The organism is Croceitalea marina (genome assembly GCF_042684265.1).
GTDB classification, from domain to species: domain Bacteria; phylum Bacteroidota; class Bacteroidia; order Flavobacteriales; family Flavobacteriaceae; genus Croceitalea; species Croceitalea marina.
Map to the genome: position 1 here is coordinate 57,672 of NZ_JBHULB010000083.1, position 54,905 is coordinate 112,576.

Sequence of the window (54,905 nt, forward strand, 5' to 3'; positions counted from 1 at the left end):
ACCGTTCTTAATTTCATCAAACCTACTTTAAACCTTCTAGCCTCCCAAGTTGACTTTCTTCTATTTTCAAACAACAAGGCGTGAGCTACTTCATGTAGCCCTAAGTTTTTATTGTCATTCGGAATTTTAAACCCTTGTTTTAAGTCTTCGGCAGAAAAGACCAAAATTTTCATCCGAGGATTATATTCCCCTATATGATGGCGTTTCCCAATATTGGAATAATATTGTGAAGGATAAATAATAATTCTATTGATAGAATTCTCAAAACGAAAGTTTTTGAGCCCCATGGTCATCAAAATTGCAGACGCCGAAACATAGGCCTTTATTTCTTCCTTATTTTTAATATCACCATAAAAAACAAAAGGTTTCTTTGATTTAAACCAAGCAAAACGCTTTAAAAAAAGTTTTCGTTGTGCGGCACCAAAGGATTCAAAAGGAACAAGAAAGCTACTTATAAAGCGACGTTCTTTAGCGTTTATAGGCTTTACAGGGTGAAAAAGATTAAAGAACGTAAACCGTTCATGCGCAAAACGTTCATAGAGCGCCTTTACAAAAACAAACAACAGCCCTACAACCAAGATTATAGCTGCAATTTGTTTTTGGGTTTCGGTTAAATCTTCCATTAGATTGGTTATATGTTATTAGCCTTAAACTGTAGTTTTTAGTACTTTTAAATATATGAGTTTAGAAAACAGATTGAATAATTTTGGCTACGATGATAAAGAGATAGAGGAGTTAGATACACCTACTATTCAAAGTTATCTGAATTTAGTTACTGAAAACTTAAGGTCAAATATTAAAAAAGTAAACCGAAATTCTTTTTTATTAATCCTAAGTGTAATCCTATACTTTTTAATTATCACGGAAAATCCTGATGCAAAAAAAGTTGAAATTCTTTTTTTGGAAATAAATGACACAAAAATTTTACTATCTATTATTCCAGTATTTTTTTCATTTGTTTTTTTTCAGAATATTGCCCTATGGATCAACTCAACTAACTTAAATTCTCTTTTTGAAAGATTGGTTCAAAAATTATTTGAACTTGGCATCTTTACAAATACCTCATATAAACTACTTCCCTTTTCTCTATTAGTTGATTTATCAAAGTATCAGTTTGTAAACAAAAAAATACATTGGATTCTAAAAATGCCAATATGGTTAATATTAATTGCTCTACTTTTATTTCCAATATTCTTTGAAGGTTATGCAATTTTCAATATTATAAAAAGTAAAAATTATAATTTCCTATCAATAACTTGTGCTCTCTTGACACTAGTTTTTTTCTTAGTCACTATAATCCATATTGGCTATGCAGGAAAAGATAAAATAAAACCAAATTCAGACAAAGAGGAATAATTACATACGTTCAGGAACATCCACTCCCAATAACTTAAATGAAGACTGAATAACTTCCCCAACTTTTCTAGAAAGAGAAACCCGCAAAAGTCGTTTCTGCTCATCAGCTTCGCCCAAAATAGATACTTGCTGGTAAAAAGAATTAAATTCTTTTACCAAATCATACGTATAATTCGCGATAAGTGCCGGACTATAATTCTCAGCGGCCAATTGCACGGTTTCCGGATAAAGCTGTAACTGCTTTAACAACTCCTTTTCTTTTTCATGAAGTGCTAAGTCACTAGTATCTAAGTCTTTTACCGAATCAGCAATACCGAGGTCATTTGCCTTTCGCAAAATAGACTGAATTCGAGCGTAGGTGTATTGAATAAAAGGGCCTGTATTTCCTTGAAAATCAACAGACTCTTCAGGATTGAATAAAATTCGTTTTTTAGGATCTACTTTAAGTATGTAATATTTTAATGCACCAAGACCAATAATTTTATAGAGGTCTTGCTTTTCTTCTTTCGTATAACCTTCCAATTTGCCCAAATCTTCAGAAATAGTCGCTGCTGTGCTAGTCATATTCTCCATTAAATCATCGGCATCTACTACAGTACCTTCTCGGCTCTTCATTTTTCCAGATGGTAAGTCTACCATACCATAACTTAAATGGTATAACTTTTCAGCCCAAGAATAGCCTAGTTTCTTTAGAATTAAGAATAATACTTTAAAATGATAATCTTGCTCATTACCTACGGTATATACCATCCCGTTAATGTCCGGAAAATCAGTTACCCTTTGAATTGCCGTACCAATATCTTGGGTCATGTAAACCGCGGTACCGTCTGATCTTAGTACGATTTTCTCATCTAAACCTTCATCGGTGAGGTCTATCCAAACACTACCATCGGTCTTTTTAAAGAAAACCCCTTTTTCAAGCCCTTCTTTAACCACATCCCGTCCTAAAAGATAGGTGTCACTTTCATAATAGAGTTTGTCAAAATCAACCCCCATATTTTCATAGGTGGTATCAAAACCTTCATACACCCAACCATTCATCTTTTTCCAAAGGGAAACTACATCCTTATCTCCTGCTTCCCATTTACGAAGCATTTCTTGGGCTTCAACAAGGATCGGAGCTTCTTTCTCTGCAATTTCTTTATCCTTTCCATCAGAAACCAATTCTTGAATCTCAGACTTATAGGCCTTGTCAAAAGCTACATAGTATTTCCCGACCAAATGATCTCCTTTTAATCCCGAAGATTCAGGTGTTTCATCTTCACCAAACTTTTGCCACGCCAACATACTTTTGCAAATATGTATGCCACGATCGTTGATGATTTGGGTTTTATATACTTTATGTCCGGCCGCTTTTAATATCTCAGCAACCGAATAACCTAAAAGATTGTTTCTAATATGTCCCAGATGCAGTGGTTTGTTTGTGTTCGGTGAAGAATACTCGACCATAATCGAATCTTTAGAAGCTACTTTTGCATAGCCATAGCTGGCATCTGTGGAAATAGTTCTGAAGAAATCTAGGTAATACGAATCCGCTATCACCAAATTTAAAAAACCTTTGACTACATTAAATTTAGAAACCTCAGTTACTTTAGCGACAAGATACTCCCCTATTTGTGTTCCGATTTGCACCGGATTGCCCTTTACAACACGTAACATTGGAAAAACTACAACGGTGATATCTCCCTCAAAATCCTTACGGGTGGGTTGAAATTCTACTGAGGATAAATCAGCTTCGAATAAATCTTTGACCGCTTGTTGTACTTTTTGCTCTAAAACCTTTTGTAGCTCCATCAAAATTGCCTTTTCAAGCTGCAAAACTACGTTTTTTTAACCTTTTTAGATAAGATTAAGACTATTCAAAAGTCATGAAACCCTGTATTTCACTAATTTTAAGATATGTTACTAAATGTTTCGTACAACGATAAGAAAATAACCAAAAAGGTTGATGATGAAGTGGGCAAACCCTTTACCCTAAAAGAACGTCTAAAACTAGGAGGAATTGGTTCTCCGAAGCTATTTATTAAAGAAACCAGTATTGAAATACAGAACCTTTTGATATTAGATAACAACAGAAACTCATGTAATATAGAAATGCGACCTAAGGGTATTATCGTTCGTTTTAGATCATTACTTGAAACGTATGCATTAGTGATTCCATATTATAAACTAACCATCTATAAAGGTGATTTTGCCGTATATTCTATTTATCGAGATCATTATTTTATCAAGGTACAATCAGATACCAAGGCCATTCAAAAATATTTTAGAAAATTATTGGACTATAAGGCAGACAATGCCCCCACTTCAATTGAAGATTTATAATGTTTAAGAACCATCCAAAAATTGATGTAGAACCTAATGATTTTGACCGAAAACTAATTTTAGCAGGTTGGCTTCTGGTCGCGCTCAATTTTATTTTGGTTTTTTCTTTTTATGCTAGCTTGCCAGAGGTTATTCCTACCCATTTTAATATAAAAGGTGAAGCTGACGGGTTTGGAAATAAATCAACACTTTGGGTACTGCCCATTCTAAATCTAGTAATGTATTTTGGAATGACTATGCTCGCTACTAAAATGAAGCCATGGAACTTTAATTACCCCACCAAGGTAACCGAGAAAAACGCGTCAAAGATCTATGCAATAAGTATTCGAATGTTAACCTGGCTCAATCTTGGCATTGCATTAATTTTTCTGGTGATTTCACTTAATGCTATACTAATGGCAAAAGAAGTAAATCATTTTAGCATTGGCTGGGTCATAATTGTTTTGTTATTGGCAATAACCTTAGGCCCCTTTATATCCATTTTTAAAATGTTCAAAGTTCCCAAATCATGAAGATTCTGCTTACAGGTGCCAATGGTTATATCGGTATGCGATTGCTTCCGCAATTGCTTGATGCTGGCCACGATGTTGTCTGCACCGTTAGAGACGCCTCACGTTTATCGGTAGACCAAGAAACCCTGGCTAAGATCAAGGTTTTAGAAATTGATTTTTTAGATGATGTTTCGGAAGGAAAAATTCCGAAGGATATTGATGCTGCCTATTTCCTAATACACTCCATGACCTCATCAACCAAAGATTTTGATGAGATGGAGGCTATTACCGCTAAAAATTTCAATGCCCTGGTAAAAGACACCAACATTAAACAGGTTATTTATTTAAGTGGCATTGTCAATGACAAAAATCTTTCTAAACATCTTTGGTCTCGAAAAAATGTAGAAGAGATTTTATACAAAGGCAATTTTAGCCTTACCGTTTTACGTGCCGGAATTATTGTGGGTTCTGGTAGTTCTTCGTTTGAAATTATACGAGATCTATGCGAAAAACTTCCGTTTATGATTACCCCAAAATGGGTTTTGACCAAAACGCAGCCTATAGCTATTCGCGATGTCATTGCGTTTTTAACGGGAGTACTAGGGAATTCAGAGACCTATAATGAATCATTTGACATTGCGGGGCCAGATGTGCTTACTTACAAAGAAATGCTCCATCAATACGCCAAGGCAAGAGGTTTCAAAAATTGGATAGTCACCGTACCGGTAATGACACCAAAACTATCCTCATACTGGTTATATTTTGTTACCTCAACCTCATATAAATTGGCGCTAAACCTAGTCGATAGCATGAAAATTGAGGTCATTGCAAACGACAATAGACTTTCTGAGCTGTTAGATATTACGCCACATTCCTACATGGAAGCTATTGACATGGCCTTTAAAAAAATTGAGCAGAATCTTGTTATGAGTAGTTGGAAAGACAGCATGGTCAGCGGTCGTTTTAATAAGAATCTTGAAAAGTATGTTCAGGTTCCCAAGTTTGGGGTGCTTAGGGATGAACAAAAACTAAAAGTAGACGACCCAAAAAGGGTGTTAAAAAGAATTTGGAAGATAGGAGGCAAAACAGGTTGGTATTATGGCAACTGGCTCTGGAAAATTCGAGGGTTTTTAGATAAACTTTTCGGTGGTGTTGGACTTAGAAGGGGAAGAACACATCCTGATAAAATTTTTGCTGGAGATGCCCTTGACTTCTGGCGTGTTCTTTTAGCTGACAAAAAAGGAAAACGTTTATTACTTTTTGCCGAGATGAAACTACCTGGCGAAGCTTGGCTAGAATTTAAAATTGACGAAGACAATGTGTTGCATCAAACTGCAACTTTTCGTCCACGTGGCCTAAAAGGTAGGTTATACTGGTATAGTATAGTGCCTTTGCATTATTTTATTTTTGGCGGTATGATCAGAAATATTGCCAAAAAATAATCTTGGCTCGACTTTTGAAGCAACCATTCCCAATCAAAAAACGTCTTTATCTATATACATCACTTTATCAAAAAACCAATTTACATGAAATCATATTACACGCTTACACTATTACTTTGCCTATCTGTTGTTTCATCTAGCCTAGCACAAACTATTTCATCAAAAGTAGTCGATGGTAAAACCAAAAACCCTATTCCATATGTAACCATTCAGTATGGCGAAAACCAAGGCGTAATTTCTAATGAAGAAGGCAGATTTAGTTTTGTATTAGATGCTACCACGCAAAAACTTGATTCTATCTATATCTCTAGTATGGGCTATGAAAAATTGGGTTTTACCTATGAAAGCCTATTAGATAGTGTTATTTACATACAACCAAAAGCTATTGAACTTAGCGGAGTATACCTATTCGATAAAGAATTAGAGGTTGATGAGATTATTGACAAAATGAAAGAGCGTTTACCTCAGAACACAAATAATGACCCCATAAAACAACGTTATTTCTTGAGACAGTCGGTTTTTGGGAACATCCAAAAAGTGGATTTCGGATTTGAAAAATCCTCTATTGAAGAGCTAGACAAGGAGTTTATCGATAGCCTTGCAAGTATAATCCCTAGAAATTCATATCACTATACTGAAGCTCTCGGTGATTTCTACAAGACTAAAAAAGACTATAAAGTGAATGTCTTAAAAGCAGCCAATCTTTATGATAAAAAAGATATCGGCTCTTTTGATGAATTGGGTAAGCGTATGGAGAATATCTTCAAACAAAACGTTAAGCCTGATTCCTATTTAAAAATAAAATCAGGAATCTTCAGTGAAAAAATACAGGTAGATTCTATTATGAGTGATTTAGAAGCCGAAGAGGCCAAAGAACTCGAAAAAGAAATGAAGAAAGACACCGTCTCTGACTTTGTAGATGAACAAAAACACATTTTTGACGAACTCTTAGGCGAGGTCTTTTACGAAGAAGACACTAAACTAAATGTCATAAACAAAAGTAGGAAGTATGAATTCGAACTTGCCGGATATGCCGATATTGACAACGCTGGAGTTTATGTAATCGATTTTAAACCAAAGGGCGGTGCAGACTTTAAAGGAAGAATCTTTGTTAATATTGAAGATTTTGCCATCATGAGAATTGACTTTGAAAATCTTAAGAACCTAAGAAACTTCAGGTTATTAGGTATTTTTTATAGGGAAATACTATATAAAGGTTCAATGCACTTTACGAAACTCTCCAATAACAAGTATGACTTGAAATTTGTGGATTTTAGTTTTGGACGTTGGTTTAGATTTGATAGACCGCTAGATGTCATAGAAAAAAACAAGCATGTTAAAGGTAGAAACAAACAAAATGAACTACGTTTAAATATTGATTTTAGAATGACCAATACCAATAAATGGGAACTCGTGATTTTTGACAATACCATTATCGACCAAAACCAGTTTGATAGTTTTAAAGAAGATAAAAGTATCAAGGCCACCTATATGGCAAAGTATGACCCTGAATTTTGGAAAGGTTACAACATTATGGAACCCAACCAGGCCATTAGAGAGTTTACAGCTACAGAATCAGACTAAGCTTTAGGTAAAAACACCTCCGCCATCATACAGCGTGCCGAACCACCCCCACAAGTTTCTATAGTTTCTAAAGAACTGTGTATGATATCGCAATGCTTTTTAATAGCACTTATTTGATCTTCGCGCAAACTGTGGTATGCCGCTGAGCTCATGACCATAAAGCGTTTGTCTTTCGCACCATATACTTGCAGCATATTGCCAGCGAAATGATGCATTTGTTTTTCCGTAATAGTAATAATCTCTTTACCATCTTTTTTTAGATGTTCGGTAACGTTTTTACGTTCCTTTTTATCATCTATGGTATCCAAACAAATAACAGCGAAAGTCTCTGCCATTGCCATCATTACATTGGTATGGTAAATTGGCAATCGCTGACCATCTACAGTTTGATTAGCAGTAAATATGACCGGAAAACAATCAAAATCTTCGCAAAACTCGATGAACAATTCTTCATGTGCCCTTTCTGAAAGTGCACAGTAGGCCTTTTGATTAACCCTATCCTTTAAAATACTGCCGGTACCCTCTAGAAAAACGCCTTCTTTCTCAGCTGAAGTATAATCGACTATATTATCTATTCGAAAGCCTTTTTCTTCAAGAATGTCAAAAACATCTTCGCGTCTTTCTTTTCTACGATTTTCAGCAAACATGGGGTAAACCACTACTGTACCATTAGCATGAAATGAAACCCAATTGTTCGGAAAAATAGAATCTGGGGTATCGGTTTCTTTTCGATCATCAACAACGATTACATTTACTCCTCTATCGCGCAATACACTTACAAAGTCGTCAAACTCTTTTTGAGCTCTTGTGTTGATCGTTTGATTCTTTATGTCTATATCTTCTTGAAAATAATTATTTACAGCCGTCTGCTCGTTCATACGAAAAGCCACAGGGCGAATCATTAGGATGGTATTGGTAATCTGCATTTAAATACTTTTTCTTTATTCGCGAATTAAGGGCAAGGTACTGCATCGTAAAAGCCCCTCTTGTTTGGCAATCTCAGCATAGGGGATTTCTTCTACGGTAAAACCTTGACCTCTAAGCCAGTTGTTTAGTCTAGTAAAGTTACGTTCGGAAACTACAACTTCAGGTGATATTGAAAATACATTGCTAAACATTTGATACATTTCTTCAGCCGTTATTTCAAATATATTTTCTGTTCCAAAATAATTTACAAGCCATTGATACTCTTCTTCAACCAAAAATCCATTTTTATGAAGAATGGCCTTATCTTTTCCGATAGGCTGAAAACAACAGTCTAAATGCAAAGCGTTTTCTTTGGCATTCGTATTGGATTTTCTTAGTTCAAAAGACTTTACAGTTTTGTTTGGGAATTGTTTTTTTAAAAATTCTATCGCTTCTTTATTTGTTCGGGCCGTTATATAATCAGGATAATCTGAACCGGTATACGTGCCTACAAAGATATAATCGTTCCAAGGCATCACATCCCCTCCCTCTATATGCACTTCTTCAGGAGGATATATGATATTTTCTGGCTTTATTTCACTTATTACATGCTGTATCGCTTGAAACTCTTTTTCCCTATCGGGCAGAATATTGGCATGCACCAATTTATCACCAATTACAAAAGCGATGTCTCTAGAGAATATCTGATTACAATCGTGTAAAACAGATGGCCTATAAACCTTTACACCATACTTCTCAAATACTTTCGCAAAGGCTTCCATTTCTTCAATCATATCAGCTTCTGTAGGATAAGTTCCAGCGAGAATATGCTCTAAAGACTTAGGGTCATAGGCTTCCTCAGGTATTGGTGTTGGGCCACAACTTTCAGCAGTACCAAGCACCACAGCTTTTAAAGGCGAAGTTTCATTGTTAATGTTCAACTGAAGCATTTGAAAAATTTTTATAAAATAAACTCGTTTTTTGGTATAAAAAAAGCCCTTTTATTAGATAAAAGAGCTTTATTGTTTTTATTAAGGTAGCAATCTACCTCTTGTCAACGCCAACAAAAGGGCGGTAGTTTTCACCTACATAAATTTGCCTTGGTCTACCAATAGGCTCATTACGTAGACGCATCTCTCTCCATTGTGCTATCCACCCCGGCAATCTTCCTAAAGCGAACATTACCGTGAACATATCCGTAGGTATGCCCAGCGAACGATAAATAATGCCCGAATAAAAATCTACATTTGGATAAAGCTTTCTTTTTACAAAGTACTCGTCTTCAAGCGCCTCTTTCTCTAATCCTTTGGCGATATCTAAAATAGGGTCGTTAATGCCCAAATCCCCTAAAACTTCATCAGCGGCCTTCTTGATAATCTTTGCCCTTGGGTCAAAATTTTTGTAGACCCTATGCCCAAAGCCCATTAACCTAAAAGAATCTGATTTATCCTTGGCTTTGGCCATATATTTTTTGGTATCACCGCCATCGGCCTCAATAGCTTCTAACATTTCTAATACGGCTTGGTTTGCACCACCATGCAATGGGCCCCACAATGCCGAAATACCGGCAGAAAGGGAAGCAAATAATCCCGCATGAGAAGAACCAACTATTCGCACCGTCGATGTAGAACAGTTTTGTTCGTGGTCAGCATGTAGAATAAGTAACTTATCCAACGCATCAATAACCACTCTATTTCTTTTATATTCTTGATTCGGTCTTTTGAACATCATTTTATGAATGTTCTCAACGTAACCTAAAGAATCGTCCCCATAATCTAAAGGGAGTCCCATTTTCTTGCGCATAGCCCAAGCAACCAATACCGGAAACTTGGCCAGAATACGCACAATGGAATTGTACATAGCATCGCTGGAAGCCACATCGACCGAACCAGGGTTAAATGCCACTAAGGCACTCGTAAGTGAAGATAATACACCCATTGGATGAGCAGACTTTGGAAAACCGTCCAAAATCTTTTTCATTTCCTCATCTACATGAGATTCGTTCTTAATATCTAAATGAAAGGCAGCCAACTGCTCTTTGTTTGGCAGCTCTCCAAAAATCAAAAGGTAGGCCACCTCAAGAAAATCAGCCTTTTCGGCAAGTTCTTCAATTGAGTACCCGCGGTAACGTAAAATTCCTTTTTCACCATCTAAAAAAGTAATTGCACTTTCACAAGAGCCTGTGTTTTTGTAACCTGGGTCAATGGTAACGATTCCGCTAGTTCCCCTCAAAGTTTTAATATCGATTGCCAACTCATCTTCCGTTCCCTTTATAACCGGGAATTCATACTTTTTTCCTTCAAATTCAAGTGTTGCTTTGTCCGACATTTAAATGATTTATAGTTATTATGATAAGCTGTTAAAATTACGAAAAAGGAAAGGTTTTAACAATAATGCCCTTCAATTTTGGAGAATTCTTAACAATACTTGAAGTAAGAAAATAGGTTTACATTTTATAAAGAACCTTATAATATTCATCTACTGATTTTTGCCACGTGAATCGTGCTTTCTTAGCGTTAGTTTGAATCTTTTTCCATGTTGGTTTATCGTTTACAAAAATATCCAACGCAATATCAAAAGTGGAAAGCATATTTTTAATCTTTTGGTCATAAGAGTCCCCATCAAAACCAAAACCTGTTTTCATATGCTTAACGGTATCTATAAGTCCGCCCGTATGGTGAACCAAACAGGGATTTCCGTTTCGCATGGAGAGCATTTGACTGATTCCGCATGGCTCAAAAAGGCTTGGCATAAAGTAGAGATTAGATTCTAAATACATAGAATCAATCAAATTCTCCGATTGTCCGTTTGTGAAAATGAAGTTCTTGTGCTTGTAACTGATATCCCTAAATAGTTCTTCATATTCTGGGGCTCCAGTTCCAAGAAGGATAAAAATACCATCTATTTTCTCTAGCTTTTTTAAGATAGCAACGAAAGCCTCCGGAGAACGTTTAAAAAAATAGAATTTTTGTTCCGTTAATCGAGCTACACTCGAAACAATAAACTTTGGTTCGTTATCTACATATTGCATAATTTTCTCCCCGGTATGGGCCAAAAAATCAGCTTTATATTTTTTTGACTCTTCTTGAAGCCAGCTAAAAAGGGCCTTAACCGTATTTCGATAGATTTGGCCTTTTTCTTCGACATTAATATTCTTGTAATTACAGCCGTTAAGAATACCAAAAAGTCTATTTTCTTTATCGGCCTGTTGCAAATCTTTCTCTAAGCCCTCACCTCCGATAAATTCTGGTGGTGAACTCGGCTTCATTACATCTTCTTTGTAGGAGGGAGACACTGTATGAACGGCATCTGCCAAACGGATGCCTACTGCCATTAAATTAATACAATCTTGATACCTGTAATCAATAAGGCCTTTTTCATCAAAAGGAATATCAGGAAACCAATTTCGTAAAGAAGAATAATTATCTTCAAAAGGGCGGATACCTTGTATCGCTAGGTTATGAATACTATAGACAAATCTTATTTTTCTAAGATTCTCATAACCTCTATGATATTCTCTAAGAAAAAGCAATAAACTAGAATGCCAATCGTGAAGGTGAACAATATCTAATTTACCGAAGGCCCCTTTTTTTATAGCTTCGGCTACCGCAGTACAAAAAATAAAATATTTAATAGCATCTGTATAAAAAGGCTCTTCGGGGTCATCATGATAAATATGTGCAATACCCCCCGCCTCTATTTCGGGATGGTGAACAACATAATGATAGACATTTGGATACTCTTTTTTCGGTTTAACCTCATACAACTCAGCAGTATAAACCATCCCGCGAAGCGAAAAGTTCAACTTGGTCTTTAAGACCCCTTGTTGGTGTAACCTACCATAAGAAGGAACAACCACATGGGCCTTATCTCCTTTTTCAGAGATTTGTCTGGGAACATCTCTTACTACATCTCCCATTCCGCCAGCTTTGCAATTGGCTATACCATCGTTCTCAGCTGCTGCAAAAAGAAAACTATTCATATCCTTTCTATAATTAGTTGGTCTCGAAGCATAATATACATTATCTATAGTTCAAAAAAAAGCCTTTCTAAAAGAAGAAAGGCTATGATTCAATTTTTACACTATAGAAATAATTCTACTTTATTTTAAATGCTTTTTCCTGAGGATAGTAAGCAGTGTCACCTAATTCTTCTTCAATACGAAGCAGTTGATTGTATTTGGCCATACGATCACTTCGAGAAGCTGAACCAGTTTTAATCTGACCCGTATTCAACGCAACCGCCAAATCTGCAATGGTATTATCTTCGGTCTCTCCTGAACGATGCGACATCACTGAGGTATACCCAGCATTTTTGGCCATATTCACGGCTGCAATTGTTTCTGTCAACGTGCCTATTTGGTTTACCTTGATAAGAATAGAATTCGCAATTCCGTTCTCTATACCACGAGAAAGACGCTCCACATTGGTAACAAATAAATCGTCACCTACCAATTGCACTTTATCACCAACTTTATCGGTTAGCATTTTCCAACCGTCCCAATCGTTCTCGTCCATACCATCCTCAATTGAGATAATAGGGTATTTTGCACATAAATCGGCTAGGTACTGGGCTTGCTCTTCAGAAGATCTTACTTTTCCTTTATCGCCTTCAAACTTTGTATAGTTATATTTTCCATCTATATAAAATTCAGCGGCAGCGCAATCTAAAGCAATCATCACATCATCACCTAGTTTATATCCCGCTTTATCAACAGCTTTTGCAATAGTATCCAAAGCATCTTCTGTACCACCTTTTAAAGTAGGCGCAAACCCACCTTCATCACCAACAGCAGTGCTCAATCCTCTATCATGCAGTACCTTTTTTAGATTATGGAAGATTTCAGTTCCCATTTGCATGGAATGACTAAAATCTTTCGCCTTGACAGGCATCACCATAAACTCTTGAAAAGCAATAGGTGCATCTGAATGTGATCCACCGTTGATAATGTTCATCATCGGAACAGGAAGTGTATTAGCACTAACACCACCAACATATCGATATAATGGCATACCCAACTCTTCCGCTGCAGCTTTTGCAACAGCTAAAGAAACACCTAGAATAGCATTAGCGCCTAATTTTGATTTATTTGGGGTACCATCTAAATCAATCATCGCTTGGTCGATAAAGTTCTGCTCAAAGACAGAAACACCAACTAACTCTTCTGCAATGAGGGTATTCACATTATTGACCGCCTTTCCAACACCCTTGCCCATAAAAGAGTCTCCTCCATCACGCAGCTCTACAGCTTCATGCTCGCCAGTAGATGCCCCCGATGGAACAGCTGCACGGCCCAAAACTCCGTTTTCCGTAACTACATCAACCTCTACAGTTGGGTTACCTCTCGAATCTAAAATTTGTCTCGCATGAATATTGATAATAATGCTCATTGTTTTATTTATTTGTGATTGAAATTAAGAAGAACGAAGATACGAAAGGACGCTCTTTTAGCCTTAAAGAAAACTACATAACTACCTGATAATAACCTAAAAATAAACTACAACGTTTTAGTTAGCACTTGTTTTTATGGCATCGAAAAATTGATCAAAAAGATAATCTGCATCATGCGGCCCAGGACTTGCTTCTGGATGGTACTGAACAGAAAATACATTTTTACCCTTCAACTTTAGTCCGGCTACCGTGTTATCATTTAGATGGGTATGTGTAATCTCTAGATCACCATTTGCTTCAGCCTCTTCTCTATTAATAGCAAAGCCATGGTTCTGAGATGTAATTTCACCTTTACCCGTCATCAGATTTAAAATAGGGTGGTTTATACCTCTATGTCCATTATGCATTTTATAGGTAGAAACTCCGTTTGCAAGTGCCAATACCTGATGCCCTAGACAAATACCAAATAAAGGCTTATCCAATTCCAACAGGGCCTTGGTAGTTTCAATAGCTTCAGTTAAAGGCTCAGGATCACCTGGTCCGTTCGAGATAAAGTATGCATCGGGGTTCCAAGCAGTCATTTCTTCTTTAGAAGTATCGAATGGAAAAACTTTCACACATGCACCGCGTTTTGCCAGGTTTCGAAGAATATTCTTCTTGATACCAATATCCAAAGCAGAAATCTTATACTTTGCATTCTCATCACCATAGATGTAAGGTTCTTTAGTTGAAACTTTAGAGGCCAGCTCTAAACCTTTCATACTTGGCACTTCTTTTAATTCTGCTTTTAAAGTTTCAATATCGTCAACCCTTGTAGAAATAACCGCATTCATCGCACCGTTGTCTCTAATGTAACTCACCAAGGCCCGAGTGTCAACATCAGAGATTGCCAGTAAATCGTTTTTTTCAAGAAATTCCAACAAACTAGCATTTGCGCTTGGTCTAGAGTAGTTATAGCTGAAGTTCTTGACAATCAAACCAGCAATTTTTATAGAATCTGATTCAATTTCATCTTCATGTGTTCCATAATTACCAATATGCGCATTAGTGGCCACCATAAGCTGTCCATAATATGAAGGATCTGTAAAAATCTCTTGATAACCTGTCATACCAGTATTGAAACAAACTTCACCAAATGCAGTTCCTTCTCTATCTCCTACGGCTTTCCCATAAAAAATAGTCCCGTCCTGTAATAATATAAGTGCTTTTTTTCTTGTGTGATATTTCATATCGTAAATAAAATTTAACAAAAAAACATAAAAAAAGGATACGTTTTAGCGTATCCTTTAATGTATTTTAAACTAGTAATTAACATACTATTCTTCAGAGTCATCAGTTGCTGTTGTCTCAACTGGTGCTGGGGTTGCCTTTTTGCCTCCACCACCTCTTCTGCTTCTTCTCGTAGTTTTCTTAGCAGGTTTGTCCGCGTTATAGATTTCGTTGTAATCAACCAACTCTATCATTGCCATATCTGCATTATCACCTAGTCGGTTACCCAACTTAATGATTCTAGTGTAACCACCTGGTCTATCACCAATTTTCTCAGCAACATCACCAAACAATTCGGTTACAGCATGTTTATCTCTCAGATTACTAAAAACAACTCTACGATTGTGAGTTCCTTTTTCAATAGTCTGATTATTTTCAGCTTTTGATTTTGTAATCAATGGCTCAATAAACTGCTTTAAAGCTTTTGCTTTTGCAACGGTCGTGTTTATTCTTTTGTGCTCAATTAAAGAACATGCCATATTAGCAAGCATTGCCTTTCTATGGGCCGCTGTTCTACCTAAGTGGTTAAATTTCTTTCCGTGTCTCATTTTTCTATATTATCATCTTGCTACCAAATCCGTTATCGCGGAGAGCAAAATATGATTATTTAATCTTTATCTAATTTATACTTTGCCAAATCCATTCCAAACTGAAGTCCTTTGTTAATCACTAGTTCTTCTAATTCGGTCAATGATTTTTTACCAAAGTTTCTAAATTTCATTAAGTCGTTCTTATTGAAAGAAACCAAATCTCCTAAAGTATCCACTTCCGCAGCTTTCAAACAATTTAGTGCACGAACTGACAAATCCATATCGACCAATTTGGTTTTCAATAGTTGACGCATGTGCAATGATTCTTCATCATAAGTCTCGGTCTGCGCTATCTCATCAGCTTCTAACGTGATACGCTCATCTGAAAACAACATGAAGTGGTGTATTAAAACCTTAGCCGCCTCTGTTAAAGCGTCTTTAGGATGGATAGAACCATCAGTAGAGATTTCAAAAACCAACTTTTCATAATCGGTCTTTTGCTCTACCCTAAAGTTTTCAATACTATATTTTACGTTTTTGACCGGTGTGTAAACCGAGTCAACCGCAATACTTCCTATTGGAGCATTAGATTTTTTATTCTCTTCCGCAGGAACGTAACCACGTCCTTTTTCAATAATTACTTCTAGGTTTATTGAAACCTTAGCATCCATATTACAGATAACCAAGTCTGGATTTAAAACCTGATACCCTGAAATAAATTTTTGAAAGTCACCAGCGGTCAATTTATCTTTTCCGCTCAACGAAACAGAAACTGTTTCACTTTCAACATCATCAATCTGTCTTTTAAAACGAACTTGTTTTAAATTTAAGATTATCTCCGTCACATCTTCAACAACGCCCGGGATAACCGAAAACTCATGCTCAACTCCATCGATTCGTACTGCAGTTATTGCAAAACCTTCTAGAGAAGAAAGTAGTACTCTTCGTAATGCGTTCCCAACAGTTAATCCATAGCCAGGCTCCAAAGGGCGAAATTCGAATTTCCCCTCGAAATCTGTCGAGTCTATCATTATAACTTTATCGGGCTTCTGAAAATTAAGTAGTGCCATATTGGATTAGTGTTGTTTTTATTTAGAATATAACTCGACGATTAATTGCTCTTTGATGTTCTCTGGAATTTGAAGTCTTTCAGGAATGCTCACAAAAGCACCTTCTTTCTTCTCACTGTTCCATGTAATCCATTCGTAAACGCTACTATTATTCGCCAAGGAATCATTTATAGCTTGAACAGATTTTGATTTTTCACGAACACCAACAACATCGCCAGGTTTTAATGAATATGATGGAATGTTTACTAACTCTCCATTTACTGTAATATGCCTGTGTGATACCAGTTGTCTTGCCCCTCTTCTTGATGAAGAAAGACCCATTCTATAAACAACGTTGTCTAAACGAGATTCACACAATTGTAAAAGCACTTCACCAGTTACACCTTCTTTTCTTTTGGCAGTCGCGAATAAATTTCTAAACTGTTTTTCCAAAATACCATAGGTGTATTTAGCTTTTTGCTTTTCCATTAACTGGATCGCATATTCTGATTTTTTTCCACGGCGACGGTTGTTACCGTGTTGTCCCGGAGGGTAATTCTTTTTTTCGAAGGCTTTGTCGTCTCCGAATATCGCTTCGCCAAACTTACGTGCGATTTTTGATTTTGGTCCTGTATATCTTGCCATCTTCTAAGTTTATGAAAGTGTGATTATGAATTAAGGCTTATCCTTCGATAATCTTTTGTACACCTTCGGTGAAAATCCGCCTAAGGCGAACCATATTGATTAATTATACTCTTCTTCTTTTTGGAGGTCTACATCCATTATGCGGCATTGGAGTAACATCGATAATCTCTGTTACCTCAATTCCCGCATTGTGTATAGAACGTATAGCTGACTCTCTACCATTCCCTGGTCCCTTTACGAAAACTTTTACCTTTCTTAAACCAGCTTCATGAGCAACCTTAGAACAATCTTCAGCAGCTACTTGAGCAGCATATGGTGTATTCTTTTTAGAACCTCTAAATCCTAATTTACCTGCAGAAGACCATGAGATTACATCTCCCTTTTTGTTGGTCAAAGAAATGATAATGTTATTGAAAGATGCTGTGATATGGGCTTCCCCATTAGAATCAACAATAACTTTACGTTTCTTGGTTGTTTTAGTATTTGCTTTTGCCATAATACCTAACTATTATTTAGTCGCTTTTTTCTTATTAGCAACTGTTTTACGCTTTCCTTTTCTTGTCCTAGAGTTGTTCTTTGTACGCTGACCTCTTAATGGCAAACCAGATCTGTGTCGAATACCTCTGTAACATCCAATATCCATCAAACGTTTAATATTCAACTGCGTTTCTGAACGAAGCTCACCTTCAATTGTGTAAGAACCAACAGCGTCACGAATTTTCCCGATTTCATCATCGTTCCAATCAGAAACTTTTGTGTCTTCACTAACACCAGCTTTTGCTAAAATTTCTTTAGCACGGCTCCTACCAACTCCGAAGATATAGGTAAGTGCAATTACGCCTCGCTTTTGTTTTGGGATATCTACCCCTGCAATTCTTGCCATAACTACCCTTGTCTTTGTTTAAATCTAGGATTCTTTTTGTTGATTACGTATAATCTGCCTTTTCTGCGAACAATCTTGCAGTCGGCACTTCTTTTCTTTACTGATGCTCTAACCTTCATCTTAGTATCTGTATGTAATTCTTGCTTTGGTCAAATCGTAAGGGCTCATCTCAAGTTTCACCTTGTCTCCAGGAAGTAATTTGATATAATGCATACGCATCTTCCCTGATATATGAGCCGTCACCACGTGACCGTTTTCTAATTCAACACGAAACATTGCATTTGACAACGCTTCGATAATTGATCCATCTTGTTCTATTGCTGGCTGCTTTGCCATTATTTAGTTTTTAGTTTTCAGTTCTAAGTTTTCAGTTAGCTAGTTCATTCAAAATTGGTCGTGAATTTATCTAACATCTAACCTCTAGCATCTAGCATCTAGCATCTAACTTCTATTTAAGCTACTTTTCTATTTTTACCGGTTTTCATCAAACCATCGTAATGTCTATTCAATAAATACGAATTCACTTGCTGCACAGTATCAATAGCAACACCTACCATAATCAGCAATGATGTACCTCCGTAAAACAATGCCCATCCTGCCTGCACATCCATAAGCTTAACTACAACTGCTGGCAATACTGCCAACAAGGCCAAAAACACTGAACCAGGGAATGTTATTAAAGACATAATCTTATCTAAATAATCTCCTGTTTCCTTACCCGGACGTATACCAGGAATAAAACCACCACTTCTTTTTAAATCGTCAGCCATTTTGTTCGTTGGAACTGTAATCGCTGTATAGAAATAGGTGAATATTATAATAAGCACAGCAAATAAAATATTATATGCTAGACCAAAAATATCTGCAAATTGAACTTCCATCCATTGGCCAAAAGCCGTATCATTAAACGTTCTACCTATTAAACTAGGAGCAAACATTATAGCTTGTGCAAAAATAATTGGCATTACTCCGGAAGCGTTCAATTTTAATGGTATGTATTGTCTTGATCCAGTAATGTTCTTTTCATAACCACCGGAGGCACTTCTTCTTGCATATTGCACCGGTATCTGACGTATAGCCATTACCAACAATACACTGGCAAGAATTACTAAGAACCAAATAACCACTTCAACAATAATAAGCATTGGTCCACCGGTACCATTCCATCTAGAAACTGCTTCTTGTGCAAAAGACTGGGGCATCGTAGCAATAATACCTATCATTATTAATAATGATATACCGTTACCAATACCTTTATCAGTTATCTTTTCACCTAACCACATTGCAAATACACAACCGGTCACCAAAATAATAACCGCGGGAACAATAAAATCTAAACCTTTACCCAATATAAAAGCACTGTCAGGAACACCAAGGGCTCCTAAACCGTATAAATAAGCAGGGGCTTGAACAATACAAATAGCAATAGTCAACCATCTTGTAATCTGATTCTTGGTTTTTCTACCGCTCTCGCCTTCTTTATCCAACTTTTGCAGATAAGGAATTGCTATACTCATTAATTGAACCACAATTGAGGCTGAGATATAAGGCATGATACCCAATGCAAAAACCGAAGCGTTAGCAAATGCCCCTCCGGTAAAAGCGTTAAGAATACCTAAAATGCCATCACCTGCATTTGCAGATAAATTTGCCAATTGAGCTGTATCAATACCAGGAAGTACTACTTGGGCACCGAAACGGTACACCAACAACAAACCAAGCGTAATTATAATACGTTGTCTTAGTTCTTCAATCTTCCAAATATTGGATATGGTCTCAATAAATTTCTTCATAATAAAATATCGTTATAAACTTATTGCCTCACCACCTGCCGCTTCGATAGCCGCTTTAGCCGTAGCACTAAATTTATGAGCTGAAACTTTAAGCTTGGCCTTTAATTCACCTCCCCCTAAAATTTTAACCAATTCGTTTTGTCTTACCAATCTGTTCTCTACCAAAGCCTCAAAAGTAACTTCACCTTTAACAGCTTTGTTATCAACTAAGGTCTGTAACTTATCTAAGTTCACACCCTGATACTCCTTACGATTGATATTTTTGAAACCAAATTTCGGAACACGTCTTTGTAATGGCATTTGACCACCTTCAAAACCTATTTTCTTAGAATAACCAGATCTAGACTTCGCCCCTTTATGACCTCTAGCCGCAGTTCCACCTTTACCTGAACCTTGACCTCTTCCAAGACGTTTTCCATCTCTATTTATAGCTCCTTCTGCTGGTTTTAAACTACTTAAATCCATTCTATCTATTCTTTAAGATTTCTCGGTAGAAACCAAATGTTCAACTTTCTTTATCATACCAAGGATATTAGGTGTTGCATCATGTTCAACAACATGGCCAATTTTCCTTAGTCCCAATGCTTCAAGAGTTCTCTTTTGATTCTGAGGTCTCTTGATGGCACTCTTCAATTGTTTTACTTTAATCTTTGTCATTACTTACTATCCTTTAAATACTTTTTCTAAACTAACACCTCTTTGTTTTGCAACAGTTCCGGCATCTCTTAACTGCAATAAAGCATCAAAAGTCGCTTTAACAACGTTGTGAGGATTTGAAGAACCTTGAGATTTTGAAAGTACATCGTGAATTCCAACTGCTTCAAGTACCGCACGAACAGCACCTCCGGCGATTACTCCTGTACCTTGTGATGCTGGCTTGATAAAAACTCTAGCCCCGCCAAACTTTCCTTTTTGTTCGTGAGGAAGTGTAGCTTTGGTCAAAGGTATTCTCACCAAATTCTTTTTTGCATCTTCTATTGCTTTAGCGATCGCTGTTGCAACGTCTTTAGATTTACCCAATCCATGACCAACAACACCATTTTCATCACCAACGACAACTATTGCAGAGAAACCGAATGCTCTACCACCCTTAGTAACCTTTGTTACCCGCTGTACACCAACTAAACGGTCTTTTAAATCTAAACCACCTGGCTTAACAATTTCTACATTTTTGTATTTCTGGTACATATTGATTTAGAATTTAAGTCCTGCTTCTCTGGCTCCTTCTGCCAATGATTTTACTCTTCCATGATACAAGTTACCACCTCTATCAAATGCTACGGTTTCAATACCTGCCTTCTTTGCTTTTTCAGCGATGGCTTTACCTACAGCATTCGCAACTTCGGTCTTAGTACCTTTTGCATCAATACCTTTATCTCTAGATGATGATGCAGCTAAAGTTTTACCGTTAACATCATCGATCAGTTGTGCGTAAATTTCTTTATTACTACGGAAAACAGACAAACGAGGTCTTGTTTCAGTACCAGAAGAAATCTTTCTGATTCTTCTTCTGATGCGTAATTTTCTATCAGTATTAGACAATCCCATAATTCGTACTTATTAAGCTGATTTACCTGCTTTTCTTCTAATTTGTTCACCTACAAACCTGATACCTTTTCCTTTGTAAGGCTCTGGTCTACGGAAACCTCTAATCTTTGCTGCCACTTGACCAACCAATTGCTTGTCAAATGAAGTCAACTTTACAATAGGGTTTTTTCCTTTTTCAGATATAGTTTCAATCTTAACTTCTGGAGCAACGTCGATTACTATATTGTGTGAAAAACCTAAGGCCAAATCTAGTTTTTGACCTTGATTACTTGCTCTGTAACCAACACCAACTAATTCCAATTCCTTAGTCCATCCTTTAGAAACTCCTTCTACCATATTCAAGAACAAAGATCTGTATAGACCATGTTTTGCCTTATGCTCTTTGGAGTCAGATGGTCTTTTCACCATTATATTACCGTCTTCCATTGCTACTTCAACTCCTGAAAATTCTTGGGTCAACTCGCCAAGCTTTCCTTTCACAGTAACCACATTGTCCTTAAGTTCAACGGTTACTCCTTCTGGAACTGAAACTGGATTATTACCTATTCTAGACATTTCTCTAAAACTTTACTCTTATTAATATATGTAGCACAATACTTCGCCACCAACATTTTCTTGTTTTGCCTGTTTGCTAGTCATTACTCCGTGAGAAGTAGAAACTATAGCAACACCCAGACCGTTTAATACTCGTGGTAAATCTTCAGAACCAGAGTACTTTCTTAAACCTGGCTTACTAACACGTTGTAACTTTTTGATTACTGGCGCTTTCGTAAACTTGTCATATTTCAAAGCAATTTTAATATTACCCTGAGTTGTGTCGTCTTCGAATTTGTAACTAAGGATATATCCTTGATCGAATAGAATTTTGGTCATCTCCCTTTTAAGGTTGGATGCCGGAATATTTACTACTCTATGGCCAGCTCTACTAGCGTTACGAATTCGTGTTAAATAATCTGATATTGGATCTGTAAGCATTTCTACTACTCTTTAATTCTATTTACCAACTAGCTTTTTTGACTCCAGGTATTAAACCTTGATTGGCCATCTCTCTAAATGTTACCCTTGATATACCGAAAGTTCTCATGTAACCTCTTGGTCTACCCGTTAACTTACAACGATTACGCATACGAACAGGTGATGCATTCTTTGGTAACTTCTGCAAAGCATCATAGTCACCAGCCTCTTTTAGTGCCTTACGCTTTTCAGCATATTTAGCTACCGTTTTTGCCCTTTTTCGTTCACGGGCTTTCATTGATTCCTTAGCCATACTAGTTCTTTTTAAAGGGAATTCCCAATTCGGTTAACAATGATTTTGCTTCTTTATCAGTCTCGGCAGAAGTCACAAAGGTGATATCCATACCGTTGATTCTATTTATCTTATCGATATTGATTTCTGGAAAAATTATCTGCTCGGTAACTCCAAGACTATAATTTCCTCTTCCATCAAAACCTGTTGCTCGCACGCCCTGAAAATCTCTCACCCTTGGCAAAGCGGTTGTTATCAAACGATCTAAAAATTCATACATGCGTTCTCCACGTAAAGTAACTTTTGCGCCAATAGGCATACCCTTACGAAGTTTGAATGCTGCAACATCTTTTTTAGACATCGTAGCTACGGCTCTTTGACCCGTAATCATTGTCAACTCGTCAACAGCGTGGTCAATTAGTTTTTTATCTGCAACCGCAGCACCAACTCCCCTACTAAGAACTATTTTCTGTAGTTTAGGAACCTGCATTACGTTTTTATAACCAAACTCGTCAGAAAGTGCTTTTACAACACGCTCTTTATATTCTTGCTTTAATCTTGGAATGTAACTCATAACTAGATTATTTCTCCAGATTTTTTAGACACTCTAACTTTTTTACCATCTCTAACTTCATAGGCTACTCTAGTAGCTTCACCTTTGGAATCTACCAAAGAAAGATTTGAGATATGTATAGGAGCCTCCTTTTTTACAATACCACCTTGAGGATTCTTTGCACTTGGTTTCTCATGCTTAGATACCATATTGGCACCCTCAACAATAGCTTTATTTTTTTCAGCATCAACGCGCATAACCTTGCCTTCTGTACCCTTATGGTCTCCAGTGGTAATTCTTACGGTGTCTCCTGTTTTAATTTTCAACTTTGTCATCTTCTCGTTCAATTACAATACCTCAGGGGCAAGTGAAACTATTTTCATAAATTGTTTGTCACGCAATTCTCTTGCAACAGGACCGAAAACACGTGTGCCTCTCATCTCACCAGTTGGATTCAACAATACACAAGCATTGTCATCGAAACGGATGTAAGAACCATCAGGTCTTCTTACTTCCTTTTTCGTTCTTACTACAACTGCTGTAGAAACAGAACCCTTTTTAACGGCTCCGTTTGGCGTAGCCTCTTTCACAGTAACCACAATCTTGTCTCCGACAGATGCGTATCTTCTTTTTGTTCCCCCAAGTACGCGAATAGTAAGTACTTCTTTAGCACCTGTGTTATCCGCAACCTTTAATCTAGATTCTTGCTGTAACATAATTATTTAGCTCTTTCAAGGATTTCAACCAATCTCCAACATTTAGTCTTACTCAATGGTCGGGTTTCCATAATTTTTACGGTATCACCTTCGTTGCAATCATTCTTTTCATCATGAGCAACGTACTTTTTGGTCTTCAAAACGAATTTACCGTACATAGGATGCTTTACACGCTTTACCTCAGACACAACAATGGATTTTTCCATTTTGTTACTGGTTACTACGCCAATCCTTTCTTTTCTTAAATTTCTTGTTGTTTCTTCCATAAGGCCGAACCCGTTATTGTAATTCCCTTTTAGTTAACTCTGTCGCCAATCTCGCCACCGTTCTTCTGGTCTTTCTTATTTGCAATGGATTTTCTAATGGTGTAACTGAATGCGCCACCTTTAAATCCGTATACTCTTTCTTAGTCTCAGCTAATTTCTGCTGAAGCTCTTCAACCGATAGTTCTTTTATCTCTGCTTGTTTCATCTCTTATCAGTTTATTAAGCCGCCTCGTAATCTCTTGCGACAACGAATTTTGTTTTTACTGGTAATTTTTGCGCTGCAAGCCTTAATGCTTCTTTTGCGACATCATAAGGAACACCTGCAACCTCAAACATAATTCTACCTGGTTTTACAACGGCCACCCAGTATTCTGGAGCACCCTTACCCTTACCCATACGTACTTCTAAAGGCTTTTTAGTAATAGGTTTGTCTGGAAATATCTTAATCCACAACTGACCTTGCCTTTTCATATATCTTGTTGCAGCAATACGAGCAGCTTCAATCTGACGGGAAGTAATAAAATGCGAATCCAAAGTCTTGATACCAAACATTCCATTTGAAAGTTGGTGACCACGCTGTGAAATACCCTTCATACGTCCCTTCTGGGCTTTACGAAATTTTGTTCTTTTCGGCTGTAACATCTTACCTTTTCTTTATCTTATTACTTTCTACGACGTTGTTGTCTTTTATTCCCGTCTTGCTTTCCACCTTTACCTTGCCCTGTAGACAAACCGACTAATGGAGACAATTCGCGTTTACCATATACCTCGCCCTTCATAATCCATACTTTAATACCTAATCTTCCATAAGTAGTATGTGCCTCAACCAAAGCATAGTCGATATCGGCTCTGAAAGTCGATAAAGGAATTCTACCATCCTTATATGATTCTGAACGTGCCATTTCAGCCCCATTCAAACGACCTGAAATCTGAATTTTGATACCTTCAGCATTCATACGCATAGCCGCGGCAATTGCCATCTTAATAGCTCTACGATATGAAATTCTACTCTCTATCTGTCTAGCGACACTAGCAGCAACCAAATGAGCATCAACCTCTGGTCTCTTTATTTCATGAATGTTGATCTGAACCTCCTTATTGGTGATCTTCTTCAACTCTTCTTTTAACTTATCAACTTCTTGACCACCCTTACCGATAATAATACCTGGTCTGGCTGTGGTAATAGTAATAGTAATGAGTTTTAGAGTTCTCTCAATAATAACCCTTGAAACACTTGCTTTTGCTAGACGCGCATGGATGTACTTTCTAATCTTGTCATCCTCGGCTAGTTTGTCTCCGTAATCGTTTCCACCGTACCAGTTAGATTCCCATCCTCTGATAATTCCTAAGCGATTTCCTATCGGATTGGTTTTTTGTCCCATATTATGCCTTAGCTTCTGTATTATTGTTTGCGCCCAAAACCATTGTTACATGGTTAGAACGTTTTCTTATTCTGTGTGCACGTCCCTGCGGGGCAGGTCTCAATCTTTTTAACATGGTACCACCGTCAACACGAATTTCTTTGACGAATAAATCTGCATCTTCGATATTAGCATCCTCATTCTTAGCCTCCCAGTTAGCAATTGCAGAAAGTAATAACTTCTCCAATTTTCTAGAAGCTTCTTTAGGGTTGAATCTTAAAATAGCCAAAGCCATTTCAACTTGCTTACCTCTTACCAAATCAGCTACCAAACGCATTTTTCGTGGCGAAGTAGGGCAGTTATTCAACTTAGCGAAAGCAAGTTCCTTTTTTTCTGCCTTAATTCTTTCAGCCATCTGTCTTTTTCGAACTCCCATAGCTTACTTTTTACCTTTATTTTTAGCACCAGCATGTCCTCTAAACGAACGAGTTGGTGAAAATTCTCCTAATTTATGACCTACCATGTTCTCAGTAACATAAACTGGGACGAACTGTCTACCATTATGCACCGCTATAGTCTGACCTACGAAGTCAGGTGAAATCATAGAAGCTCTAGACCAAGTTTTAATTACAGTCTTTTTACCAGACTCAATATTAGCTTGAACTTTTTTCTCTAAACTATGATGAATGTAAGGTCCTTTTTTTAATGAACGTGCCATTTACTTTTTCTTTTATTTCTTTCTACGTTCTATGATATATCTTGTACTGTCTTTGGTCTTAGAACGTGTTCTAAATCCTTTAGCCGGAATACCGTTCTTAGATCTTGGGTGACCACCTGAAGACTTACCTTCACCACCACCCATTGGGTGATCTACAGGGTTCATTACTACAGGTCTAGTTCTAGGTCTTCTCCCTAACCATCTACTTCTACCCGCTTTACCAGAAACCAGCAGCTGATGATCAGAGTTTGAAACCGCACCAATAGTAGCCAAACAATTAGCCAGTACTAATCTAGTTTCTCCAGAAGGCAATTTGATAGTAACGAATTTTCCATCCTTTGCCATTAACTGAGCAAATGTTCCAGCACTTCTTGCCATTACAGCACCTTGCCCCGGTCTTAACTCAATACATGAAATCACAGTTCCAAGAGGAATATCCTTTAAAAATAAGGCGTTACCAATTTCAGGAGCAGCTTTATCGCCAGCAATAACTTTCTGACCTACCTGCAACCCATTCTGTGCGATTACATACTTTTTATCACCACCCTTGTACTCTAAAAGTGCAATAAACGCAGTTCTATTAGGATCGTATTGAATTGATTTAACTTCGGCGGCAACACCTTGCACATCTCTTTTAAAATCAATCACACGATACCTTCTTTTGTGACCACCACCTCTATGGCTTACGGTCATCTTTCCTTGACTGTTCCTACCGCCAGACTTTTTTAACGGAGCGAGCAAGCTCTTCTCCGGCTTATCAGTAGTAATGGCGTCAAAACCATTTACTACTCTAAAACGCTGTCCGGGGGTTATCGGTTTTAATTTTCTAACTGACATTACTTGTCTTTATAGATTACTGTAAAAATCAATGATATCTCCTTCAGCAACATCAACTATTGCCTTTTTACGAGAATTTGTTTTTCCATGTTGAATACCGGTCTTAGTATATCGCGTACGACGCTCTGGACCATAATTCATAGTTCTAACTTTCTCAACAGACACACCGTAAGTTGCCTCAACAGCTTCCTTAATCTGTAACTTGTTGGCCTTAGGGTCAACATAGAAACCATAACGATTGAAAAGCTCGCTGTCTGCGGTCATTTTTTCTGTAATGATTGGCTTTATCAACACACTCATGCTCTGCTTATTTACTTAAGTTAGATTCAATTCCTTCAACCGCACTTTCCAAAAGAACAACACTTGTAGCATTTAAAATCTTGTAAGTGCTTAATTCTGAGTTTTTTACAACTTCAGAACCTTTAAAATTACGCGACGACAAATATACGCTATTATTCGAGTCGCCCAAGACGATTAAAGATTTTTTGTTTTCAATTCCTAAAGATTTCAAAACGCTCACAAAATCTTTAGTTTTTGGGGTATCGAAATTGAAGTCTTCAACCACTAACAATTCCTTCTGCTTAGACTTTAAACTAAATGCTGATTTTCGAGCAAGTCGCTTTACATTCTTATTAAGTTTTTGGCTATAATCTTTTGGTCTTGGACCAAAAATCCTACCACCTCCTCTAAAGATAGGAGACTTGATACTACCAGCTCTAGCCGTACCAGTACCTTTTTGCTTCTTAATCTTTCTGGTACTACCAGCGATTTCAGCTCTCTCTTTTGCCTTGTGCGTACCTTGTCTTTGATGCGCTAAATACTGCTTAACATCTAAATAGATGGCATGCTCATTAGGCTCTATACCGAAAACATCGTTAGAAAGCTCCACCTTTCTACCTGTTTCTTTTCCTTTTATATCTAAAACTGCTACCTTCATTTTCTTACTTTTCTACAGTTACGTAAGCATTTTTATGACCAGGTACAGCTCCTTTAACAACGATTATGTTCTTTTCGGAAACCACCTTTAACACTCTTAAGTTCTGAACAGTAACCCTGTCACCACCCATTCTACCAGCCATCTTCATTCCTTTGAATACTCTTGCAGGATAAGAAGCAGCACCAATAGAACCCGGAGCCCTTAATCTGTTATGCTGTCCATGAGTAGCCTGACCGACACCAGCAAAGCCATGTCTTTTAACTACACCTTGAAAACCTTTACCTTTTGATGTACCAACTACATCAACAAATTCTCCTTCAGCAAAAATGTCAACACCTACGGTGTCACCTAATTTAAACTCACCTTCAAAATCACGGAACTCAACGACTTTTTTCTTTGGAGAAGCACCTGCCTTTTTAAAGTGGCCCGATTCGGCCTTATTAGCACGCTTTTCTGCCTTGTCATCGAAACCGAGTTGAAGGGCACTATACCCGTCTACCTCTTCGGTTCTGACTTGGGTAACCACGCACGGTCCAGCTTGAATGACAGTACATGGAATGTTCTTTCCATTCTCGTCAAAAATGCTGGTCATGCCGATTTTTTTTCCTATTAACCCAGACATATTTAATTATATTAATTATTTACTTTATCAACTTACCAATTTAATGGCATTAAAAAAGGGTCAAGAAAATCCTCTGACCCAGATTTTTTTCTTTCACCGTTTTTCCCTCGCACGCAGCTCAGGACATGTAACCCTATTTCTATGGGCGTGCAAACTTACACTTTTATTTCCACTTCTACACCACTTGGAAGCTCTAATTTCATTAAAGCATCAATTGTTTTCGAAGAAGAACTATATATATCCAATAATCTCTTATAAGAACTTAATTGGAACTGCTCTCTAGATTTCTTATTTACGTGCGGCGAACGCAACACAGTAAATATCTTTTTATTTGTTGGTAAAGGAATTGGACCTGTTACTACAGCACCGGTTGTCTTTACCGTCTTTACAATTTTCTCAGCAGATTTATCCACTAAATTGTGATCGTAAGACTTTAATTTTATTCTAATTTTTTGACTCATTTTCTACAAATTAAGCGGTTACACCTTTTGCTGCCTTAATAACTTCTTCTGAAATATTGGATGGAGTTTCTGCATAGTGCGAAAATTCCATCGTTGATGTTGCTCTACCAGAAGACAAAGTTCTTAATGAAGTTACATACCCAAACATTTGAGAAAGTGGAACTTCACCTTTTACCACTTTAGAACCAGCTCTATCGCTCATATCAGATATTGTCCCTCTTCTTCGGTTTAAATCCCCAACGATATCACCCATATTTTCTTCAGGTGTCAATACTTCTATTTTCATGATAGGCTCCATGATTACAGCACCGGCAGCTTTACCAGCAGCTTTGTAACCCATTTTGGCTGCCAATTCGAAAGATAGTGCATCAGAATCAACTGGGTGGAAAGACCCATCTATCAGCCTAACCTTCATTGTGTCCATTTCATAACCTGCCAATGGACCATTTTTCATTGCAGCAGCAAAACCTTTCTCAACGGAAGGAATAAATTCCTTAGGAATACGACCACCTTTAATCTCATCAACAAACTGAAGTCCTGTTCCTTCAAAATCATCATCCGCAGGCCCCATTTCAAATACAATATCACCAAACTTACCACGACCACCAGATTGCTTCTTATAAGTTTCTCTGTGAGAAGCCATTTTAGTCAATGCCTCTTTGTACTCTACTTGTGGCTCACCTTGATTAACCTCTACTTTAAACTCGCGACGTAAACGATCAACGATAATGTCTAAGTGAAGCTCACCCATACCAGATATAATAGTCTGCCCGGAAGCCTCATCAGTTTTAACTTGAAAAGTAGGATCTTCTTCAGCCAATTTACCTAAAGCCATACCTAGTTTTTCAACATCGGCTTTTGTCTTAGGCTCAACAGCGATACCAATCACCGGGTCAGGGAAGTTCATACTCTCTAATATGATAGGATGCTTCTCAGAAGACATGGTATCTCCAGTCTTAATATCTTTAAAACCAACGGCTGCTCCAATATCCCCTGCCTCGATATAATCGATGGCATTTTGTTTATTGGAATGCATTTGGTAGATGCGTGAGATACGTTCTTTCTTACCTGAACGATTGTTCAAAATATAAGAGCCCGCATCTAATCGCCCAGAATATGCTCTAAAAAATGCTAAACGCCCAACAAAAGGATCCGTTGCAATTTTAAATGCAAGGGCCGCAAACGGCTCTTTTACATCTGGTTTTCTGGTAATTTCTTCACCATTATCAGGATTCGTACCTACAATATCATCTTTATCTAGAGGAGAAGGTAAATATCTACAAACGGCATCCAATAAAAATTGAACCCCTTTATTCTTAAAAGAAGAACCACATATCATAGGAATAATGGCTCTATCCATAACAGCCGCCCTTAGCGCAGCATGCACTTCTTCTTCAGTAATCGAATCTTCGTCTTCGAAGAATTTCTCCATTAAGTCCTCATCATATTCCGCAACGGCTTCAATTAAGGCAGCTCTATACTCCTTAACTTCAGCTTTCATTTCCTCTGGAATGTCAATAACATCAAAGGTAGAACCAAATCCTTCTTCGTGCCATACGATAGCTCTGTTCTTAGCTAAATCTACAATACCTTTAAAATCTGCTTCGTCTCCAATTGGCAAAACAATAGGCACGGCATTCGAACCGAGCATTTCTTTAACTTGCTTACAAACCATTAAGAAGTTAGAACCTTGACGATCCATTTTATTAACGAATCCGATTCTTGGCACTTTATAGTTATCCGCTAATCTCCAGTTTGTTTCAGATTGAGGTTCCACACCATCAACCGCACTGAACAAAAACACCAAACCGTCTAATACACGAAGTGAACGGTTAACTTCAACAGTGAAATCAACGTGGCCGGGAGTATCTATAATGTTAAAGTGATAACCTTTAGCATCTGCCGTTGGTTTACCATTCTCTGTTGGGAAATTCCATGTACATGTTGTAGCTGCAGAAGTGATTGTGATACCACGTTCCTGCTCTTGCTCCATCCAATCCATCGTAGCTGCACCATCATGCACCTCACCAATCTTATGACTTACCCCGGTATAAAACAATATACGTTCAGTAGTTGTAGTCTTTCCAGCATCAATATGAGCTGCAATACCTATATTCCTTGTAAATTTTAAATCTCTTGCCATTTCGCTTATTAAAATCTAAAGTGGGAAAATGCTTTGTTTGCTTCGGCCATTTTGTGTGTGTCAACTCTTTTCTTGACCGCAGCACCTTCTTCTTTTGCAGCTGCCAAAACCTCTGCGGCCAATTTCTGTGCCATAGATTTCTCGTTACGTTTACGAGCATAAAGAATTAACCACTTCATAGCAGTTGATATCTTTCTGTCAGGACGTATCTGCATTGGAATTTGGAATGTAGCACCACCGACTCTTCTACTTCTTACTTCAACATGTGGCATTACATTAGACAATGCGTCTTTCCATAATTCTAATGCTGTCTTTTCTTCATCTGTATTCTTTTCTTCTACAATATCAATTGCATCATAGAATACTTTGAATGCTGTGGACTTTTTACCATCCCACATCATCATATTTACGAAACGTGTTACCAATTGATCTCCAAACTTTGGATCTGGTAATAATGGCCTTTTCTTTGCCTGTCTTTTTCTCATCTCTTCTTTCTAAAAGTTTTGATTACTTTTTTGGGCGTTTTGCACCGTACTTAGATCTTCGTTGTGTTCTACCTGCAACACCAGCGGTGTCAAGTGCCCCACGAACAATGTGATATCTAACTCCTGGCAAATCTTTTACCCTTCCGCCTCTTACCAATACTATCGAGTGCTCTTGGAGGTTATGCCCCTCTCCAGGAATGTATGCGTTTACTTCTTTACCATTAGTCAATCGAACCCTAGCAACTTTACGCATTGCAGAATTCGGTTTTTTAGGTGTAGTAGTGTAAACACGCGTACAAACTCCCCTTCGTTGTGGGCAAGAATCCAAAGCAGCCGATTTACTCTTCTTGGTAATTGTGACCCTTCCTTTTCTTACTAATTGTGAAATTGTTGGCATTAAATTCTTTTATTAAATAAAATAACCCTCATTTTGAGGGCTGCAAATGTAGGGATATTTCATAAAAATTCAAATCTGAATTTAATTATTTTAAAAACTATTTTCTAAACCGCCATTTATTAAAAGAAGTCTTTGTTCCATTTAATCCAAAAGAGCTGGATAATATATTAAGGTAATACCTACTTTTTTTCATCAGCCACATACAAGCTTCTTGCACCTTAAATAAAGTAACATACTATCAAAAATTACTTTAACAGAATAATTTCAGCTATCATTTTTATCAATTTTTATTTTTTCGTTAAAAAACCAATAATTCAGCAATTCTTGAAAGTTTATTAATATTCGCTTGGATTATTAACATGAAATTATGATTTTAGCGCCTAGCTAATTCAAATAATTTAAAAATGAGAACAAAACTTAATGGATTGTTAACGCTTTTACTAGCGTTTATTGTGCATTTTTCTTTTGCACAGAGCAAGACAATTTCTGGTACCATTACGGACCAGAATGGTCTGCCGTTACCGGGAGTGAACATTGTGGTCGAAGGCACAGCTAATGGAACCCAATCTGATTTTGATGGAAACTACTCCATCAATGCCTCAACGGGTGAAGTGCTTCTTTTTACCTACATAGGGCAGAAAGCCGAAAAAAGGACGGTAGGAGAAAGCACTGTGATTAATGTGCAAATGCAAGAAGATGCCCAAGCACTTGAAGAAGTAGTTGTTACTGCACAAGGTATCAAGAAAGAGAAAAAAGCTCTTGGTTATGCGGTATCTACCATTTCTTCTGAAGATATTGCAGGAAAACCACAGACAGACGTTGTAAGAACGCTTACTGGTAAAGCACCAGGGGTTAACATTCAGCAAACAAGTGGTCTTTCAGGGTCTGGAACGAACATTATTATTCGTGGGTATTCATCCGTAAACGGAAGTAACCAGCCATTATTTGTTGTGGATGGTGTTCCTTTTAATTCGGATACCAATAACACCAATAACTTTGTTCAGGGTGGAGCAGCGGCTTCAAGCAGATTTCTTGATATTGACCCGAACAACATTAAAGAGCTATCTGTACTTAAAGGTTTAAGTGCAACCACGCTTTACGGTCAAGCTGGTAGAAATGGTGTGATTTTGATTACAACGAAGTCTGGTTCAGGCGGGGGTGGAAACCAAAAATTTGAAATTAATGTAAATCAGTCCTATTTTGCTAACGAAATCGCAAACTTACCTGATTATCAAGATACTTATGGTAATGGTTTTTATCAAAACTATTCACAAGCATTCAGTAACTGGGGGCCAAACTTTAATGTTAGAGGGCAACAAGGTGTTGGAGCAGACGGTACGGTACCACATCCATATGATAGAGATGCTTTAGCAACTGCTTTTCCTGAGTTTCAAGGAGCACGTTATGAGTATAGACCTTATAACAGTGTTGAACGTTTCTTTAAAACGGGTGCTGTAATCACACAATCGGTTCAAGCTAGTCAAGCTACCGAAAATGGTAATTTTAGTGTTTCTTTTGGTAGAACAGAAGATGAAGGCTTTGTTGATACTAACGAATACAATAGATTAAACTTCAGTGTTGGTGGTTCAATGAAACTTTCTAATAAATTTTCTATCAACACTTCTATAAACCATGTAAGAACGGACAGAGTAACTCCTCCAACAGCAGTTGGTTTTGGTAGTAATCCTGCTGGAGCATCTCTTTTCGCCAACTTACTATATACTCCTCGTAGTGTTGATTTATTTGGTCTTCCATTTGAAAATCCTCTGGATAACTCTTCTGTTTACTACAGAGGTGGTAACGATATCCAAAACCCAAGATGGACACTAAGAAATGCAAGAGACACTGAAAAGGTTCGTCGTTTCTTTGGAGCAATTACTACGATCTATCAATTGAACGATTGGATGAACTTAAGTTACCGTGTTTCTCTTGATGGTTACAATCAGACCAATGAGAGAGCTGTAAACAAAGGTGGACAACAAGTTCAAGGTGGCGCATTAAGCACTGTTAATATTGAGAATACTGTTTGGGACCATACCTTTAGTTTAAACTTTGATAAAAACTTATCAGAAAAGTTAAACTTTAATGGAACTGTTGGTTTTAACCCAAGACAAGAACAAGTAAATGTTTTCGGAATCAATAGTAGTCAGCAAAACATTTATGGCCTTTTGACCCATAACAACTTTGAGGAGTCTACTGGTTTCACAGGATTCTCTAATTTTAATATTGTGGGTGCTTACTCAAGTTTAACCTTAGGATATGATAATTTCCTTTATTTAACGGCATCAGGTCGTAATGACTGGTTCTCATCTCTGCCTTCTGGCAATAATTCAATATTCTATCCTTCTGCTAGTGTATCCTTTATACCTACCAGTGCCTTTCCTACGATAACTGAAGGGAAATTTCTGGATTACTTAAAATTAAGAGTAGGTTACGGGTCTTCTGCAGGATTCCCAAATCCATATTCTACAGTAATTGGACTTGCAAGTGCTACCAATGTATTTGATAGCCCAACTGGCGGAACTACAAATACTATAGCCATTCCAAATGCTTTAGGAAATCCTAATTTAAAACCTGAGTTGATTACTGAATATGAAGCAGGTATCGAAGCAAAATTCTTTGATAATAGACTAGGAATCGATGTTTCTGTTTATGACAAAGTTTCTAAAGATTTGATTCTTCAGTCTAAACTTTTAGATCCATCCTCTGGATTTACGGTTACTTCTGATAACTTAGGGGAGGTTTCTAATAAAGGTATCGAAGTTGGGTTCAACATAAATCCTATTCGTCCTAAAACTGCAAATGGTTTCAGATGGGATATCTCTGGACAATGGACCGTTAATGAGAACATCGTTGTTGATAATGGTGATGCACCAGGAAGCCAAACCGTATTTGCTGGTTTCGGAAACTTAGGAAATGCCGCCATTTCAGGAGAAGCCTATGGTGTTATTGTTGGAACCTCTATATCAAGAGATGACAACGGTAACTTAATTGTAGGATCTGATGGAAACTATTTAGTAAATAACGACCCAACTATAATCGGTGATCCTAATGCTGATTGGAGAGCAACAATGATAAACGAATTTTCTTTTAGAAATTTCACGCTATCTGCTCAGGTTGAGTACACACACGGTGGAGATATCTATTCTACTACTGCTGCCGCTCTTCTTTCTCGCGGTTTGACTACGGATACTACATTTGATAGAACGCAAACTTATATTTTACCTGGTGTTACTCAAGACGGTGCGCCAAATGATATTCAAATTGCAGCCACAGATGTTGGATTCGTAAACTCTGGGTTCTTTATTGACGAGCAAGCTATTTATGATGCTACGACTATACGATTAAGAGAAGTTGCGATTGGTTATTCATTACCTTCTAAATTGTTAGAGAAAACTCCATTCGGAAAAGTATCTATTCAAGTAATAGGGCAAAATATGTGGTTTAAAGCTCTTAACTTCCCTGATGGATTAAATTTTGACCCAGAAGTAACTAGTTTAGGTGTTGGAAACGGACAAGGATTTGATTACTTGACCGGACCAACTGCTAAGAGATATGGATTTAGTTTAAACCTTAGTTTCTAAAAAAAAAGACATGAAAAACAAAAATATATTTAAACACTTGTTTACCTCAATTCTTCTCGTTGCCGGATTAAATTCTTGTGAGACTATTGAGCTAGATCAAACAGAAAATCCTCTGGCGGTTACAGAGGATCAATTAGACCCAGATCAACTATTCAATAGTATTCAGATTGGGTTTGGGCAATTTACTAATACGGTTTCTGGTGATGCCTCGTTCACGCAACAAGTCACTAGATCTTTTGCAATGACTGGAGGAAACCAATATGCAAATGCATTTTCTCCAGGAAGTTTTGATGGAATTTGGTTCGGTGCATATTCCGGTCTTTTAGCAGATATTCAAGCTTTAGAGCCAATTGCTGAAGAACAAGGGCTAACCTACCAATTAGGTGTCGCCAAAATCATGAAGGCTTATACCTTATTTACTTTAGTAGATTTATTCGGCGATGTTCCCTTTAGTGAAGCTCTTTTAGGAAATGAGAACCTTAATCCTAATACAGATCCTCAAACCGATGTATATACAGCGGCTTTAGCCGAACTTGATTCAGCTATATCTATATTAGGCACTGAAACTACTGTATTACCAAGTGATGACCTTTACTATGCCATTAATAATGGAGGTAGCGTTTCAGCTGATTTGCAAGCAAAATGGATTACTGCTGCGAAAACCTTAAAATTAAGAGTTTATAACAACATTAGGTTGAATGGCTCTGCAATAGGTGTAGATGTAGTATCAGGAATCAATGCTTTATTGGCTGAAAATGATTTAATCGATACTCCTGAAGAAGATTGGCAAGGTAATTATAACTCGACTCGAGTAAACCCTGATTCAAGACACCCAGGTTACGCCAGATACTATGAAAACGGCGCTGGAGGTTATATGTCTAATTACTTAATGTGGGCAATGACTTTTGAAAAAGGTTTGGACGATCCAAGACTTAGATATTATTTCTTTAGACAAGATGACAATGCTACTAACGAAGATATCTTCACTTTAGGTTGTGCAGTACAGTCGGCACCTGGCCACTATGGTTCTGTGACCTCAATATATAATACTGCCGCAACTCCTTTTTGTACAGCTGACGCAACAAGAGGATATTGGGGTAGAGATCACGGTGATAACGGTGGTATTCCTCCAGATGGCCAAAAAAGAACTGTATTCGGTGTTTACCCTGTAGGTGGCGCATTTGATATTGACGATGCAGATGATGTTCAAAATGAAGGTGAAGATGGTCTTTTAGGAGCTGGTATAGAACCTGTCCTTTTAAGTTCTTATGTAAATTTCATTAAAGCTGAAGCAGCATTAACTTTAGGAACTACTGGTGACCCAAGAGCACTACTAGAAACCGCAATTAGACAATCGATTGCCAAAGTAACGTCTTTTGGTGGTTTAGATCCAGAGAGAGTAATTACTGCTGATGATCCTGATACCGCTGCAGATGAGACTGTATTGCAAGGAGATTTCTTTCCAACTCAGACAGCTATAGACAATTATGTAACTACGGTTCTTGACTTGTATGATGCTTCTGATAATACTACACGGTTAGATATTATTATGAAAGAATATCACATCGCAGCCTTCGGAAATGGCCTAGAAACTTACAACGGATATAGAAGAACAGGTTTCCCAAGTAATTTTCAACCAACTCTAGAAGTTAATTCAGGTGATTTTTACAGAAGCGCATTATATCCAGCGAGTTATGTAAATCGCAATAACAATGCAACTCAAAAAGAGCGTACCGAACAAGTTTTCTGGGACACTAACGCTGCAGGATTCATAAACTAAAAAGAAAATCATGAAAAAAATACATAAACTAATAACTATTTGTTTGTTCGCTTTATTTCTAGCGAACTGTGAGGACAATGAAAAATATCCCCTACCTGTTGTGCAGGAAGGTGCGTTCGTGCTAGTTGATATTACGTCTACCCTTATAGACGTGACACAAATCGAATCATCGGCTTATGCAGGGAGATTGCAAGATACAAGAGGTAATATTGATAGTCACACCTTTGAGGTAAGGTCAGTTGTTGCAGGTGTTGCATCTGATTATGTACCAGTATATACAACTACTACTTTTCCAGCTGAATTTGCTATAACGGCTGGTGATATAGCAGCTGCTTTAGGTGTAGATATCGCAACTTTTCCTCCAGGAACACGATTTGACTTTGTTGGAAAATCAACTACTGATAATGGAGATGTAGTAACTTTTAATAGCTTAAATGCTGATTTACAAGCTGAATTAGGGCAAAGACAGGCTTATAATCTTCAAACGTTTATTTCATGCCCTGTTAGTGTCGATGAAATCGCTGGAACTTATTTAGTTCAGGCAGGAGCATTTAGAGCATTTTTTGGAGAGACTACAGATGTAAGAACAGTGGTTGCCGGACCTGGTTCAAGTCAAATAACTATTGTAGAAGGTGAATACACGAATACAGGTGGAGATCCGCTAATCTTAGATATTGATTTTTCCACAGGAATCATTACTGGTGGAGGAAAAGATGCAGATGGTAATGCTGCATTAGCTTGGGCAGAAGGAGTGAATGGGTTGCCTGAGAATACGTATCTCGTAGAAGGTGGTTTCTTCTTTTCTTGTGTTGGAGTAATAGATTTACAAACCAACTTTAGCCCATTTAATGGAAACTCTCATAGATTCCAGCTTCAAAAACAATAAAAACTAAGACGATGAAAAAAAATAATTTGTATTTCCTTTTTGGCCTATTAATGGCCTTCACAATTGTTTCTTGTGAAGACGATGAACCTTTCTCCGCGGGTGAAGGTGATCCGCTATTGAAAAATGTCATCAGTTTAACCGCTACCCTTTCAACTGACCAACTAACTGTTGGTGAAGGTAACGTGATTGATTTTGATGTAACCTTACCTAATTCTTTTGCAAGTGATGCTAGCGTAACCGTTAGAGTTGAGCTTGACAATGGTCAGACCACTACAGGAACCGCTACGGTTGCTGCTGGTGCTACTGCCGGTTCAGGTTCTTTAACAATGCCACCGGATGATGGCGTAGTTGGGGGTACAACAGTTGCCGGGGCGTTAAACGCAGCACAACTTTTTGCAGAAGCAATTTTACTAGATGAATTAGAACCAGGTAATACTTATGTTCTTACTTCTAACGTTGTTGATTTGAATATCTACCCTGACACATTACCAGTTGCTGGTGGTATAAACGTTATCGCAGATTGGAATGGTGCGCCAGGTGTTGACATTGATATGCAAATGATCGATAGAGCTTTTACTACAATATTTGAAGATGCAGCAAGTGGAAGCCGTTTTGAATCTGATTTATTTCAAAATGTAGGTCGTGAAGATGGTATTTACGATGTTTATCTAATCGCATTTACACCTGTAGACCCGGCGGGAACGCCTTATGCAGTTTTATTCACCTTGCCTGATGGAAGGTTAGTGGATGTAACAGGTACTTTAGCTGGAGATACTCCACTAGGAACTAGAATTCCTGTTGCGACATTTGAAAAAACTACAAATGCTGAGACCGGTGTTATTTCTTACATAAACGTAGGAGCACTATAAATTAAAGTTTTGAATTTAAACCCCGTTGAATAGTTTTCAACGGGGTTTTTTTATTTACATATATTTGACCAATGACAGATAAAAACCAAATTTACGGTATTAGGGCAGTGATTGAGGCCATACAGGCCAATCAGCCAATAAATAAAGTTTACCTTCAAAAAGGTCTAAAAGGTGATTTATTCAAAGAATTAGAAAGTACTATAAGAAAAAATAAAATCAGTAGTTCTTATGTTCCAGCAGAAAAGCTCAACAGACTTACAGAGCACAACCATCAAGGAGTAGTTGCCAATATTTCATCAATAGGTTTTCAAGATTTCGAACCTTTGTTGGAAGGCATTCTTGAAAAAAATACCGCTCCTCTCCTCTTATTATTAGATCAGATTTCAGATGTGCGAAATTTTGGGGCAATCATAAGAACTGCAGAATGTTGCGGAGTAGATGCCATTATAGTTCCGAAAAGCGGCTCGGCGCCTCTTAATGATGATGCCATAAAAACATCTGCTGGCGCTGCCTTTAATATTCCTATTTCAAAAGTTGATCATTTAAAAGATGCTATATTTTATTTGCAGGCATCAGGTGTAAAACTTGTTGCGGCCACCGAAAAAACCAATGAATCTATTTTTGACTTAGACCTAAAACAACCATGCGCCATCATTATGGGTTCAGAAGACCGTGGTATAAATCCATCTATTCTAAAAATGGTCGATAATAAGGCAAAACTGCCAATGATGGGCGAAATAGCCTCTTTAAATGTTTCTGTAGCCTGTGGCGTGTTTTTGTACGAAGTAGTTAGGCAACGACAGCTTTAACCCTCTTCCCTATCTTTTTTCTCTTTAAAATGATAGTTGATCTTCACTTCATTAATTGGCGGGTCAACACTTTCAATAAAATTGCCGTCTTCATCAAAATATTTGAGAAACTCATCTTCTTCCTCGTTATAATCATCTCTTTCCCAAGAGTATCTTTTATCAATTTCAAGTTTTGTCTTAAAAACAAGAGCAAGTATCAAACCCACTAAAAAACCAGATAAGTGCCCTTCCCATGAAATACCCTCTTTAATCGGAAAAATATACCAAATCATGCTTCCATATAAAAATACCATAGCAAGAGATAAAGCTATAAGTCTATAATGCCGTGCAAAAATCCCCTTAAAGAAGATAAAACTCACCAAAACATAAATAACTCCACTTGCACCTATATGATATGAAGGCCTACCAATAAACCATGTCAGCAACCCTGAGAATAGCACCCCAAAAAATAAAACCTTACCGGCGTCTTTATTATAGAAGTAGAAAATGGCCGCAGTTAAAGTGGCCAAGGGAATGGTATTATTATATAAGTGTTCGACTGAACCATGAATAAACGGAGAAAAAAGTACTCCTCTAAGGCCTTTTATACTCCTTGGTTCAATACCAAATTCATTTAAATTGATATTGAATTTTATTTCAACCCAAAAAACGGTCCAGATACTAAGTATCACAAACAATGGCATAAATACCACGCTATTAGAAAATTTCAAATGATTCTCTGATGACATAACACTAAAGTCGCAATTTCTTTTCCATAATTGCAAAATCGGATAAATTGTCACACTCATTTTTAGTTATTTTTATAAAATGAATGAACCTCTCGCAGAGCGCATGCGACCAAAAAGTTTAGAAGACTATATTAGTCAGGCTCATTTGGTTGGTGAAAAAGGAGCTTTGACCCATCAAATTAAGCAGGGCATAATTCCGTCTCTAATCCTCTGGGGGCCTCCCGGCACGGGTAAGACAACCTTAGCCAACATTATTGCAGCAGAAAGCAAGCGCCCTTTTTACACCCTGAGTGCTATCAGCAGCGGTGTTAAAGACATTCGTGAGGTAATTGAAAAAGCGAAACAAAGTGGCGGTCTTTTTACCGCTAAAAACCCGATACTATTTATTGATGAAATTCATCGTTTTAGCAAATCACAGCAAGACTCTTTGCTCGCCGCGGTGGAAAAAGGCTGGGTAACATTGATTGGTGCAACTACCGAAAATCCGAGTTTTGAGGTAATTCCGGCTTTACTCTCACGATGCCAGGTGTATATTTTAAATTCTTTTGAAAAAGAAGATTTAGAAGCTCTATTAAAAAGAGCACTTTCAAAAGATGAGCATTTAAAAACTAAAGAGGTACAACTCAAAGAAACCGAAGCCCTATTAAGACTCTCTGGTGGAGACGGACGAAAACTCTTAAATATTTTTGAACTACTTATTAATTCAGAATCTAAAGATAAGATTACCATAACCAATGATTTGGTCTTACAGAAAGTTCAAAAGAATACCGTTTTATATGATAAAACAGGCGAGCAACATTATGATATTATTTCTGCTTTCATAAAATCTATTCGTGGCAGCGATCCAAATGCTGCGGTCTATTGGTTAGCGCGAATGATTGAAGGTGGTGAAGATGTTAAGTTCATAGCGCGTAGATTGGTTATTCTTGCCTCAGAAGATATCGGAAATGCGAACCCTACCGCTCTCGTGCTTGCCAATTCTACTTTTGAGGCAGTAAACACCATCGGATTTCCAGAAGCTCGTATAATTCTTAGTCAATGTGCCACTTATTTGGCAAGCTCTCCAAAAAGTAACGCCAGTTACATGGCCATAAACCTCGCACAGCAAAAAGTAAAAGAAACAGGAGATTTATCCGTACCTCTTCATATACGAAATGCCCCTACCAAACTTATGAAAGACTTGGGCTACGGCAAAGATTATAAGTACGCCCACAACCATGATGATAATTTTGTAGAATCAGAATTTTTGCCCGATGAAATTTCAGGCACTTCTTTCTTTAGGTTGGGCAATAACCCTAGAGAAAATACCATGCGCGATTTTTTAAAAAAAAGATGGAAAGATAAATATGAGTTCTAAAATTTAATATTCAACTCTTTAAGAACTTTTTCGCCGTTATCACTATACTCAAAAAACCACTTATCCTTTTTTTTAAGAACAACTCCATTTTTATCTTCATGACTCGCCAAGAAAACATTCTCCACAGAAGTCTCAGTTAATCTATATTGAATTTTTGGTGCGCTATCCACCAATTGAAATCCACCCTCAATAGGTTGGGCATATAGAATCTCCGAGGTTGTATTAACCGAAGAAGAAACAACTTTCTCCATCGCTACCTCCTTCACTTGCTCTTCGCTAACAACAGGTTTATTTTTCTGAATTTCTTTGGTCGCTTCAGCTATTTTATTTTGATTCGTCTTAGAGACAGATTTAATCGGTTCAGTATTTAATGATTTTACATCATTTTTAAAACTTACCGTTATGGGTTTTTCAATCTCCTTCTCTTTCGGTTCGTACTGGTAATTTAGCAGCTCAAAAGACTTAAATGCCTGTCGTATAGCTTCGGCATAAGCCGATTTGTATTCCTTAATCTTACTTCTACCTTCTTGGGTTGTATAAACTATTACCCCATTACAATCTTTAAGAACTATAGCCACCTTCGTAGCGAAAAGAGAAGACCTATCATCTAAATTGGCTTTTAGTGCCAAACAGCCATTATTCAGTAAATCTTCAGGAAGTTGATCATCATAAATTGTTGTGTATCCATTGTTAGTGAAAAGATATTTCACTAATGTGCTTGTCTGGTATTGATTCATTTCTTTAAATGCATCGAACTGTTTGGGCACAACCATATACTTGTAGTTGTTCAATTGGGCATTACCAAAGAAATTAATAGCGAAACTTAGCGCGAAGAAACATATGATATTTTTCATGGAAAACAGTAATCAATTTCTGTTCCAAGATATAATATTAAATCCAAACTGTAAAGATGCATAGTTACTATCAGGAATATTTCGGTAACCTAACAAATTATCTCCGAGAATATAAAAGTTAACCGGACCTGCCTGAAAATTAAGACCTAATCCGATATTAGTGAAAGTAAACTTATCGGCTGTGTAGGTAGCTTTTAGAGCTAAGGCATTACCAATTCTTGTTTGGTAAAAAGCAGTTAAAGCAGCTTGTGGGCCTTTGGGTTTATTTATTATGAATAAATGGCCGCCCACGGCATTCTTATAGTCGAAGGGGCTATTGTTTTCAACTCCATTGATTCCGCAATAACAATCTTCGGTTTTCTGTTTTTGTTCACCAATATTGTATCGAATCGATGCATTTAGTTTTATGGGCCTTAAGGTGATATAAGAGTCACTATTTGTTTCAAATGGCACCTGAGCTTCAATATCATCTATCAAGTTTTCCCAGATATCACTGTTCAAATCTTCAAAAGATTCGGGTAAAATAATTTCTATACCCTCATTAGAGGCTGTACCTTCTAAAGTAAAGTTTTTAACATCTTTAGTATGGTTAATAAAACCCACATCTAGCAGACTTCCTGTTATGCTTGTTTTTTCATTTAATTGATAGGTAAACCCAACATCGAACCCCAAGCCTAAATTTCCTCCGAATAGTGCTCTTCTTGCCAGCAAACTACCAATACTTTCGTTTGAGTCTTCGTTTTCAACGCTTTCGTTTAAACCTGAGGTTTGTAACTGTACATCCGCAACAAGCGTATTTCTAAGAAGATTATTTTGTCCTTGAGTTGTTACAAAATAGCCACTATTCGATTTTGATTTCGCCTCGAAGATACTTGAGTATATTTTCCCTCTTGCCCCTAATCTTAATTTGTCACTTACTTTTCTGTTAATTCCGAAGTGAAACACACTTAAACCTTCACCAAAGGTAGTAAGATGACTAAGACTAAACCTTCTGTTTAAATTATTGGCATTACCTTCAAAAGCCAAAATCGCTAAATCTTTTGGCCAATATTGCGTTACGGACAATTCTCCGTAAACACCAAAAGAGTAATAATCTTCAGGTCGATTAGCGTTTCTAAAACCAATGTTTAAAATATCTAATTGTAAACTACCCCCAAATTCGTCTCGTTGACTTAAGCCATTAACGACCTTGTCTCTCACTTTATCGGTAAAATCAATACCATCATTTGCGAACAAATCATTTAATGTAATTCCACTAGTACCAGCTTGTACCGCAATGCCAGAGATTGCCGGTATACCTGCATGCCATTTGTAAGGCGTTTTGACTCCAGGATTTATGAGTAAGGACTGTGGAATCTCATAAAAATCATAAAGCAACTGTTTATTCTGCGCACCGAGATAGGCCACACTAAAAAGCATGGTAAAAAGAACTAGTCTAATCTTTATCATTGTAGTCTTACCCTAAATACTGCACTGGATCTTAAGATTACTCTAGGTTCATTAGCTGAAGATTCGCTTGTATTATCGCCTAGATTTTCACTAGTTACTCTTATTCTTGTTGTATTTCTTAATATATCTAAACTTCTATCTCCGTTGCCATAAGCTACTTCACGCTCAAGCAAAGGCGACGGTTGAGGCTGCATTCTAAAAGATTCACTGTCCAAAACATTATCCATTGCATCTAAAAACTCGACCAGTAAGTTTAATTCTTTACTTGTCGTATTCTCTAATTGATAGGTGATAGCGCCATCTAGTACTCTTTCTGAAACAAAGGCCTCGTTAAAAGCTTCAAAAGTGAATGTTTGATTGTAGAAACTTCCTGGGGGTAATTGATTGATAACATCTTCTGGAGATTCGAAATAAAATATTCCTGTAGCCAATGTAGGAACAACACTTAAATCATCGAATTGATCAAAGTTCTGCTCTTCGGAACAGGAAACTAATAGAAAAAGGAAAAAGTAACTCAGAACTTTTTTCATAGCATTATTTATAGTGTAATAAGAACAACTTAAAAAGGTTGAACCCTACTAGTATAACTCTACAAAATCTGTTTTATTTCGTCAAGACGATCAATCATTTTACAAAAATTATGCTCGGGTTCATTGTGGGCATTAAAATGTACAGTTTGGAACCCCAAAGCTTGCGCCCCAAGTATATCAGCCTCTAGATTATCGCCTATCATAACAGAATTCTTGGCTTGTGTTTTAGCTAAACTTAAAGCCAGTTCAAATATTTTCGGGTTGGGTTTTTTTACACCGGCCATTTCAGAATTCACTATCTGTTCAAAATAATCATACAGATTAGCATTCTTCAGCTTTTTATCTTGTATTTCTTGAAAACCATTGGTTATTATGTGAAGCCTATACTTTGGCTTTAAATAATCAAGAATTTCAAAGGCATATGGAAATACATGGTTGTATGAGGACAGATGGTTTATATACTCCTCTGATAGAATATCGATTAAATCATCAGAAACATCAAACTCAATGGCATTAAAAGTTTTTTTAAGCCGTAGGTAGCGAAGTTCAGTTTTGGTTACTTTCTCTTCTCTGTACAATTTCCAATACTCCAAATTAATGGGAACATAAACTTCTAAAAAATCATTTATGCCCACACCAACTTCATGATCCGTCAAAATTTTTTCAAAGGTCAAGGCAGAGTTTTTTTCAAAATCCCAAAGCGTATGATCTAAATCAAAAAAAACGTCCGTAATAGGTTCCTTAAACATAATATCTTTTAAGAGTTGCTTTGTATAGTTCAAGCCATTTTAAACGATTAGAGCTTCCTAATAACTCATTCGAAAAAACCATATTAAAATCTCCTTGCACCTCTTTGATTTCCCTATACATAAAATCAAGTTTATCGAACACCTGCCCTTGTTTTTTAAATTTTAGGAATGTGTAATCACAAACCGCAAATGGATGAATTCTAATAGGTTGTTGCACCTCAAGATTTATATCATAAAAATAAAATGGTGTACATGTACCTGCCCGAAAGCCCATTTCATGTGTATAGCCCATAGTATAATCATCGGTAAATTCCGCTTCTACTAAATCTTGGTATGTTTTAGGTATTTGCACCCTGTTATAGCGCATTCTAGAATAATTGACGGGTCTATTGATTAGATTGGCCAATCTGCTTTTTTCTTCTTTCAAAATCTTATTGCTCAATGAAGAGCCATATGAAGCACTTAGGGAAACGATACTATAATCAGCAACTGACTTGATCAAAAACCGGAACTTATTTTTAAAAACGGATACATTCTTATCATGCCTCGAATAATCTGCAAATTGGAAAAAGAACATGGTTTTACACTTTACCTCTTTATGCAAGTCCATTAAGTAAGCAAAGTTATTGTACGGGTCTTTTTTAGGGTTTATCCAAACCATAACACGCTTGGCCAAACGCAAGAATTTCAACTTGCTCAAGTCTAGCAATATTCCGCCTATGGTTCGCACAAAACCACGATAGGCAAAGGCATGCGAAGTGGTAACGTTAACTATAGAGGTAAACTGATATTTCTTTTTTCTCTGTTGTATCTCTGGAAACCGTTCTTTTAATAAAGACAAGAATTTTTTCGCCCAAAGATCAATTATCGGACGCTGTAAAAAATTATTTTGATAGGCCAGGCTCTCTTTTACCGGAAAACGGCCCAAATCATCTTTAACATGGGGCAGATACTCCTCATACCTGCTTATAAGGTAAAAACTGGCCGCAAAAATATCAAAGGGGATATTACTTCTTTCATCAGCTTCGAAAAAACAAGGGAAACCCTCCCAATCTTTAACCTCAACCAGAACATCATCGATACCTTGCTCAAATAATAAGCTATTACTTTTAATAAAAAATTCGTTCTGTAAGGGCTGCTTGGTGTAAGTGATTTTAGGACCTGAATGTTTAATAAAATCTTCTACCGTAGTGGTAAAACTAACCTCAATACCCAAAATTCGGGTAAAGATGTGTTTCATAGTATAAGTGAAACGTTTGGATATTTTATGCGTGTAAATTAGAAGCATTTATAACATTTGTTCATCGGCAAAACTAAAGTAAGCCTTTTCAGTTATGATTAGGTGATCAAGTATTTTTATATCCAATGCCGTCGCAGCCGTTTTTAATTTACTGGTAATTTGCTTATCTGCCGAACTGGGCTTTAAAGTACCCGAAGGATGATTATGGGCCAATATCAAACCCACGGCCCCATATTCCAACGCTTGTTTTAATACCAAGCGCACATCAACCAAAGTGCCCGTAATACCGCCTTTGCTTAACTGTTCTTTATGTAAAACTTTATTGGAATTATTGAGATATACAATCCAAAATTCTTCGTGAGGTAGTTCTCCTAGAATGGGTTGTAATAATTCAAAAACGTCGGCACTGCTATTTATCTTGCTCACTTTTTGAGCTGGCCCACCTCTTCTTCGCCTGCCAATTTCTAAAGCTGCCGCAATAGTTACTGCCTTGGCTTCCCCAACGAATGTACCGTTATTTAAAACATTACTCATGAACAATTTTGAACGGGATATCAAGCTAATTTACAAAGAGGTTCAAAAACTTCCATATTCTGCACGAAAGGACAGAATATTACTAATGTTGGCAATTCTAAAAACTAATTGTGCCAAGTTAAAATAATTCTCAAAACGTTTTGTTTAAATAATATGAAGATTTACTACCATATCACGGCGCTAGGTAATATTGATAAAATAAAAGCTCAAGGGCTTAAATCGAATGATTCGGGTGAAATTTTTGTTGTGGATGATATAAATGTTGTAAACAGTATAGCCTTTAACCAGCTTGGTATTTTTGAATATGGATTGTTCAAGATTCATGAAAAAGGGATTAAAAAGGTAGTAAAAGACAACGTCGCTGAGCACACTTCGGATAATCAATTTATTATCAAACAAGATGTTATAAAACCCCAGTATTTGGAGTTCCTTGGGATTGAAAAAAAATCCTTATTAATGACTACAATCAACGAAAATATGAGGGTTTCTAAAGCTTTAGGAATGGAAGACGAAGAAGCCTTTAACGATGCCTTGAGAATAGTCAGGCGTAATGCTGCTTTAAATAAAATGTTGGATGCCAGCCACACAGACTTTGATTACGAAAAGTGGAAAGCCTTAACTTCAAATCAAAAGGGCAACAACAATTAAATCTTATCAATAGCTTTTGAATTGGACATTTCTCTTCTCTTTTGATTTTCAACATCCAAATCAATCAATTTTTGAAATTCTTTAATCTCGTTTTGAAGGTTAATTTTTGATTGGTATTTAAAAATTATTGCTCCCATGCTTTTACCTTCAAAAAACACCTCATCGTAGTTATACAAGTCTTCAATGTTGAAAGTTGGGTTTTGTCTAAATTCAATAGGTCTTGGAATATATTCTTCTTTGTATGTTTTGTAAGCTTCATGCTCAATTTGAATTGCTATTCGTCCCTTGAAAACCACTTCCCCCGCATCAAGTTCCAAGGGACTGTCTTGGGGTAGTATCATTTCACTTTTTTTATTACTACTAACATCTTCATTTCTAGTTTTTAGTTTCTCAATTAAATCTTTAGAGTTAACACCCTTCTTTCCGAGTCGGTTGACTAAAGAATTGTTTTTGGAAGAATAAGAAAACCAATGCCGTTTGCTCAAGGTGGGTAAATTATACTTTTCCATGTACAAGGAATAAAAACAGGTATTGCCAATTAATTCAATTGATTCAAGTCTATCATTTTTGAAATTGGGGATAGATGGAATGGAACCACATTTTCCAGTAACAAACCCAAATGCTAGACCATCTGGCATTAAACGATTTTCAACCATGATATTGTTGCTAATAATAATTAGACCTTCATTTATTAGCTGCCCTCTTACATTTTTAAAATCCTCTATTGACATCCCAAGCCAAAAGTCCAAGAACAATATTTCTTTGGTTTGCAATTGATTTTCAATTGCACTTTTCATAGGAATAGAATTTTGCTCCTTTGAGCTTTTAGGATTGTCTTTACATCCTATAAAGAGAAAAGTAATAAAAAATATAAAGAGCTTGGAGAGGTTTGTCATGGCAAAAATCTCAATTCATTATTTAAACCAACCAGAACTGGCGTTGCAATTGAAAATATTCTTTACACGCCTGTTTTCAAGTTCGATTACATATGCAAATCGAGGTCTGTTAGCTTGCCCATAGAATTCATAGCTTATATGCCCAGATATGCAAAGCGTACATCGCCCCTGTTTAACGATCATCTTTCTAAGACCTATTTTCTTGGCAGAATCAAATTGAGCCTTTAGAAAGGCTAAAAACTCATATTTCTCTCTATCATCGTAAACACAATCTTCTTCTAGTATCGGTTCAAGGATTGTGGTATTCAAATTAACGCAGGACTGGATAAAGCTGTCGACTATTCCTTGAGATTCTTCGGCAGTGGAAAGTTCTGGCTTGAATTTTAGTTTAATCAGTTCCATCTCACTTCTTTTTTTGGGTTAGACCCCAATATTGTACGTATTTGATTCCGATCCAAATTATCTCTAAAGCTTTCGATCAGCGGACAAATTTCATGGCCTATCTGCGATATTCCTCGCTATAATCGGAACTGAATTCCAGAACTAAGGTATTTGCTGTTAGTTCTGCAATAGTGGCCGTTTCGGGATTGGCAGATTCTCCTTCCGTAAAAAGGATAGTATCACCTGCCAGTGAATAATTGAATACTGCCGTCCTTCCTCCATCACCTGGGCAACCACCACTGTCATCCAAATATGTTCCATCATCGGAGAACACTATAAAACTGCCCTCTCCAGTATCGGGACAATTTTCCTCAATATAGAAATTATCGATAATCGTAGTGCCATTTGAAGTTGTCACAGCAAACAAAAACCATTTACCAAGCAGATTTTGTTGGGAAATTGTAATACCCGAAGATGAATCATCCTCCGAGCATGAGACCGCCAACAATAGTAATACAATAAAAGTGGATTTTATCTTTCTCATCATTTTTAATTTGACTTCATGTTAAATGATTCGCATTTGTTATATCACATAACTCTTTCATAATAAACATATTTCATAAATATGAATAATTTTTTATTATGTGCCTATGAACGTCAATTAAAATTTATCCATGTCCTGATATTGGGGGAATGGACTTTAGGGACAAAGGACGAAGAAAAAAGGATGCTGAATACAAGAAAAGGTTTGGAGAAAAAATCAAAGCTTTTCGAATCGCAAAAGGATTGTCCCAATTTAAACTAGGAATAGAAGCGGATTTAGCACGAACGCAGATCAGCAAGATTGAAAATGGTTTGGCCAGCCCGACGGTTTTAAGCCTTGTCCACCTTGCAAAAGCTTTGGAACTTACTTCTGAACAGATTATCGAACTTCTGGACATAGAGTAATCTATAAATTCATCCTTTGAATTAACCAGAATTTTATGTTGAATTAAAGAATATTTAATTGTTTTCTATTCACCAACTGGTTTGACTTTCTTCTACTAACACTTATCAAAATAAGGTGATTTTGGGGCAAAAATGACAGCTAAAAAAAAAGGTGCTACATAAATGTATTACAAAATCCTTATAAACTTAATTTAAGTGGTCATAGGTTTTCCAATACTACCCCCCCTTGGTTTTTTCACTAAATTTGATTTTTCCCCTACCCCCCCATTGATTTTCTGAAAAAATAATATATGAGGTTTGCCCTTTTATTTTTTACCAAAAAAAATGTTTTCTTTAGTATTTTGTACCTCAAACACATATTCTATCTCTTGTTCATCTGGCTTGTCCCTCCTTGTTACTAGGTTAAAGAAAATCTCATCATACAGACTCTTTAAGGTAAACCTCTGGCGTGTGCCATTTATATTCAGCTTAAAATAACCGTCTTTGCCACACATCATCTTTTTCCCAGTCCTTTTGTAGACTTCCCCAAAGTTGGAAAAACTATAATCTTTTGATATTGGAAATAATACTCTCTGATCAGTATTGTTTAGATAATCTATATTGTATCCGACTCCATTTACATCATAAAACAATTGCGGGTCATTTGGGACATAACTTTTAGGGCTTAAACCTTTTTTGGCATTTTTCTTTTCCTCTTTTACAAAACGGCCATATTCTCCTATTTGACGTGTGGAAAGCCCCAATCTTTTACCAATGTTGGCATTTGTAACCTTTCCGTTCTTTTTCATATCCCAAAATGATAGGATTTCCTTTATTTCCCTAATCCTTCTTCTTTTTGTTTGCTCGCTTTTGGCTTTTCCCTTTAAACTCTTTCGTTCTTCTTTTGATAGCTTGGGATTAAAAACATAAGCTCTTTCATAGTTTCTCCTAACAACTCCTTCAAGCTCATCCGTATCCATTAAAAACATGAGTTCCCCAAGAAGAAAATCCACCAATCCCTTGGGTAAAGGAATTGTACATTTAGTATTTAGTATCTCCGCAATAGATTGATATATTTCAGTAGGTAAATTGGGGTTGAGATAGGCAAACTGGACTAAATTCTGAAAGAAATAATCCACTCCATGAATTCGAAATGTTTCATTGCCATATACATTTTCTTCCACTATAGAAGTTTCTATTTTTTTTGGCCAGTGAAATTTTACAAATTTTTCTTTCGGATCAAAAATCAAATAATCCTTACCCTGAAAATCTAAGTCATGGGTATTATCATAGTTGAAATCATCCCAGCGGATTTTTTCAAACTTAATCAATAACGTTTCTGACATTTTCCAATAGCTTTTAAGTTCCTCCCTCTTGGGCTTCCAGTTGCTATTGGGTTATCTATTTGAAGATATTTCTAGTGTGATGCTGTTTCACACCCAATTATGAGATACAAATTTGGCTTAAAAATGTTAAAAAAACAAATATTATCAATTTTTAACTTTTTATTAACTTTATATATGGATTATTTTACAGGTATAAAATATTCTAGTAGCCCAGCGCACCAAATCAATTTTGTCACAAAATCTTGAATTTTGGACACAAAGAGTACTGTTTTGTAAGCTATTTAGGTCATATATTCATAGAAGTGTACTAAAACATCCATTAATCCAAAAAAATGTCCGCACATGACCCAATCATAGTCTTTACTATTATTTAACCTTGTTAGCAAAACCAATCACCCTTTAACTGGAAACACTACTTATTGAATTGTTTAATTAAGCTTTAACAAGTTCTACTCTTAGAAAAGCTAACCAACAGCAATTCCAACTAGCTTACAATGCACAATTGAGCTAATTTTACAATTCTCATAATTAACAATGAGAACCAAAAAATTCTGTGTCCGCCCATCCTATTTGCCATCCAATTCCCCTGTTTAAATTTCTTAAAACGTCTTTAAAAACTTAAATCAGGATGGTTTTTTAGTTGAAAGAATGACCAACTCTAAAGTTTTCAACATTGATTTACCAACAGGCTTTATTCCATAATTTTGGAATATGTCCAAATTATTCAGAAACTACGATAAGGAAGCCATAAAAGTACTGATGAAGGAAATAGGAGCATACCGCTATGAACGTGCTTTGGAAAACATGAAGATGTCAGATCAGAAACCAATATCAATGTCTGGATTTTATTTGGAGTCCAACGAACATTGCATCTTTCTTTGCCACCGTTACCCATCAGGATATGTTTTAAAGCTTATGAAGGTCGATGGGTTTATGCAGATACCCAAAGAAGGTTGGAAACTGATAAAGGAAAAAAGATACCTCTAGGATTCATAGCTTTCAATAAGCATTTGAGCCTCATATATTTCATTTTTCAAGGAATCGTTCTCTTTTTGTAGTTCCTTCATACCCGATTTGTCTTCGATGATTTTCATATCATAGGGTGGTTGGGGCGGCTTTGGACTGTTCAAAATAGAGATAACGCCTAAGATGGTACTTATTATTATTGCACCGATTGCTATCCAAATAGATAAATTCGATTGCTTTTTTGCCTGAATGGCCGCTTTTCTCGACTCTTGTAATTCTAGATAATCAAGGTATTGTTTGACAGTAGCACCCTTAATTACCCAACTTCTGAATGAAAAATCATCGTATGCATTTTTGTAAATTATATCAACACCTTCTCGAAATCTTATATAAGGTTGAGAATTGGATATAATTGCATTCAATTGATTCTTGTCATCAAAAGTAGACTCGAATGATTCCCCAATCCATTTAATGAAAGTCGATTCTAAACTGGAATCAAATTTTATTGATGTGGTTTCTTCAATACGTTTCTTTAAGTCAAAATACTTGATTCCATTTGGGTTGTTGAAACCTATTTCCATTGACTTTATATATACGTTTTCCATATTAAAAATTATTTATATCAATATTACCTGAATACTTGTCCAAATTCTCACCAGTTTTGAAATGACCCTTACCAATTATTTTATTCGTCTTATTGTCTAACTATACCTCAACAAAGAAGTTGTAGAGGGCATATAGGCTGAATTTCCTATTCGGCTCAAATCGATGAGTTAGAAAAGTACCGTTTTGCCAAAGGTTTATCCATTGTTCAGTTTCATTTAACATTATGTATTCGTAGAGACCCATATTATAAAAATAGAATAATGCTTCCATTGCGGAAAACCCCTAGTTTTTTTAAGGTTTTTCAATAATTGGCTTTAGACTTAAAATCCTAAATTGCAATATCCCCCTCTATTGCTTATTCTCTAACCAAAATATCGAAAATGAAAAAGCTATTATCCTATGGTATTTACCTTATGTTGACTGGGGTGTTATACTCCCAAAACGAACCTACCAAATTAGTATTGGATTTAAATGGTTATGTACAAAAATACATAGACCAACATAGCATTATTATGAAATCAACCATCAATGACAATACTCTAAACCTCCAACAACAACTATTGCAGTACAATGACGAAATGGCAAAACTTGAAAAGGATTTTACAGATGCTAGGGAAAAAGAATATAGGGATTTGAGCAAAGAAGTCAGCATAGGACATAGTTGCACAAAGAGGTACAGTGGTGGAACAAAGAAATGTGGTACTGAATGTGCATCTGCCCCAACGCCAGCATGGTTTACCAAACCTGAATGGTCAGATACAGTTATGGAGGAAGGAAACAAAGTAAATGCCACTGTGAAGCCAAACGGGTCTGCCGCCTGTGTTTATCTCCAAAAAAGTGGAGAGGGAAGGATAGCCCTTAGGATTGTTTCCACTTTTAGGGTTAGGGAAGATTGGTTATTAAAACAAGTTGAAGCTGATAAAAACTACGTTTTTACCAAAGTAAAGAAGCTTGCTAGGAAAGCGATAGACCTCAATGATTGAACTACCATTAATCATTTTATATTTACTTAATGAAGAAAGTAGAACTGAACATAACTATTGAGAATTTTGATGATGCGATGCAAAAACATACCATCATTCCATTTTTAGAATCGCTCAAAGAACTCAAAGCAAATGGATATAAAATCGTCAAGATGAACGGTGACAAAATTGACTTTGGAGGTATAGATCGAATTCTAAAGCAGTATGAGGATTTCAAAAAATCCCAATGAAGCAGATAACCATGAAAGGTATATTTCGATTAGCTGGGGGTCTGCTGAACAGATTGGGCTACTCCAATGAGTATATTGAGTCCCATTATGCCGAATGGTCGAGTGCCGAAAAGAAATCTCATAATGATTATATCTGGTATCTGTTCAATAGGGCTTTGAACAATGTTGACGGGCTAAGCGTAGAACAGGTATTCGAGAAAAACAGTCATATCTACTATGCCATGGGTCTATTCGTGCACAAGTATGAAAACGGCAATAGGAATATGTACACCAGATTGGCATTTGAGGCCGACCTATTGAAATACATAGAGCAAAGTTCTAATTCAAAACTTCAATACATCGTAGAAATAATAGGCAGTAAAGGTTGTGATTACGCTCTTTCACTAGATGGCCAGAAACTAAGTCCAGAAGAAATGTTCGACTGGCAGCCTCTGGCTTCCAAAGATTGCACCAACTGTCAAGGATGCACCTGCACCTATTCAATGACTGTTAAAAGAGATAGGAACGGGAAGATTATTTATAAAACCACGTAACCTTTCACCTTCTGAACAGTGCCTAAACTAACATCACATAGTTTGGCGGTGTTCCGTAAGGATTGT

Annotated in this window: 69 protein-coding genes and 1 pseudogene (2 of these 70 cut by a window edge); 17 read left to right on the forward strand and 53 right to left on the reverse strand. The window is 36.8% G+C overall.

Annotated features, from left to right (window positions below):
• A protein-coding gene (locus ACFSQJ_RS19020) for a zinc-dependent peptidase (RefSeq protein ID WP_377768505.1) crosses the window boundary here: on the reverse strand, positions 1-623 show its 5' portion. 181 nt of this gene lie to the left of the window's left edge; the window shows 623 of its 804 coding nt (coding positions 1-623); it begins with the start codon at positions 621-623; its stop codon lies off the left edge, out of view.
• A gap of 55 nt (positions 624-678) precedes the next feature.
• Here ACFSQJ_RS19020 and ACFSQJ_RS19025 point away from each other — a divergent pair, with 55 nt between their 5' ends.
• Positions 679-1,356: a hypothetical protein gene (locus tag ACFSQJ_RS19025; RefSeq protein WP_377768506.1), complete on the forward strand. Its 678-nt coding sequence runs from the start codon at positions 679-681 to the stop codon at positions 1,354-1,356.
• On the opposite strand, the gene argS is transcribed toward ACFSQJ_RS19025, so the two are convergent.
• Positions 1,357-3,150 (reverse strand): arginine--tRNA ligase, encoded by a 1,794-nt coding sequence (argS, locus tag ACFSQJ_RS19030; RefSeq protein WP_377768667.1) that lies wholly within the window; start codon positions 3,148-3,150, stop codon positions 1,357-1,359.
• Positions 3,151-3,255: 105 nt separating this feature from the next.
• Between argS and ACFSQJ_RS19035 the strand changes: the two genes are divergently transcribed.
• The 4 genes from ACFSQJ_RS19035 (at position 3,256) to ACFSQJ_RS19050 (ending at position 7,198) form a co-directional block, all read left to right on the forward strand.
• The gene (locus ACFSQJ_RS19035; protein ID WP_377768507.1) at positions 3,256-3,681 is read left to right on the forward strand and encodes a hypothetical protein; all 426 of its coding nucleotides are present in this window, start codon (positions 3,256-3,258) and stop codon (positions 3,679-3,681) included.
• Entirely contained in the window at positions 3,681-4,193 is a 513-nt protein-coding gene (locus ACFSQJ_RS19040) for a DUF1648 domain-containing protein (protein WP_377768508.1), read from the forward strand. The genes ACFSQJ_RS19035 and ACFSQJ_RS19040 overlap by 1 nt, the downstream gene beginning before the upstream one ends.
• On the forward strand, positions 4,190-5,614 hold the full coding sequence (locus ACFSQJ_RS19045; protein ID WP_377768509.1) for an SDR family oxidoreductase: 1,425 nt from the start codon (positions 4,190-4,192) through the stop codon (positions 5,612-5,614). Before ACFSQJ_RS19040 ends, ACFSQJ_RS19045 begins: the two co-directional genes overlap by 4 nt.
• An 84-nt stretch (positions 5,615-5,698) precedes the next feature.
• On the forward strand, positions 5,699-7,198 hold the full coding sequence (locus ACFSQJ_RS19050) for a carboxypeptidase-like regulatory domain-containing protein (RefSeq protein WP_377768511.1): 1,500 nt from the start codon (positions 5,699-5,701) through the stop codon (positions 7,196-7,198).
• On the opposite strand, the gene ctlX is transcribed toward ACFSQJ_RS19050, so the two are convergent.
• The 38 genes from ctlX to rpsL all read right to left on the reverse strand — a co-directional run bounded on the left by ctlX (position 7,195) and on the right by rpsL (position 31,954).
• Positions 7,195-8,124, reverse strand: a complete 930-nt coding sequence (gene ctlX, locus ACFSQJ_RS19055) for a citrulline utilization hydrolase CtlX (protein WP_377768512.1) — start codon at positions 8,122-8,124, stop codon at positions 7,195-7,197. The two genes, ACFSQJ_RS19050 and ctlX, sit on opposite strands and share 4 nt — an antisense overlap.
• A 15-nt stretch (positions 8,125-8,139) precedes the next feature.
• Positions 8,140-9,054 (reverse strand): dimethylarginine dimethylaminohydrolase family protein, encoded by a 915-nt coding sequence (locus tag ACFSQJ_RS19060; protein WP_377768513.1) that lies wholly within the window; start codon positions 9,052-9,054, stop codon positions 8,140-8,142.
• Positions 9,055-9,148: 94 nt separating this feature from the next.
• Entirely contained in the window at positions 9,149-10,432 is a 1,284-nt protein-coding gene (locus ACFSQJ_RS19065) for a citrate synthase (protein WP_377768514.1), read from the reverse strand.
• Between the two features lie 118 nt (positions 10,433-10,550).
• Positions 10,551-12,086: a glycogen synthase gene (locus ACFSQJ_RS19070; protein ID WP_377768515.1), complete on the reverse strand. Its 1,536-nt coding sequence runs from the start codon at positions 12,084-12,086 to the stop codon at positions 10,551-10,553.
• 115 nt (positions 12,087-12,201) lie between these two features.
• The gene (gene eno / locus ACFSQJ_RS19075; RefSeq protein WP_377768516.1) at positions 12,202-13,494 is read right to left on the reverse strand and encodes a phosphopyruvate hydratase; all 1,293 of its coding nucleotides are present in this window, start codon (positions 13,492-13,494) and stop codon (positions 12,202-12,204) included.
• 117 nt (positions 13,495-13,611) lie between these two features.
• Positions 13,612-14,724, reverse strand: coding sequence for a glutamine-hydrolyzing carbamoyl-phosphate synthase small subunit (carA, locus tag ACFSQJ_RS19080; RefSeq protein WP_377768517.1), 1,113 nt, complete (start codon positions 14,722-14,724; stop codon positions 13,612-13,614).
• Positions 14,725-14,811: 87 nt separating this feature from the next.
• Positions 14,812-15,312: a 50S ribosomal protein L17 gene (rplQ, locus tag ACFSQJ_RS19085; RefSeq protein WP_377768518.1), complete on the reverse strand. Its 501-nt coding sequence runs from the start codon at positions 15,310-15,312 to the stop codon at positions 14,812-14,814.
• A gap of 59 nt (positions 15,313-15,371) precedes the next feature.
• Positions 15,372-16,364, reverse strand: a complete 993-nt coding sequence (locus tag ACFSQJ_RS19090) for a DNA-directed RNA polymerase subunit alpha (RefSeq protein ID WP_377768519.1) — start codon at positions 16,362-16,364, stop codon at positions 15,372-15,374.
• Between the two features lie 18 nt (positions 16,365-16,382).
• Complete coding sequence (gene rpsD / locus ACFSQJ_RS19095) at positions 16,383-16,988, reverse strand: 30S ribosomal protein S4 (protein ID WP_377768520.1); 606 nt, start codon at positions 16,986-16,988, stop codon at positions 16,383-16,385.
• A 103-nt stretch (positions 16,989-17,091) separates the two neighbouring features.
• Positions 17,092-17,484 carry a 30S ribosomal protein S11 gene (gene rpsK, locus ACFSQJ_RS19100; protein ID WP_339337647.1) on the reverse strand — a complete coding sequence of 131 codons (393 nt, stop codon included), beginning with the start codon at positions 17,482-17,484 and terminating at the stop codon, positions 17,092-17,094.
• A 12-nt stretch (positions 17,485-17,496) separates the two neighbouring features.
• Entirely contained in the window at positions 17,497-17,871 is a 375-nt protein-coding gene (rpsM, locus tag ACFSQJ_RS19105; protein WP_377768522.1) for a 30S ribosomal protein S13, read from the reverse strand.
• A 2-nt stretch (positions 17,872-17,873) separates the two neighbouring features.
• Complete coding sequence (gene ykgO / locus ACFSQJ_RS19110; RefSeq protein WP_013305171.1) at positions 17,874-17,990, reverse strand: type B 50S ribosomal protein L36; 117 nt, start codon at positions 17,988-17,990, stop codon at positions 17,874-17,876.
• A gap of 1 nt (position 17,991) precedes the next feature.
• Positions 17,992-18,207, reverse strand: a complete 216-nt coding sequence (gene infA / locus ACFSQJ_RS19115; protein ID WP_008613577.1) for a translation initiation factor IF-1 — start codon at positions 18,205-18,207, stop codon at positions 17,992-17,994.
• Positions 18,208-18,323: 116 nt separating this feature from the next.
• Positions 18,324-19,664, reverse strand: a complete 1,341-nt coding sequence (gene secY / locus ACFSQJ_RS19120) for a preprotein translocase subunit SecY (RefSeq protein ID WP_377768523.1) — start codon at positions 19,662-19,664, stop codon at positions 18,324-18,326.
• A gap of 12 nt (positions 19,665-19,676) precedes the next feature.
• Complete coding sequence (gene rplO / locus ACFSQJ_RS19125) at positions 19,677-20,129, reverse strand: 50S ribosomal protein L15 (RefSeq protein ID WP_377768524.1); 453 nt, start codon at positions 20,127-20,129, stop codon at positions 19,677-19,679.
• A 12-nt stretch (positions 20,130-20,141) separates the two neighbouring features.
• Positions 20,142-20,321: a 50S ribosomal protein L30 gene (gene rpmD / locus ACFSQJ_RS19130; protein WP_377768525.1), complete on the reverse strand. Its 180-nt coding sequence runs from the start codon at positions 20,319-20,321 to the stop codon at positions 20,142-20,144.
• 6 nt (positions 20,322-20,327) lie between these two features.
• The gene (gene rpsE, locus ACFSQJ_RS19135; RefSeq protein ID WP_377768526.1) at positions 20,328-20,852 is read right to left on the reverse strand and encodes a 30S ribosomal protein S5; all 525 of its coding nucleotides are present in this window, start codon (positions 20,850-20,852) and stop codon (positions 20,328-20,330) included.
• A 6-nt stretch (positions 20,853-20,858) separates the two neighbouring features.
• Entirely contained in the window at positions 20,859-21,212 is a 354-nt protein-coding gene (gene rplR, locus ACFSQJ_RS19140) for a 50S ribosomal protein L18 (protein ID WP_377768527.1), read from the reverse strand.
• A gap of 12 nt (positions 21,213-21,224) precedes the next feature.
• On the reverse strand, positions 21,225-21,767 hold the full coding sequence (rplF, locus tag ACFSQJ_RS19145) for a 50S ribosomal protein L6 (RefSeq protein ID WP_377768528.1): 543 nt from the start codon (positions 21,765-21,767) through the stop codon (positions 21,225-21,227).
• 21 nt (positions 21,768-21,788) lie between these two features.
• Positions 21,789-22,187 carry a 30S ribosomal protein S8 gene (gene rpsH, locus ACFSQJ_RS19150; protein WP_377768529.1) on the reverse strand — a complete coding sequence of 133 codons (399 nt, stop codon included), beginning with the start codon at positions 22,185-22,187 and terminating at the stop codon, positions 21,789-21,791.
• Between the two features lie 22 nt (positions 22,188-22,209).
• Positions 22,210-22,479, reverse strand: a complete 270-nt coding sequence (gene rpsN / locus ACFSQJ_RS19155; RefSeq protein ID WP_311352212.1) for a 30S ribosomal protein S14 — start codon at positions 22,477-22,479, stop codon at positions 22,210-22,212.
• A gap of 1 nt (position 22,480) precedes the next feature.
• The gene (rplE, locus tag ACFSQJ_RS19160) at positions 22,481-23,032 is read right to left on the reverse strand and encodes a 50S ribosomal protein L5 (RefSeq protein ID WP_377768530.1); all 552 of its coding nucleotides are present in this window, start codon (positions 23,030-23,032) and stop codon (positions 22,481-22,483) included.
• 2 nt (positions 23,033-23,034) lie between these two features.
• Positions 23,035-23,346 (reverse strand): 50S ribosomal protein L24, encoded by a 312-nt coding sequence (rplX, locus tag ACFSQJ_RS19165; RefSeq protein ID WP_377768531.1) that lies wholly within the window; start codon positions 23,344-23,346, stop codon positions 23,035-23,037.
• A gap of 12 nt (positions 23,347-23,358) precedes the next feature.
• On the reverse strand, positions 23,359-23,727 hold the full coding sequence (rplN, locus tag ACFSQJ_RS19170) for a 50S ribosomal protein L14 (protein ID WP_339337636.1): 369 nt from the start codon (positions 23,725-23,727) through the stop codon (positions 23,359-23,361).
• Between the two features lie 2 nt (positions 23,728-23,729).
• Positions 23,730-23,993 carry a 30S ribosomal protein S17 gene (gene rpsQ, locus ACFSQJ_RS19175; RefSeq protein ID WP_377768532.1) on the reverse strand — a complete coding sequence of 88 codons (264 nt, stop codon included), beginning with the start codon at positions 23,991-23,993 and terminating at the stop codon, positions 23,730-23,732.
• Between the two features lie 13 nt (positions 23,994-24,006).
• Positions 24,007-24,198 carry a 50S ribosomal protein L29 gene (rpmC, locus tag ACFSQJ_RS19180; protein ID WP_377768533.1) on the reverse strand — a complete coding sequence of 64 codons (192 nt, stop codon included), beginning with the start codon at positions 24,196-24,198 and terminating at the stop codon, positions 24,007-24,009.
• A gap of 14 nt (positions 24,199-24,212) precedes the next feature.
• On the reverse strand, positions 24,213-24,635 hold the full coding sequence (gene rplP / locus ACFSQJ_RS19185; RefSeq protein ID WP_377768534.1) for a 50S ribosomal protein L16: 423 nt from the start codon (positions 24,633-24,635) through the stop codon (positions 24,213-24,215).
• Positions 24,636-24,655: 20 nt separating this feature from the next.
• Entirely contained in the window at positions 24,656-25,375 is a 720-nt protein-coding gene (rpsC, locus tag ACFSQJ_RS19190) for a 30S ribosomal protein S3 (RefSeq protein ID WP_377768535.1), read from the reverse strand.
• A 1-nt stretch (position 25,376) separates the two neighbouring features.
• Positions 25,377-25,790, reverse strand: a complete 414-nt coding sequence (gene rplV / locus ACFSQJ_RS19195; protein WP_377768536.1) for a 50S ribosomal protein L22 — start codon at positions 25,788-25,790, stop codon at positions 25,377-25,379.
• 3 nt (positions 25,791-25,793) lie between these two features.
• Positions 25,794-26,072, reverse strand: coding sequence for a 30S ribosomal protein S19 (rpsS, locus tag ACFSQJ_RS19200; protein WP_377768538.1), 279 nt, complete (start codon positions 26,070-26,072; stop codon positions 25,794-25,796).
• Between the two features lie 12 nt (positions 26,073-26,084).
• Positions 26,085-26,909 carry a 50S ribosomal protein L2 gene (gene rplB / locus ACFSQJ_RS19205; RefSeq protein WP_377768540.1) on the reverse strand — a complete coding sequence of 275 codons (825 nt, stop codon included), beginning with the start codon at positions 26,907-26,909 and terminating at the stop codon, positions 26,085-26,087.
• 9 nt (positions 26,910-26,918) lie between these two features.
• Positions 26,919-27,209 carry a 50S ribosomal protein L23 gene (rplW, locus tag ACFSQJ_RS19210; protein ID WP_350291025.1) on the reverse strand — a complete coding sequence of 97 codons (291 nt, stop codon included), beginning with the start codon at positions 27,207-27,209 and terminating at the stop codon, positions 26,919-26,921.
• Between the two features lie 7 nt (positions 27,210-27,216).
• Complete coding sequence (gene rplD, locus ACFSQJ_RS19215) at positions 27,217-27,846, reverse strand: 50S ribosomal protein L4 (RefSeq protein WP_377768541.1); 630 nt, start codon at positions 27,844-27,846, stop codon at positions 27,217-27,219.
• A gap of 4 nt (positions 27,847-27,850) precedes the next feature.
• Complete coding sequence (gene rplC, locus ACFSQJ_RS19220; protein ID WP_350291023.1) at positions 27,851-28,468, reverse strand: 50S ribosomal protein L3; 618 nt, start codon at positions 28,466-28,468, stop codon at positions 27,851-27,853.
• Positions 28,469-28,623: 155 nt separating this feature from the next.
• Positions 28,624-28,929: a 30S ribosomal protein S10 gene (gene rpsJ, locus ACFSQJ_RS19225; RefSeq protein ID WP_026915146.1), complete on the reverse strand. Its 306-nt coding sequence runs from the start codon at positions 28,927-28,929 to the stop codon at positions 28,624-28,626.
• Positions 28,930-28,939: 10 nt separating this feature from the next.
• The gene (gene fusA / locus ACFSQJ_RS19230; RefSeq protein WP_377768542.1) at positions 28,940-31,072 is read right to left on the reverse strand and encodes an elongation factor G; all 2,133 of its coding nucleotides are present in this window, start codon (positions 31,070-31,072) and stop codon (positions 28,940-28,942) included.
• An 8-nt stretch (positions 31,073-31,080) separates the two neighbouring features.
• Positions 31,081-31,557, reverse strand: a complete 477-nt coding sequence (rpsG, locus tag ACFSQJ_RS19235; protein ID WP_311385963.1) for a 30S ribosomal protein S7 — start codon at positions 31,555-31,557, stop codon at positions 31,081-31,083.
• A gap of 22 nt (positions 31,558-31,579) precedes the next feature.
• Positions 31,580-31,954 (reverse strand): 30S ribosomal protein S12, encoded by a 375-nt coding sequence (gene rpsL / locus ACFSQJ_RS19240; protein WP_031445118.1) that lies wholly within the window; start codon positions 31,952-31,954, stop codon positions 31,580-31,582.
• A 404-nt stretch (positions 31,955-32,358) separates the two neighbouring features.
• Here rpsL and ACFSQJ_RS19245 point away from each other — a divergent pair, with 404 nt between their 5' ends.
• From ACFSQJ_RS19245 to rlmB, 5 genes are all read left to right on the forward strand, one after another.
• Positions 32,359-35,538, forward strand: coding sequence for a SusC/RagA family TonB-linked outer membrane protein (locus ACFSQJ_RS19245; protein ID WP_377768544.1), 3,180 nt, complete (start codon positions 32,359-32,361; stop codon positions 35,536-35,538).
• A gap of 10 nt (positions 35,539-35,548) precedes the next feature.
• Positions 35,549-37,318: a SusD/RagB family nutrient-binding outer membrane lipoprotein gene (locus ACFSQJ_RS19250; RefSeq protein ID WP_377768545.1), complete on the forward strand. Its 1,770-nt coding sequence runs from the start codon at positions 35,549-35,551 to the stop codon at positions 37,316-37,318.
• Between the two features lie 10 nt (positions 37,319-37,328).
• Positions 37,329-38,204 (forward strand): hypothetical protein, encoded by an 876-nt coding sequence (locus ACFSQJ_RS19255; protein ID WP_377768546.1) that lies wholly within the window; start codon positions 37,329-37,331, stop codon positions 38,202-38,204.
• Positions 38,205-38,215: 11 nt separating this feature from the next.
• The gene (locus ACFSQJ_RS19260; RefSeq protein WP_377768548.1) at positions 38,216-39,073 is read left to right on the forward strand and encodes a hypothetical protein; all 858 of its coding nucleotides are present in this window, start codon (positions 38,216-38,218) and stop codon (positions 39,071-39,073) included.
• A gap of 71 nt (positions 39,074-39,144) precedes the next feature.
• Positions 39,145-39,882: a 23S rRNA (guanosine(2251)-2'-O)-methyltransferase RlmB gene (gene rlmB, locus ACFSQJ_RS19265; protein ID WP_377768549.1), complete on the forward strand. Its 738-nt coding sequence runs from the start codon at positions 39,145-39,147 to the stop codon at positions 39,880-39,882.
• Here rlmB and ACFSQJ_RS19270 read toward each other — a convergent pair.
• Positions 39,879-40,610, reverse strand: a complete 732-nt coding sequence (locus tag ACFSQJ_RS19270) for a rhomboid family intramembrane serine protease (protein WP_377768668.1) — start codon at positions 40,608-40,610, stop codon at positions 39,879-39,881. The two genes, rlmB and ACFSQJ_RS19270, sit on opposite strands and share 4 nt — an antisense overlap.
• 79 nt (positions 40,611-40,689) lie before the next feature.
• Between ACFSQJ_RS19270 and ACFSQJ_RS19275 the strand changes: the two genes are divergently transcribed.
• A complete protein-coding gene (locus tag ACFSQJ_RS19275) occupies positions 40,690-41,967 on the forward strand; it encodes a replication-associated recombination protein A (RefSeq protein WP_377768550.1) in 1,278 nt (425 codons plus the stop codon).
• On the opposite strand, the gene ACFSQJ_RS19280 is transcribed toward ACFSQJ_RS19275, so the two are convergent.
• From ACFSQJ_RS19280 to ACFSQJ_RS19305, 6 genes and pseudogenes are all read right to left on the reverse strand, one after another.
• Positions 41,964-42,821: a hypothetical protein gene (locus ACFSQJ_RS19280; protein WP_377768551.1), complete on the reverse strand. Its 858-nt coding sequence runs from the start codon at positions 42,819-42,821 to the stop codon at positions 41,964-41,966. The two genes, ACFSQJ_RS19275 and ACFSQJ_RS19280, sit on opposite strands and share 4 nt — an antisense overlap.
• A 12-nt stretch (positions 42,822-42,833) precedes the next feature.
• The gene (locus ACFSQJ_RS19285; RefSeq protein ID WP_377768552.1) at positions 42,834-44,270 is read right to left on the reverse strand and encodes a DUF5723 family protein; all 1,437 of its coding nucleotides are present in this window, start codon (positions 44,268-44,270) and stop codon (positions 42,834-42,836) included.
• A complete protein-coding gene (locus tag ACFSQJ_RS19290; RefSeq protein WP_377768553.1) occupies positions 44,267-44,800 on the reverse strand; it encodes a hypothetical protein in 534 nt (177 codons plus the stop codon). Before ACFSQJ_RS19290 ends, ACFSQJ_RS19285 begins: the two co-directional genes overlap by 4 nt.
• 59 nt (positions 44,801-44,859) lie before the next feature.
• On the reverse strand, positions 44,860-45,549 hold the full coding sequence (locus ACFSQJ_RS19295) for a YjjG family noncanonical pyrimidine nucleotidase (protein ID WP_377768554.1): 690 nt from the start codon (positions 45,547-45,549) through the stop codon (positions 44,860-44,862).
• Positions 45,542-46,789, reverse strand: a complete 1,248-nt coding sequence (locus ACFSQJ_RS19300; RefSeq protein ID WP_377768555.1) for a polysaccharide deacetylase family protein — start codon at positions 46,787-46,789, stop codon at positions 45,542-45,544. Before ACFSQJ_RS19300 ends, ACFSQJ_RS19295 begins: the two co-directional genes overlap by 8 nt.
• Before the next feature lie 48 nt (positions 46,790-46,837).
• Positions 46,838-47,293 (reverse strand): annotated as a pseudogene (locus ACFSQJ_RS19305) (JAB domain-containing protein); the annotation flags it as partial.
• 183 nt (positions 47,294-47,476) lie between these two features.
• Here ACFSQJ_RS19305 and ACFSQJ_RS19310 point away from each other — a divergent pair.
• Positions 47,477-47,971: a hypothetical protein gene (locus ACFSQJ_RS19310; protein WP_377768556.1), complete on the forward strand. Its 495-nt coding sequence runs from the start codon at positions 47,477-47,479 to the stop codon at positions 47,969-47,971.
• On the opposite strand, the gene ACFSQJ_RS19315 is transcribed toward ACFSQJ_RS19310, so the two are convergent.
• The 3 genes from ACFSQJ_RS19315 to ACFSQJ_RS19325 all read right to left on the reverse strand — a co-directional run bounded on the left by ACFSQJ_RS19315 (position 47,968) and on the right by ACFSQJ_RS19325 (position 49,795).
• A complete protein-coding gene (locus ACFSQJ_RS19315) occupies positions 47,968-48,768 on the reverse strand; it encodes a hypothetical protein (RefSeq protein ID WP_377768557.1) in 801 nt (266 codons plus the stop codon). The two genes, ACFSQJ_RS19310 and ACFSQJ_RS19315, sit on opposite strands and share 4 nt — an antisense overlap.
• Before the next feature lie 117 nt (positions 48,769-48,885).
• Positions 48,886-49,269, reverse strand: coding sequence for a hypothetical protein (locus ACFSQJ_RS19320; protein ID WP_377768558.1), 384 nt, complete (start codon positions 49,267-49,269; stop codon positions 48,886-48,888).
• Positions 49,270-49,366: 97 nt separating this feature from the next.
• Positions 49,367-49,795, reverse strand: a complete 429-nt coding sequence (locus tag ACFSQJ_RS19325) for a lipocalin-like domain-containing protein (protein ID WP_377768559.1) — start codon at positions 49,793-49,795, stop codon at positions 49,367-49,369.
• A gap of 146 nt (positions 49,796-49,941) precedes the next feature.
• On the opposite strand from ACFSQJ_RS19325, the gene ACFSQJ_RS19330 reads away from it, so the two are divergent.
• Complete coding sequence (locus ACFSQJ_RS19330; protein WP_377768560.1) at positions 49,942-50,196, forward strand: helix-turn-helix domain-containing protein; 255 nt, start codon at positions 49,942-49,944, stop codon at positions 50,194-50,196.
• A gap of 305 nt (positions 50,197-50,501) precedes the next feature.
• Here ACFSQJ_RS19330 and ACFSQJ_RS19335 read toward each other — a convergent pair whose 3' ends face one another.
• The gene (locus ACFSQJ_RS19335) at positions 50,502-51,521 is read right to left on the reverse strand and encodes a hypothetical protein (RefSeq protein WP_377768561.1); all 1,020 of its coding nucleotides are present in this window, start codon (positions 51,519-51,521) and stop codon (positions 50,502-50,504) included.
• A gap of 711 nt (positions 51,522-52,232) precedes the next feature.
• Between ACFSQJ_RS19335 and ACFSQJ_RS19340 the strand changes: the two genes are divergently transcribed.
• Positions 52,233-52,508: a hypothetical protein gene (locus ACFSQJ_RS19340; RefSeq protein WP_377768562.1), complete on the forward strand. Its 276-nt coding sequence runs from the start codon at positions 52,233-52,235 to the stop codon at positions 52,506-52,508.
• Here ACFSQJ_RS19340 and ACFSQJ_RS19345 read toward each other — a convergent pair.
• Positions 52,505-53,092: a hypothetical protein gene (locus ACFSQJ_RS19345; protein WP_377768563.1), complete on the reverse strand. Its 588-nt coding sequence runs from the start codon at positions 53,090-53,092 to the stop codon at positions 52,505-52,507. The genes ACFSQJ_RS19340 and ACFSQJ_RS19345 overlap by 4 nt on opposite strands.
• A 381-nt stretch (positions 53,093-53,473) precedes the next feature.
• Here ACFSQJ_RS19345 and ACFSQJ_RS19350 point away from each other — a divergent pair, with 381 nt between their 5' ends.
• From ACFSQJ_RS19350 to ACFSQJ_RS19360, 3 genes are read left to right on the forward strand one after another with little or no spacing between them, the layout of a single operon-like run.
• On the forward strand, positions 53,474-54,076 hold the full coding sequence (locus tag ACFSQJ_RS19350; RefSeq protein ID WP_377768564.1) for a hypothetical protein: 603 nt from the start codon (positions 53,474-53,476) through the stop codon (positions 54,074-54,076).
• 29 nt (positions 54,077-54,105) lie between these two features.
• On the forward strand, positions 54,106-54,306 hold the full coding sequence (locus ACFSQJ_RS19355) for a hypothetical protein (protein ID WP_377768565.1): 201 nt from the start codon (positions 54,106-54,108) through the stop codon (positions 54,304-54,306).
• Positions 54,303-54,839 carry a hypothetical protein gene (locus ACFSQJ_RS19360; RefSeq protein ID WP_377768566.1) on the forward strand — a complete coding sequence of 179 codons (537 nt, stop codon included), beginning with the start codon at positions 54,303-54,305 and terminating at the stop codon, positions 54,837-54,839. Before ACFSQJ_RS19355 ends, ACFSQJ_RS19360 begins: the two co-directional genes overlap by 4 nt.
• On the opposite strand, the gene ACFSQJ_RS19365 is transcribed toward ACFSQJ_RS19360, so the two are convergent.
• Positions 54,824-54,905 carry the final stretch of a recombinase family protein gene (locus tag ACFSQJ_RS19365; protein ID WP_377768567.1) on the reverse strand. Its footprint extends 503 nt past the window's final position, so only the last 82 of its 585 coding nucleotides appear in the window; its start codon lies off the right edge, out of view; the stop codon is at positions 54,824-54,826. The genes ACFSQJ_RS19360 and ACFSQJ_RS19365 overlap by 16 nt on opposite strands.

Excerpts from the sequence above, each read along its gene's own strand:
- ACFSQJ_RS19025 (WP_377768506.1), top strand. The coding sequence starts at position 679 with ATGAGTTTAGAAAACAGATTGAATAATTTTGGCTACGATGATAAAGAG.
- argS (WP_377768667.1), bottom strand. The coding sequence starts at position 3,150 with ATGGAGCTACAAAAGGTTTTAGAGCAAAAAGTACAACAAGCGGTCAAA.
- ACFSQJ_RS19035 (WP_377768507.1), top strand. The coding sequence starts at position 3,256 with ATGTTACTAAATGTTTCGTACAACGATAAGAAAATAACCAAAAAGGTT.
- ACFSQJ_RS19040 (WP_377768508.1), top strand. The coding sequence starts at position 3,681 with ATGTTTAAGAACCATCCAAAAATTGATGTAGAACCTAATGATTTTGAC.
- ACFSQJ_RS19045 (WP_377768509.1), top strand. The coding sequence starts at position 4,190 with ATGAAGATTCTGCTTACAGGTGCCAATGGTTATATCGGTATGCGATTG.
- ACFSQJ_RS19050 (WP_377768511.1), top strand. The coding sequence starts at position 5,699 with ATGAAATCATATTACACGCTTACACTATTACTTTGCCTATCTGTTGTT.
- ctlX (WP_377768512.1), bottom strand. The coding sequence starts at position 8,124 with ATGCAGATTACCAATACCATCCTAATGATTCGCCCTGTGGCTTTTCGT.
- ACFSQJ_RS19060 (WP_377768513.1), bottom strand. The coding sequence starts at position 9,054 with ATGCTTCAGTTGAACATTAACAATGAAACTTCGCCTTTAAAAGCTGTG.
- ACFSQJ_RS19065 (WP_377768514.1), bottom strand. The coding sequence starts at position 10,432 with ATGTCGGACAAAGCAACACTTGAATTTGAAGGAAAAAAGTATGAATTC.
- ACFSQJ_RS19070 (WP_377768515.1), bottom strand. The coding sequence starts at position 12,086 with ATGAATAGTTTTCTTTTTGCAGCAGCTGAGAACGATGGTATAGCCAAT.
- eno (WP_377768516.1), bottom strand. The coding sequence starts at position 13,494 with ATGAGCATTATTATCAATATTCATGCGAGACAAATTTTAGATTCGAGA.
- carA (WP_377768517.1), bottom strand. The coding sequence starts at position 14,724 with ATGAAATATCACACAAGAAAAAAAGCACTTATATTATTACAGGACGGG.
- rplQ (WP_377768518.1), bottom strand. The coding sequence starts at position 15,312 with ATGAGACACGGAAAGAAATTTAACCACTTAGGTAGAACAGCGGCCCAT.
- ACFSQJ_RS19090 (WP_377768519.1), bottom strand. The coding sequence starts at position 16,364 with ATGGCACTACTTAATTTTCAGAAGCCCGATAAAGTTATAATGATAGAC.
- rpsD (WP_377768520.1), bottom strand. The coding sequence starts at position 16,988 with ATGGCAAGATATACAGGACCAAAATCAAAAATCGCACGTAAGTTTGGC.
- rpsK (WP_339337647.1), bottom strand. The coding sequence starts at position 17,484 with ATGGCAAAAGCAAATACTAAAACAACCAAGAAACGTAAAGTTATTGTT.
- rpsM (WP_377768522.1), bottom strand. The coding sequence starts at position 17,871 with ATGGCAAGAATTGCAGGGGTAGATATCCCAAAACAAAAGCGAGGCGTA.
- ykgO (WP_013305171.1), bottom strand. The coding sequence starts at position 17,990 with ATGAAGGTTAGAGCATCAGTAAAGAAAAGAAGTGCCGACTGCAAGATT.
- infA (WP_008613577.1), bottom strand. The coding sequence starts at position 18,207 with ATGGCAAAGCAGCCAGCAATAGAACAAGATGGATCAATTATCGAAGCG.
- secY (WP_377768523.1), bottom strand. The coding sequence starts at position 19,664 with ATGAAGAAATTTATTGAGACCATATCCAATATTTGGAAGATTGAAGAA.
- rplO (WP_377768524.1), bottom strand. The coding sequence starts at position 20,129 with ATGGATTTAAGTAGTTTAAAACCAGCAGAAGGAGCTATAAATAGAGAT.
- rpmD (WP_377768525.1), bottom strand. The coding sequence starts at position 20,321 with ATGACAAAGATTAAAGTAAAACAATTGAAGAGTGCCATCAAGAGACCT.
- rpsE (WP_377768526.1), bottom strand. The coding sequence starts at position 20,852 with ATGTACCAGAAATACAAAAATGTAGAAATTGTTAAGCCAGGTGGTTTA.
- rplR (WP_377768527.1), bottom strand. The coding sequence starts at position 21,212 with ATGGGATTGTCTAATACTGATAGAAAATTACGCATCAGAAGAAGAATC.
- rplF (WP_377768528.1), bottom strand. The coding sequence starts at position 21,767 with ATGTCTAGAATAGGTAATAATCCAGTTTCAGTTCCAGAAGGAGTAACC.
- rpsH (WP_377768529.1), bottom strand. The coding sequence starts at position 22,187 with ATGCTTACAGATCCAATATCAGATTATTTAACACGAATTCGTAACGCT.
- rpsN (WP_311352212.1), bottom strand. The coding sequence starts at position 22,479 with ATGGCTAAGGAATCAATGAAAGCCCGTGAACGAAAAAGGGCAAAAACG.
- rplE (WP_377768530.1), bottom strand. The coding sequence starts at position 23,032 with ATGAGTTACATTCCAAGATTAAAGCAAGAATATAAAGAGCGTGTTGTA.
- rplX (WP_377768531.1), bottom strand. The coding sequence starts at position 23,346 with ATGACAAAGTTGAAAATTAAAACAGGAGACACCGTAAGAATTACCACT.
- rplN (WP_339337636.1), bottom strand. The coding sequence starts at position 23,727 with ATGTTACAGCAAGAATCTAGATTAAAGGTTGCGGATAACACAGGTGCT.
- rpsQ (WP_377768532.1), bottom strand. The coding sequence starts at position 23,993 with ATGGAAGAAACAACAAGAAATTTAAGAAAAGAAAGGATTGGCGTAGTA.
- rpmC (WP_377768533.1), bottom strand. The coding sequence starts at position 24,198 with ATGAAACAAGCAGAGATAAAAGAACTATCGGTTGAAGAGCTTCAGCAG.
- rplP (WP_377768534.1), bottom strand. The coding sequence starts at position 24,635 with ATGTTACAGCCGAAAAGAACAAAATTTCGTAAAGCCCAGAAGGGACGT.
- rpsC (WP_377768535.1), bottom strand. The coding sequence starts at position 25,375 with ATGGGACAAAAAACCAATCCGATAGGAAATCGCTTAGGAATTATCAGA.
- rplV (WP_377768536.1), bottom strand. The coding sequence starts at position 25,790 with ATGGGAGTTCGAAAAAGACAGATGGCTGAAAGAATTAAGGCAGAAAAA.
- rpsS (WP_377768538.1), bottom strand. The coding sequence starts at position 26,072 with ATGGCACGTTCATTAAAAAAAGGACCTTACATTCATCATAGTTTAGAG.
- rplB (WP_377768540.1), bottom strand. The coding sequence starts at position 26,909 with ATGTCAGTTAGAAAATTAAAACCGATAACCCCCGGACAGCGTTTTAGA.
- rplW (WP_350291025.1), bottom strand. The coding sequence starts at position 27,209 with ATGAGTGTGTTGATAAAGCCAATCATTACAGAAAAAATGACCGCAGAC.
- rplD (WP_377768541.1), bottom strand. The coding sequence starts at position 27,846 with ATGAAGGTAGCAGTTTTAGATATAAAAGGAAAAGAAACAGGTAGAAAG.
- rplC (WP_350291023.1), bottom strand. The coding sequence starts at position 28,468 with ATGTCTGGGTTAATAGGAAAAAAAATCGGCATGACCAGCATTTTTGAC.
- rpsJ (WP_026915146.1), bottom strand. The coding sequence starts at position 28,929 with ATGAGTCAAAAAATTAGAATAAAATTAAAGTCTTACGATCACAATTTA.
- fusA (WP_377768542.1), bottom strand. The coding sequence starts at position 31,072 with ATGGCAAGAGATTTAAAATTTACAAGGAATATAGGTATTGCAGCTCAT.
- rpsG (WP_311385963.1), bottom strand. The coding sequence starts at position 31,557 with ATGAGAAAAAGACAGGCAAAGAAAAGGCCATTATTACCAGATCCAAAG.
- rpsL (WP_031445118.1), bottom strand. The coding sequence starts at position 31,954 with ATGCCAACAATTTCACAATTAGTAAGAAAAGGAAGGGTCACAATTACC.
- ACFSQJ_RS19245 (WP_377768544.1), top strand. The coding sequence starts at position 32,359 with ATGAGAACAAAACTTAATGGATTGTTAACGCTTTTACTAGCGTTTATT.
- ACFSQJ_RS19250 (WP_377768545.1), top strand. The coding sequence starts at position 35,549 with ATGAAAAACAAAAATATATTTAAACACTTGTTTACCTCAATTCTTCTC.
- ACFSQJ_RS19255 (WP_377768546.1), top strand. The coding sequence starts at position 37,329 with ATGAAAAAAATACATAAACTAATAACTATTTGTTTGTTCGCTTTATTT.
- ACFSQJ_RS19260 (WP_377768548.1), top strand. The coding sequence starts at position 38,216 with ATGAAAAAAAATAATTTGTATTTCCTTTTTGGCCTATTAATGGCCTTC.
- rlmB (WP_377768549.1), top strand. The coding sequence starts at position 39,145 with ATGACAGATAAAAACCAAATTTACGGTATTAGGGCAGTGATTGAGGCC.
- ACFSQJ_RS19270 (WP_377768668.1), bottom strand. The coding sequence starts at position 40,610 with ATGTCATCAGAGAATCATTTGAAATTTTCTAATAGCGTGGTATTTATG.
- ACFSQJ_RS19275 (WP_377768550.1), top strand. The coding sequence starts at position 40,690 with ATGAATGAACCTCTCGCAGAGCGCATGCGACCAAAAAGTTTAGAAGAC.
- ACFSQJ_RS19280 (WP_377768551.1), bottom strand. The coding sequence starts at position 42,821 with ATGAAAAATATCATATGTTTCTTCGCGCTAAGTTTCGCTATTAATTTC.
- ACFSQJ_RS19285 (WP_377768552.1), bottom strand. The coding sequence starts at position 44,270 with ATGATAAAGATTAGACTAGTTCTTTTTACCATGCTTTTTAGTGTGGCC.
- ACFSQJ_RS19290 (WP_377768553.1), bottom strand. The coding sequence starts at position 44,800 with ATGAAAAAAGTTCTGAGTTACTTTTTCCTTTTTCTATTAGTTTCCTGT.
- ACFSQJ_RS19295 (WP_377768554.1), bottom strand. The coding sequence starts at position 45,549 with ATGTTTAAGGAACCTATTACGGACGTTTTTTTTGATTTAGATCATACG.
- ACFSQJ_RS19300 (WP_377768555.1), bottom strand. The coding sequence starts at position 46,789 with ATGAAACACATCTTTACCCGAATTTTGGGTATTGAGGTTAGTTTTACC.
- ACFSQJ_RS19310 (WP_377768556.1), top strand. The coding sequence starts at position 47,477 with ATGAAGATTTACTACCATATCACGGCGCTAGGTAATATTGATAAAATA.
- ACFSQJ_RS19315 (WP_377768557.1), bottom strand. The coding sequence starts at position 48,768 with ATGAAAAGTGCAATTGAAAATCAATTGCAAACCAAAGAAATATTGTTC.
- ACFSQJ_RS19320 (WP_377768558.1), bottom strand. The coding sequence starts at position 49,269 with ATGGAACTGATTAAACTAAAATTCAAGCCAGAACTTTCCACTGCCGAA.
- ACFSQJ_RS19325 (WP_377768559.1), bottom strand. The coding sequence starts at position 49,795 with ATGATGAGAAAGATAAAATCCACTTTTATTGTATTACTATTGTTGGCG.
- ACFSQJ_RS19330 (WP_377768560.1), top strand. The coding sequence starts at position 49,942 with ATGGACTTTAGGGACAAAGGACGAAGAAAAAAGGATGCTGAATACAAG.
- ACFSQJ_RS19335 (WP_377768561.1), bottom strand. The coding sequence starts at position 51,521 with ATGTCAGAAACGTTATTGATTAAGTTTGAAAAAATCCGCTGGGATGAT.
- ACFSQJ_RS19340 (WP_377768562.1), top strand. The coding sequence starts at position 52,233 with ATGTCCAAATTATTCAGAAACTACGATAAGGAAGCCATAAAAGTACTG.
- ACFSQJ_RS19345 (WP_377768563.1), bottom strand. The coding sequence starts at position 53,092 with ATGGAAAACGTATATATAAAGTCAATGGAAATAGGTTTCAACAACCCA.
- ACFSQJ_RS19350 (WP_377768564.1), top strand. The coding sequence starts at position 53,474 with ATGAAAAAGCTATTATCCTATGGTATTTACCTTATGTTGACTGGGGTG.
- ACFSQJ_RS19355 (WP_377768565.1), top strand. The coding sequence starts at position 54,106 with ATGAAGAAAGTAGAACTGAACATAACTATTGAGAATTTTGATGATGCG.
- ACFSQJ_RS19360 (WP_377768566.1), top strand. The coding sequence starts at position 54,303 with ATGAAGCAGATAACCATGAAAGGTATATTTCGATTAGCTGGGGGTCTG.